Origin of the sequence: Ensifer aridi, assembly GCF_002078505.1 — a bacterium.
GTDB classification, from domain to species: domain Bacteria; phylum Pseudomonadota; class Alphaproteobacteria; order Rhizobiales; family Rhizobiaceae; genus Sinorhizobium; species Sinorhizobium aridi.
Genome location: NZ_LUAV01000004.1, coordinates 114,345 through 164,428 on the forward strand (window position 1 = coordinate 114,345; position 50,084 = coordinate 164,428).

Below are 50,084 nucleotides of genomic sequence, written 5' to 3' on the forward strand. Positions count from 1 at the left end.
CGTGCCGGCTGTCGCGGCGGCGGAAGAGTTCATCTCTGCCTACCACTCGGTCATCGACGTCGCCAAGGATGGCACGCTCACGGTCACCGAGACGATCACGGCAAATGTCGAGGGCAACCAAATCCGCCGCGGCATTTATCGGGACTTTCCCCTGACCTTCGTCGACGCGCACGGTCGACGGAGCCGGGTCGATTTCAAGCTTCTCGCCGTCGAGCGGGATGGCGAGGACGAGGAATATCGCACGGAATCGATCAACGGCGGCATCCGCATCTATACCGGCAGCGCCGACGTCTTCCTGCCGCGCGGCGAGCACACCTTTCAGATCACCTACGAGACGAGTCGTCAGATACGCTTCTTCGACGATCACGACGAGCTCTACTGGAACGTGACCGGTACGGAATGGGCCTTTCCGATCGAGGAGGCAACAGCGACCGTGACCCTGCCGGAGGGGGTACAAGCGGAGGCGCTCGACGTCTTCACCGGCGGCTACGGGGCCACCGGCAAAGATGCGCGGGCGGTGGAAGAGGGTGATGAAATCTTCTTCGCGACGACCCGCCGCCTGAGCCCACAGGAAGGTCTCACCATCGCGGTCAAGCTGCCCAAGGGCAGTATCGACCGGCCAACGTCCTCGCAGGAAAATATCTGGTGGCTGCGCGACCATCTGGCGCTTGTCATCGCCGGCATCGGGCTCATCCTCGTGACGCTCTATTACGGCCGCGCCTGGATCCGGGTGGGGCGCGATCCTGCCCGCGGCGTCATGGTACCGCGCTGGGACCCGCCGGAGGGTATTTCGCCCGCGCTCGTCAACTACATCGACAATAAAGGTTTTTCCGGCGAAGGTTGGACGGCGCTTTCGGCAACCCTGCTCAATCTCGCCGTCAAGGGACATGTCGTTCTCGACGACCTGAAGAACGCCATCATCGTCACCGCGACCGGCAAGAGCGGCGACAAACTGCCGACCGGCGAGGCGACGGTGATGAAAGCGGTCGAGGCTGCCGGCGGCAAGCTCACGATCGACCGGGCGAACGGCAAGGAAGTCGCTGCAGCGGGCTCCAGCTTCCGTAGCGCCATGGAGCGCGAGCACCGCGGCAAATATTATCGCGCCAATACCGGCTATGTAATCGGCGGCGTCGCACTTTCGATCGCCGCTCTCGCCGCACTATTCATCTTCGGCGGTCTCAGCGAGGACAGCATTCCATTTGTCATCGTTCCGGTCTTCTTCGCCGTTTTCGCTTCCGTCTTCGCGGTATCCGTCGGCAAGTCGTTCCGGCGCCAATCCAGCCTCATGCGCCGGATCCTTTCGATCGTCGTGCTGGCCTTCATCGGCTTCGTCCTCTTCACGGTTTTCTCAAGCATCCTGGCCGTCCTCGTCTTCTCGGCGGCGGAAGCAGACGATTTGCCGCTGTTCTTCGCGATTGGCGGCGTCGTGCTCGTCAACATGCTCTTCTTCTATCTGATGGGTGCACCGACGCCGCTCGGCACGCGCATGATGGATGGCATCGATGGGCTCCGGCAATACATGACGCTCGCGGAGAAGGACCGGCTGAACATGCAGGGCGCGCCGGAAATGTCGCCGCGGCATTTCGAGACCCTGCTGCCCTATGCCGTCGCGCTCGGTGTCGAGAAGCCCTGGACCGAGATCTTCGAGCGCTGGCTCGTCGCGGCCTCCGCAGGCGCCGCCGCGGCGGCCTACCAGCCGAGCTGGTATCATGGCGACTCCTTCGGCCCCGGCACCTTCACCGATACGATCGGCGGCTTTGCCGAGTCCATGGCCGATACGATTACTTCCTCCTTGCCGCCGCCGCCCAAGAGTTCGTCCTCGGGCTTTTCCTCCGGCGGCGGTTTCTCCGGCGGCGGCGGGGGAGGGGGCGGCGGCGGTGGCTGGTGAAGGACCAATTTCCTCACCGGCCTTGATGACATTTTCGCCAGAGCTTGCTAAGTCCCGCGGCAACCGTACGGAACAGAACAAAGTCTCGAATTCATGCCCGATCTTCTTATCGAACTGCGCTCCGAAGAAATTCCCGCCCGCATGCAGCGTAAGGCGGCCGGCGACCTGAAGAAGCTCGTGACGGACGCGCTGGTCGAGGCCGGCCTCACCTATGAGGGTGCGCGCGAATACTGGACGCCGCGCCGGCTGACGCTCGACATACGCGGCCTCGCCGCACGCTCCGCCGATGTCCGCGAGGAGCGCAAGGGACCGCGCACCGACGCCAACGAAAAGGCGATCGAAGGTTTTCTGCGCGCCGCCGGGCTCGCTTCGATCAGCGAGGCGCATGTCCACAGCGACCCGAAGAAGGGCGATTTCTACGTCGCGCATATCCTGAAAGCCGGCCGGGCGGCCGAAGAGATCGTCGCAGACGTCATGCCGGCGATCATCCGCGACTTCCCTTGGCCGAAATCCATGCGCTCCGGCGCCGCTTCCGCAAGACCGGGCAGCCTGCGCTGGGTGCGGCCCTTGCAGTCGATCGTCTGTACCTTCGGCTCGGAGCACGACGAGACCAAGGTGATCCCGTTCGAAGTCGACGGCATCGTTGCCGGAAACGTGACCTATGGCCATCGCTTCCATGCGCCGGAGGCGATCACCGTGCGCCGCTTTGCCGATTACGCCGAAAAGCTCGAAAAGGCGAAGGTCGTGCTCGACGCGGAACGCCGCAAGGAGATCATCTCCGCCGACGCGCACAACATCGCCTTTGCGAGCGGCCTTGAGCTCGTCGAGGATGAAGGCCTTTTGGAAGAGGTGGCGGGTCTCGTCGAATGGCCGCGGGTGTTGATGGGAAGCTTCGAGGAGAGCTATCTCGAAATCCCTTCAGAAATCATTCGGCTCACGATCAAGACCAACCAGAAATGCTTCGTCACGCGCAAGCCGGGTGCCGAAACGCTGTCGAATAAGTTCATCCTCGTCTCGAATATCGAGGCCAAGGACGGCGGCAAGGAGATCATGCACGGCAACGGCAAGGTCGTCCGCGCCCGCCTCTCTGATGCGGCGCATTTCTGGAAGCGAGATCAGGGTGACCTGCCGGACCTCGACACGCTCAAAGCATCTGCGGAGAAGTTCGAGCTCGACCTCAAGAGGCCGCTTGACCAGCGCATGGCGAAGCTCGACGCGCTGAACGTAACCTTCCATGCCAAGCTAGGCACGCAGGGCGATCGTGTTACCCGCGTCCGCTCGCTGGCCGCAGCACTATCCGAGGTCACCGGCGCCGACGAGGCGCTCGTCGACCGCGCGGCCGTGCTCGCCAAGGCGGATCTGCGCACAGAGGCGGTCGGCGAGTTCCCAGAGCTTCAGGGCATTATGGGACATAAATATGCGGCGCTGCAGGGCGAGAATGCTGCGATCGCCAATGCGATCGAGGACCACTACAAGCCGCAAGGCCCCTCCGACCGCGTGCCGACGGAACCCGTTTCAGTGACGGTGGCGCTCGCCGACAAGCTCGACACACTCGTCGGCTTCTGGGCGATCGACGAAAAGCCGACCGGTTCGAAGGACCCCTATGCGCTGCGCCGTGCGGCGCTCGGCGTGATCCGCCTCATTCTGGAGGGCAGGGCGCGGCTGCCGCTCCTGCCCTTCTTCGATGTCGCGCTTGCCGGCCTCAGGGCACAGCGACTGGATGTGGCGACGGACATTTCCGCCGACCTTCTCGCTTTCTTCCATGACCGTCTCAAGGTGTATCTGCGCGATCTCGGCGCTCGCTACGATCTGATCGATGCAGTTTTGACGCCCGAAGCCGACGATCTGTTGATGATTGCGCGCCGCGTCGAAGCTCTCACGGCTTTCATCACGGCGGAGGAGGGCAAGAACCTGCTCGCCGGTACCAAGCGCGCAACGCAAATCCTCGCGGCGGAAGAGAAAAAGGGCACCGAGGTCGCCGCCGCCGTGGACGAGAAGCTCTTCCGGCTCGATGCCGAGCGGACCCTCCATGCCTCGATCAAGCTCGCCTCCGGCGACGCGCGGGAAGCGATCGTCAAGGAGGACTTCCGCTCCGCCATGGAGGCACTTTCCAAATTGCGGGAACCGGTGGACGTGTTCTTCAATGACGTGCTCGTCAACGACGAGGACGCGGCGATCCGTGCCAACCGCCTGGCGCTCTTGGGTCTTATCCGGACGGCAACCGGCGAGGTTGCGGATTTCTCGAAGATCGCGGGATAAACAGCATCGTCGTTTCATGCGGCCCAGTCGACAACTGGCGGGGTCCATCCTATCTCTGGACGATGACGAGCGACAATCCAAGCGCGGGCGCGGGTGTTATCGAGCCTCGGGACTTCAAACGGAATGGCGATTGGATTGCCGTCGCCGACGATGCGATCCCGTTCGAGCGCATAGAGGCTTTTTTCGCCGGGCGCGCCTACGAGCCGCACCGGCACGACACCTATGCCATCGGCCAGACGCTCAACGGCGTTCAGAGTTTCCGCTATCGCGGCGCCGAGCGCGCGAGCCTTCCGGGCAGGACGATGGTGCTGCATCCCGATGAAGTGCATGACGGCCAGTCCGGCAGCGAGGACGGCTTTCGCTATCGCATGATCTATATCGAGCCGGCGGCGATACAGAGCGTGCTCGGCGGCCGACCGCTGCCCTTCATCAAGGGCGGCATCTCGTCCGACCCGCGCCTTTTTGCGGCGGTCCACGCGCTGCTGCCGGCAACGGACGCCCGGATCGAGACCCTGGAGTTCGAGGACGGCCTCTTCGAGCTCGCGCACGCGCTCGAAGCCGCCGGGGGCGGGCCGGCAAGGACCGTCGGGGCGCTCGACTATCGCGCTGCCGAGCGGGTGCGCGCCCACCTGCACGACTTGCCCGAGGGCACCGTGACGCTGGAAACGCTCGAGGCGATCGGTGGTCGCAATCGCTGGGGCTTGAGCCGCGATTTCCGCCGCTTGTTCGGCACGAGCCCCTATCGCTATCTGGTACAGCGACGCCTGGCGGCGGTGAAGACCGATCTGCTAAGAGGCGTCTCGCCTGCGGAGGCTGCACTCGATGCCGGTTTCGCCGATCAGGCACATATGAGTCGCCACTTCAAGAAGGCCTTCGGCGTCTCGCCCGGGCGATGGCTGCGCATGGCGGAGCAGGCTGTCTGAGCGTTCCAGCCGACCCGTTTCGCACGATCGTTCAAGATCTAGCTTCGATGCCGCGTTAACCTCGTCCAAAACGGCTGAAGGAGACGGCGATGGATGCGTCCAAGCGGAGCTATGCTCCCATTAATTTTGCTCAGAAACTGGCGCAGTTTTACGATCAGTGGCAGCCGCGCGTGATCGCCGAGCTCAACGAGTACCAGTTCAAGATCGTCCGAATCGAAGGCGATTTCATCTGGCACGATCATCCGGAGACCGACGAGGCCTTCATCGTGCTGGAGGGCTCGCTTCGGATCGACTTTCGCGATGGCTCCGTGACGCTCGGGCCGGGCGAAATGTACGTCGTTCCGAAAGGCGTCGAACACAAGCCCTACGCGGCAGGCGAGGTTAAGATGCTGCTCATTGAACCGCGCGGGACCTTGAATACCGGTCATGCGGGCGGCGAGCGCACCGCCCGGAACGACATCTGGATCTGACGAGATCAGCCATGGCCGGCGACCTCGCGCTTCTTGTTCTCGCTGCTTTGCCGCTGATGGGTAGCCCCGGACCTGCAACGCTCAGCCTTGCCGGCATCGGTGCCGCCCACGGAGTGACGCGCAGCCTGCGCTACGCGGCGGGAGTCAACATCGGTACAATCGCCGTGGTTCTGTTAATTGCCACTGGCGTCACCGCCGTGCTTCTCGGCGTGCCAGGCATCCAGACGGCGGCGACGGTGCTCGGCGGCGCCTATATGCTCTATCTGGCGTGGCACATCGCCACCGCGCCGCCGCTCGTTGGCGATGATCCGGCATCGCACGCTCCCTCCTTTGCCGGCGGCTTTGTGCTGGCGATCGCCAATCCGAAGGCCTATGCGGCGATCGGCGCCGTCTATGCCGGCAGCATGGTCGAGACCGAGGACGACGCTCGCATCGCGCTTGCAAAGGTTCTCGTGCTCTCACTCCTGGCGGTCGCCGTGAATACGACTTGGCTTGCCTTCGGGGCCTCGATCGCCGCCGTCCTGCGCAATCCGGCGAAAGCGCGCGTCGCCAATCTCCTTTTCGCCGGCCTTCTGCTCGCGTCTGTCGCTTTCGGGGCTCTGGGCTGAGCTCGCCCATTGAAGAGGATCGGCACCGCAGCTATGGGATATTATGGCTTCCAGAATCCTTGTCAGCGCCTGTCTGATGGGCCATGCGGTGCGCTATGACGGCGCAGCGAAACCGCTGCTTCACCCGGCAATCGCTCGCTGGCGGCAAGAGGGCAGGCTCGTCACCATCTGTCCGGAGATGTCGGCAGGCATGCCGGTTCCGCGCCCGCCGGCGGAGATTGCGGCCGGCAGAACGGGCGCCGACGTGCTTGCCGGGAAGGCGCGTGTCCTGGAGAAAACGGGTGGCGACGTGACGATCGAATTTCGCCGTGCCGCCGAGAATGCCCTCGCGCTCGCACGCGCTGCTGATCGATGGCAGCCCATCCTGCGGTTCCGGTTTCATCTATGATGATAGCTTTAGCGGCGAGCGCTTCGCAGGCGAGGGCGTGACGGCCGCACTGCTCAGCGCGAACGGCATCGAAGTCTATTCCGATCGGCAAATAGAGGCTTTGATCGCGCGGCTCGAGGATAGCGGTTCCCGATAAAAGATTACGCCCCTGCTTCTCTCAGGGGCGCAACCTTTCGCCATTGCAGCGAATTGCCCGTCAGCCTTGAACGTCGACTGACCGGGGCAGGGAACCTTATTAATATGGGCTCAATCTAGGCGAAGATTGAAACCCGACGGATCAAATTTGCGTGAACCGCCCGCCAGAGACGCTGCGACGGGTTCGGCATGAGAGAGCGTCGTGACGGCGGCGGTCTTTGCCGCATGGTCGACGCCCACTGGCGTGCCCGGGCCGTCTGCCGCCGCATCGGCCATCATGAGTCCTGCGGCCTTCATCGCCGCAGCCCGGATCGCCTCCTCCGATGCCTTGTTGACGAAGACGACCGGCGAGCCGCCGAGCCAGGCCTCGGTGCGTACGGACTTCACTTCGCCGTCGATTTCCTTGAGCTCGACCCGATCGGTCCCCGGCACCAGATCCGGGACGACATAGGAGGGCTTTTTCTTCGGCTGCAGGGGCGGGCAGGTGCCACAGGAGATCGTCGCAACGCTGGAATTGACAGCCTCGCCGGAGACCATCTCCTCGATCGAAGAGGCGGCCGCCGGGCCGGCGGCATGTAAGAGAGCGGCGGTGATCAGCAGAGAACGCATCTGTTTCCCCTCGAATTTGTCGAGGGTGAGAATAGGCACTTTCCCTTACCGCCCGGTCAGGAGAATTGGTAAAAATTGAATGATGCGGGTGTTTATCGGCGACTTGAGCGCTCAGGCCCTTTCGCGCGCGACCGCGCGCCAGCCGATGTCGTTGCGGTAGAAGCCGTTCTGCCAGACGACGCCACGCAGTGCGGCGTATGCCGCGTCCTTTGCGTCGCTGACGGTCTTTCCCATGGCGGTGACGTTCAGCACACGGCCGCCGGAGGCGACCAGCTTGCCGTCCTTGATTGCCGTGCCGGCATGGAACACTTTGGTGGTGGCGGCGCATGCGGCAGGCAGCGTCTCGATCGGCGTGTTCTTCTCATAGGTGCCCGGATAGCCGCGCGAGGCCATCACCACCGTCAGCGCCACTTCGTCGTGCCATTCGGCTGTCATGCCTGCGAGTGTGCCCGTGGCCGCCGCATAGAGCAGCGGCAAGAAGTCGCTCTTCATCCGCATCATCAGGACCTGGCATTCCGGGTCGCCGAAACGGACATTGTACTCGATGAGTTCCGGTCCTTTTTCCGTGATCATCAGGCCGGCGAAGAACACGCCGGTGAAGGGGTGGCCACTGTCGGCCATGCCGCGTACTGTCGGCTCGATGATCTCCTTCATCGTGCGCTCGACCATTTCCGCCGTCATCACCGGCGCCGGTGAATAGGCGCCCATGCCGCCGGTATTCGGCCCCGTGTCGCCATTGCCGACACGTTTATGATCCTGCGCCGAGGCGAGCGGCAGCACGGTCTTGCCGTCGCAGAGGCAGAAGAAGCTTGCCTCCTCGCCATCCAGATAGGCTTCGACGACAACTTCCGCGCCGGCTGCGCCGAAAGCGCCGGCGAAGCACTCGTCGACTGCGGCAAGCGCCTCGTCGAGCGTCATCGCGACGGTCACGCCCTTACCGGCGGCAAGCCCGTCCGCCTTGATGACGATCGGCGCGCCCTGCTCGCGGACATAGGCCTTGGCGGCTTCAGCATCGGTGAAGCGCCTGTAGGCGCCGGTCGGAATGTCGTATTTGGCGCAGAGATCCTTGGTGAAGCCTTTCGAGCCTTCGAGTCGGGCTGCCGCTGCCGAAGGTCCAAAGACCGGAATGCCCGCGGCGCGCAGCTCGTCCGCGAGACCCGCGACCAGCGGCCCCTCCGGACCGACGACGACGAAGTCGATCGCTTGCTCGCGGCAGAAACCAACGACGGCTTCGTGATTTTCAGTATCGAGCGCGACGATCGTCGCCTCTTCGGCTATGCCCGGATTGCCGGGTGCGGCATAGAGCGCGGTCAGCTTCGGCGACTGCGCGATCTTCCATGCAAGTGCATGCTCGCGTCCGCCCGATCCGATCAGAAGAACCTTCATCGCCACCCCCGCCATCAGGAATTGTTGCGCTGCGGTTAGGCGGCAGGGGGGAGAAGGTCAAGGAAAAAGCGGGCGAGGGCGGCAAATTTCCTGCGCGCCGGCCGCAGGTGGTCAGACCTGACGTGCAATCGCTGGCCGGGCGATGACGTCCTCGTTCGAGCTCTCGAAGGGGCGCATGGTTCGGCCGAGCGCCCAGATCGCGAGGTCCTCGAGCGAAAGCGGCTTGCTGATCAGGTATCCCTGGAAGCGGTCGCAGCCAGCCGCCGTCAGCATCGCGAGCTTCTCCGGGGTATCGACGCCTTCACCGACGACCGCCATATCCTTCGCATGGCAGAGTGCGACGACCGCCCTGAGAACCGGAAGGGATTGCGAGGCGGTCAGGTTCGATACGAGCACCCGGTCGAGCTTGATCGTGTCAGCGGGGTAGTCGATGATCTGTTCGACGGAAGTATAGCCCGCTCCGAAGTCGTCGATCGACAGGCGGAAGCCCTTCCGCCGCAACTCCTCGATATTCCGGCGCAATTGGTCGCCGACCTTCACCGCGAAGGTTTCCGTGAGTTCGATGTCGATCGATCGCGGATCGAGCCCGTGTCGTGCCAGGCAATCGGAAAAATAGTCGCTGATCGACCGCGAATGCAGCTCGGCCGAAGAGATGTTGATTGCAAGCACCGTGTCCCGTCCGAAGAGGGCTTTCAAGTGGTGGCAATCGGACATCGCCTTATCGATGACCCACCAGTCGATCTTGGTGAAGAGCCCGGAGCTCTCCGCGATCGGAACGAATTCGTCCGGCGTCACATGGCCGAGAACGGGCGAGTGCCAACGCAACAGCGCTTCGCAGCCTGTGACCTCGCCGCGCGCGTTGACGATTGGCATATAAACCAGGCGAAACTGCTCGTCGGGATCGAGCGAGCGCAGTTCCTCCTGAATCTGCCTCTGCCGGGTGCGCTTGTCGTTGAGCGCGCGCGAGAAGCGAGCGGAGCGGTTCTTACCGGCGCTTTTCGCCTGATACATGGCCGCGTCGGCATTCGAGATCAGTTCCGCGACTGTGCTCGCATCCTCCGGGCAAACGGCGACGCCGATGCTTGCCGTCACCGGATAGCGCTTGCCGGAGAGCTCGAAGCCGCCGGAAAAGAGGGCGAGGATCGCGGCACATAACTCCTGCACGGTGCCGTCGCCCGCTTTCGACCGCACGAGCACCGCAAACTCGTCGCCCGAAAGGCGCGCCAAAATGGCCGGCTGATGCCCTTGCTTTCGGGTGATCGCTTCGACGTCATGCGCGATCCGGGCTGCGAGCGCTTTCAAGAGCTCGTCGCCCACATCGTGACCATGCTTGTCGTTGACGAATTTGAAGTTATCGATGTCGATGAACAACAGGCTGCACTTTTCGCCGGATGCAATAGCCTCTTGGACTGCGCCCGCCGCAAGCATGTTGAAGTGCGCGCGGTTGCTGATGCCCGTCAACGCATCGGTCCAGGAACTCCGCTGCAGAAGCTGGAGGGACTGAACGGACTGACGATGCAGTTCGCCGATATTTCGGGTCAGACGGCCGATTTCTCCCGCCTCGTGCACCTCGGCGATTTCCTCGCGCGCGCCTGCCATGACCGCCATGACATTGGCGTCGAGTGTCGCAATCGGCCCGGTAATGAAGCGGCGGATGAGTACGATGAGGAGCCAGATGGAGAAGAGACTCATGGCGACGGCGCCGAGCGCCAGCAGCACTTTCTGACGCAGCATCAATGCATCGAAATGCGCGTCCGAAGCAGTCAGCGTCGCATGAAACGAGGGGCCGAGCGGCACGCTCGCCGAAAGATCGTCGGTAGCGGCAAGCGGCCAAGGTTGAAGGATGACGTCGGCGCCATATTCCCTCTCGAGAGCGGCCCGCAATCTGAGGAAACGGTCGGGCTGCAGCGCCACCTGCATCAGAAGAGCGTTCGCCTTGTTGCTGGGTGCCGGCCGGCCAAAGGTGATCGGATCGACGAATTGGGAATAGACTATCCTCGGCCGGTCGCTGGCGTCGCCGATATAGGTCCAGTCGCCGAGTCTTGAGCCGCTGATCAGTTGCCGCGCGAGATCGAGCTGCGCTCGATCGATTTCGGCAAAAGGATCCCAGCTGTTTTCGAAGTAGTACTCGGCTTCCAGTTTCGCGTCGAGAATGGCGAAGGAGACGAAGCCGGCAGGATCGTCCGACAGCGACTTCACGCTTTCCTGCAGTCGCACGCCGAGCGCGTTGGCGCGGTATTTCTTGTCCGTTTCGGAGACGTATTGGCGCAGCGCATTACCGTTCAACAGCGCATTGAGGAAGCTTTTGCTGCGCCGGACCTCGTTCTGAAAGACGGCGGCAGCATGCTCGACCCGTTGTGAAAGCTTGGCGTGCTCCAGTGCGCGGATCGACCGACTCTGTGCGACGTGGACCGAGAGGGCTGCAAGAAGATAGCCCGCCAACACGACCGGAAAGATAAGGATGAGCGCACGCTTGCCGAGGGTCACTGGAAATTCGCCAACGTGTTGATGATGCGACGGCGGGCCTGTATCGACTGGATGGACAGTTCTCGCTGATGCTGGTTTTTCGCCATGATTTCGGGGGGCGGATAGATTTCCGGATCGGAGCGCATCTCCTCGGGAAGGAGCTTGAGCGCCGCGCTGCTTGGGGTCGGCATGTTCAGGGCGAGCGCATTGGCGGCGGCCGCCTCCGGCGAGCCGATGAAATTCAGGAACTCAAGTGCCCGCTGCTTGTGGGGCGAATGCGCAACGACGGAAAAGCAGTCGAGCCACGACAAAGTGCCTTCCTTCGGGACCGAATAGCGCCACAGCCCTGCCTTGCCGACCTTGCTGTTGAGTACGTGCTGGTCGCCGCTGTAGCCTAGCGCCAAATGGATGTCCTTGCCCTTCGCCGGATCCTGGATCGAGGTGACGACATAGTCATAGGTCAGCACGGACGGTGCCTGCGCCCTCAAGAGCTCAAAGGCAGCCTTCAGGGTTGCCGTGTCGTCGGTATTGATGGAAGCGCCGAGCAGCAGCAAGGGGGGCACGAACATCTCGCTGTGGTCGTCGAACATTGCGACGTGTTTTTTGAGCGCCGCTGCCGGGCGCATCATGTCCTGCCAGGATGTCGGCGGGCGCGTGATGACATCAGAGCGATAGAGGATGCCAACAGTGCCCCAGAAGTAGGGAAGGCCGGATTCGGCGCAGCGTTTGCGCCATTCTGGCGCATAGTCCGTGAGCGCAGGAAGGTTGGCATCGGAGACCGGCTCGATAACGCCTTTTCGACCGAAAAGCCGCGCCCCGTTCTCGTCGACGATGACGAGATCGATATTGCTGCCGGGGTCGGCAAGAATCTCGTCGCGCGCGTCGTCGCTGTCGAAATTGATCTGCCGAATAGAAACGCCCGTCTTTTGCGTCCAGCGGTCGACGACGCCCTGGTCGATATAGTCTTCCCAGATGAGCAGATTGAGCGTTTCGGCGCGACTCGCGGACGCGCAAAGCAGTGTTGCCAGAAAGACGGAAACAACCCCGTGCGCCTTCATTCTCTGCCCCCGCTCACCTCTGACCGAAGCTATCCGGCAATAATTGAGGAATGCTTACAGCAGGCACTAATATTGCGGCGGACGAGATGCGGCAGGCACCGTTATCGCGCCGGCAGCTTCGGCAGGAAAACGGTGAAGAGCCCGAGGAGCGGCAGGTAGGAGCAAAGCTTGTAGACGAATTCGATCCCCTGCCGATCGGCGAAGATGCCGAGCACGGCGGCGCCCATGCCGCCGAAGCCGAAGGCGAAACCGAAGAAGACGCCGGCAATGAGCCCCACGCGGCCCGGAACGAGCTCCTGCGCGAAGACGACGATAGCTGAGAAGGCAGACGAGAAGATGAAGCCGATGAAGATGCTGAGCACGCCCGTCCAGAACAGGTTCGCATAGGGAAGGAGCAAAGCGAACGGAACGACGCCGAGGATCGAAAGCCAGATGACGAACCGGGCGCCGTAACGGTCGCCGATCGGACCGCCGAGGAATGTGCCCGCGGCCGCTGAACCAAGAAACAGGAACAGCATCAGCTGTGCATGCTGCACGCTCGTGCCGAACTTTTCGATGACGAAGAAGGTGAAGTAGCTCGAAATGCTGGCGAGATAGACGTTCTTCGTTGCCGTCAGCAGCACGAGGATGGCGATCGTCCAGAGGACCCGGGCCTTCGGCAGCGGCAAAGCGCGGCTCGGCACGGGCCGGCTCATGGACGAGCGGCGATGCCGCACATACCAGGTGCTCACCCAGGACAGCACGAAGAAGCCGATGATCGCGACGATCGAGAACCACCCGAGGCTGCCCTGGCCGAGGGGGATGACGATGAAGGCAGCGAGCAGCGGCCCCATCGCGCTGCCGGCATTGCCGCCGACCTGGAACAGCGACTGCGCCAGACCGTGGCGCCCGCCCGAGGCAAGGCGGGCGACGCGCGAGGATTCGGGGTGGAAGATGGCCGACCCGACGCCGATCAGGCTCGCCGCAACGAGAAGCATCCAGAAATGATCGGCGTTGGCGAGAAGGAGGAGGCCCAGGCAGGTCGAAAGCATGGCGACAGGCAGCGAATAGGGCAGCGCCCAGCGATCCGTAACGATGCCGACGGCCGGCTGCAGCATCGAGGCTGTCACCTGAAAGGTGAAGGTCAACAGGCCGATCTGGACGAAGTCGAGCGCGTAGTTCGCCTTGAGCAACGGATAGAGTGCGGTCAGCAGCGACTGCATGATGTCGTTCAGCATGTGGCAGAAGCTGACGGCAAGAATGACGGAGAAGGCTGTCTTTTCCGGGCTGATGCTGCCTGTCGAGGTGACCGATGCCATGGGATGTTCCTTCGGGCGGCTCGCTGCCGGAGCCCGTTTCCGCCTTTGTCTAGCCGGCTTGTGCTTGGCCTGCTTTTGTGATTTGGTCGATTTCTTTCGTAAGTGGGCCAAATGGCGAAATCGAACCGAAACAACCTGCCAAACTTGCTGGATGCGGACCATTTCCGGAGTCTGGAATGGATCGAAAAGGCGAACGCGCCCGTTCTGGCGATCGGAAAGGATTACGGCAGCGGGCTGATCGTACCTCTCCACAGCCACAGCCGGACGCAACTCTGGTGGGCGCGCTCGGGCGTCGTGCTCGTATATACGCCGGGCGGACGGTGGATGATTCCGCCCGGCCATGCCCTCCTCATCCCGGCCGGGATGGAGCATTCGGCCGAGATGGTCAGCGACGTGCGCATGCATTCGATCTATATCGCGCCAGTGGTGGAGAACCGAGCACAGCGGCCGCTGGTCCTCGAGATCAGTCCGCTTGTCGGAAGCCTCATCGACGAACTGGTCCGAGTGGAGAACGAGGTATCGTCGGAACGGCGGGAGCACCTGATCAAGGATCTGCTGCTCGAGGAAATTCCACGCCTCGCCGAGCGGCCGCTTGGCCTGCCGTTTCCGCGGGACCGCAGGCTCGCCACGCTCTGTCGGCAATTCCTGGAAGCGCCTTCGGCAAGCGCGAATATCGACGACTGGGCTGCGCGCATGGGCATCAGCCGGCGCTCCTTCACACGGCTCTTTAGACAGGAGACGGGCGTCAGCTTCGGCACCTGGCGGCAGCAGGCCTGCATCTTCGCCTCGCTGCCGCGCATCGCCGATGGCGAGCCAATCACCACCGTGGCGCTCGACGCCGGCTACGACAATGTCGCAGCCTTCACCACCATGTTCCGCCGCATGCTCGGCGCACCGCCGAGCCTTTACCTCGGCAGCCGGCAGGCCTGACCGGCTAAGCCGGCATGGCAAAACGAAGGCTGGGCTGGTGATTGCGGACGCTTGACCGCCCGGGTTTGCGGGGCCAAACAGGAGCCATGAACACTTCATCCGCCGATTCCGGGCGCGTGCACGATGCGCCGTCCAACAACTGGGTCTACCGCGTGCTGCCGCGCGCGCTCTGGCCCTATGCGCAGCTCGCCCGCTGGGACCGGCCGATCGGTTGGCAATTGCTGATGTGGCCCTGCCTCTGGTCTGCCGCGCTGGCGGCGGGAGCGGCAAGAGAGCTCGGCAGCTTCTCGGCCGGCCGCTTCCTCTTCCATGTCTTTCTCTTCATTGTCGGGGCGATCGCCATGCGGGGTGCCGGCTGCACCTACAACGACATCATCGACCACGACATCGATATGGAAGTGGCGCGCACCCGTTCGCGGCCTCTGCCTTCCGGTCGCGTCACGCGCTTCGAAGCCAAGGCGTTCATGGTGCTGCAGGCGCTCGCAGGCCTCATCGTTCTGTTGCAGTTCAACAGCTTCACGATTCTCCTCGGCATTCTGTCGCTGGCGTTTGTGGCCGTTTATCCCTTCGCCAAGCGCTTCACCGATTGGCCGCAATTCTTCCTCGGCCTCGCCTTCTCCTGGGGCGCAATCATGGGCTGGTCGGCGGAATTCGGCACGCTGTCGGTTGCGGCGATCATCCTTTACGCTGCAGCCATCGCCTGGACTATCGGCTACGACACCATCTATGCCTATCAGGACCGGGAAGACGACGAACTGATCGGCGTCCGCTCGACGGCGCGCCGCTTCGGCGACAATCCGCGGCCCTGGCTGATCGGACTTTACGGGATCGCCGTGCTCCTGATGTTTTTCGCCTTTCTCGCGGCGGGTGCCGGGTTCTTTGCCTATGCCGGACTGGTCGTGGCGGCGGCGACGCTCGCCTATCAGATCCTGGTACTGAACATCCACGATCCGCTGCAATGCCTTGCGCTGTTCAAATTCAACGGCGTCGTCGGGCTGATCGTGTTCTCGGGACTTGTCCTGGCGCTTCTCGTGCGCCTCATATGAAAAATCCCCCGGAGCTCCGGAGGATCGTTGCAACGTTTCGACGTCTCGTGTGGGCGCCATTCAGGCGCACACCGAATGAGGCCTATGCCCAACTCATCTCGGCATCCGCCTTGCGCCGTCTGGCAGCAATCCGCGTGCCAAAGAGCGCCCGGATGGCGACGAGGGTGGCGAGCAGGTGCTTGCGCATCTTGTGTCTCCTTCATACGTGTCCTTGGCTATGGACCGCTTATGGCATGAAGAAGGCGGTACGTTTGTTTCCGCGGTAACACTTCCTTGCGACGGAAAAGCTCTCTTGATCGCAGCAGGTGCGGCTAGCGTGAAAAGCCGGCCCTTCGGCCGGCTGATCAGTGAGTTGAAGCGCGGAATGCTGCAGTCAGCGCCGGGCGATGATCTCGCGGCCGTCGATTTTCATATGCACGCCGAGATGGCCGGTCGAGCGGCGCACCAGGAAGCGCGGACGGCGCTCGGCAAAGAAGGAGTGACGGCGACGCGGCTTCACCGGCGCGGTGCGGATGTCGCCGAGATGTTCCTCGAGCGGCCGCGCGACCCCGTCCGCCTCCACCATCAGCATCGGGACGCGGTAGGCTTCCGCCCAGGCGCGCCAGTCGGCCGCGATATCGGAAAGATCATGCGCGACGAGCAGCGGGATGCAGAGATCCGGATCGTCGTGATGAAGTTCGAGCGTCACTGTAACCTCCCCGTCGCCATGGTCGATCGCCCGCGCCGCCACGCCCTTGAAAGCTCGCGCCGGCAGAGCGATCGAAAGCGGCAGGCCGCTGGATGGTAGCACCTTGCGCAGAACAGCGCCACGCTCGTCAAGGCTGACGCTGACATTCCCCGTCTGGCCGCGCAGGACGTAACTTGCTTGCTGCGGAAAACGCTTCGGGTCAAGCCTGAGCGTGTTTCCAGCCCAAGCCGGTTGAGAGAGTGTATTGCGCATTTCAATCGCCCTTGTTTTCCTTGAGAGCCGTTGCCGGCCTTCCTGCCGAGACTTTTCGTCCTCTATGGGCGGGAAGATAGGCGGCCGCTCTTCCGGGCGACTTAAAATTCGCGGTTAAAAAAACTTTGCCTTGTCCGATGGTTAGCAAAAGCCGACGCGGCAAGGTTTCTCTTTCGTCAACGAAAACACGGGCATTTTCTGCACTCGTCCGACGGCCGGTGAAAAGCCACGCACAAGCGTTCTGCGTGATCATCGGAACTATCGGAGTGGTTGTGGGGACGTCGGGTGCCGGCGATCCCCCATCCTTGTTGGCGGGTGGCGCATGGTTTCGACTTATCTCGACTATAATCTCATCGCACGAGACATGAAGGTGAGCCTGAAACGCGTGTCGGATCAGACGATCGTTGCCCGCGACACGCAATATTACCGGGAGAACATTGGCAATGTGACCTCGGTCGATGAGTTTCTCGCCGACTATCGCCTCTATTCTTACGCGATGAAGGCTTACGGCCTGAGCGACATGATCGAATCCGTCGCCTTCATGCGAAAGGTGCTGGAAAGCGACCTCTCCGACGACAACAGCTTTGCCAACAAGCTGACGGACGACCGCTACCGTGAATTCGCGATGGCGTTCAGCTTCAGCGGCGGAACGGCGGTTTCCCAGACGGAGGCGCAACTCGACGAGTTGATCGGCCTCTATAACACCGGCATCCTCAACATCGGCGAAACGCAGAAGGAGGAGACGCGCTACTACAACATCGTCATCGATAAGATCACCAGCGTCGATCAACTCCTGAACGACGATCGGCTGAGGTCCTATGTCTTCACCGCCTACGGTATCGACGAGAATACCTATTCCCGCCAGACGATCCGCAGCATTCTCTCCAGCAATTCCGACGATCCGGACAGCTACGAGAATACAGTGCTAGAACCCAGACTCTCCGAACTCGAGACTGCCAAGGCCGAAGCGCAGGCACGGCTGAAGGAACCGGATGTGACGGCAGCGGAGAGGCTGGAGCTCGAGGCGAAAATCGCCACCTATAACAAGTCCATTGCGGCCACTAACAACTACCTGGCGATGGCGGCGGCATTCGACTTCGACGCCGCTGGTACGGTGGCCGCAGGTGCTGCGCAGACAGCCGGAAACAAAGAGGCGACGAACGAGCTCTATGTTTACAGCAGTCCGCGCGTGACGCCGCAGACAGCACTCCTGAATAAGGCCTATTTCGAAGAGAAGATCGCAAGCATTACGACGGTCGATCAGCTTGTGGCCGACACGCGCCTTTATGATTACGTCAGGACGGCCTTCGATCTTAACCAGGTCACGATCGTGCCGGCCACAATCAAGAACATCCTGACGAGCGATCCGGATGATCCGAACAGCTACATAAACACGATCGGCAAGGGCAACGAGAACTACAAGGCGCTGGCCAGAGCCTTCAATTTCCAGGCGGATGGGACGCTCGCCTCCGGCGATGCTGCGCAGACGGCAGAACAGACGACGCTCACCTCCAATCGCTACATGACGCGCTACAACGACAAGGACGACGAGGCGGACGAAAAGGCGATCAGCGCCTACAAGACGGCCGTCGCGCGCATGACATCCCTTGACGACTTCATCGACACGGCCAAGATCTATGATTTCGCGCTGACGGCCGTCGGCCTCGATCCCGACACCGAAAGCGCGCGGACGATCAAGCGGGTACTGACCAGCGACCTCGCCGATCCGGAAAGTTTCGTCTATACGCTGAAGGACGAGCGGTACCTGACGCTTGCCAAGCTGTTCAACTTTACGACGACGGGCGAAGTCGGCGTTCCCGCGCTGGCCCAATCCGAGACGCAGATCCAGGAAACGGCGAAGACCTACATCGTCAACAAGTCCCGTTTCGGGTCGGAGGACGACAAGGCAGCGGCAAAGGAGGAGGGCGAGTATTATACGGCCGAGATCGCCAAGATTTCCGCGCTCGACGAATTTCTTGCCGATTCCCGTCTCGTCAGCTTCGCGCTCGAGGCGAACGGCATCGATCCGGAGAGCGTAACCGTCGATTTGATCCGTGACATCTTCACCTCCAATCTCGACGATCCCGAAAGCGTGATCAACCAGCAGGAGAATTCCGCCGCTTTCGTCGCGCTGGTGACTTCCTTCAATTTCGACAGCGAAGGAAACCTGTTGCGCGAGGCCAAGGACGTCATCATCACGCGCCAGGGGCTTTACGAGACGCTCGACCGATATCTGCACCAGACGTTGGAAGAACAGGCAGGCGAGAACAATCAAGGGGTCCGCCTCGCGCTCTACTTCGAACGCATGGCAGGCTCGCTCGTCGACGCCTACGACCTTCTCGCCGACGATGCGCTCGCCGAGGTGTTCCGCACGATCTTCAGCCTGCCCGACGAGTTCAGTTCCATGGACATCGATCAGCAGGCAAAGATCGTCGAAAAGAACCTCGATCTCGAGAAGCTCAGCGACCCGGACGAGCTGAAGAAGCTGCTTGCGCGCTTTACCGTGCTCTACGACCTGGAAAACAACATGGGCGTCGACCCGATCGTGTCGGTGCTTGCCGGGGGGGGCGGCAGCATCGGCATCAGCGCCGATACGCTCATGCAATTGTCGCAGCTCCGGATAGGTGGCTAAAAATTGTTGCCCACGAGAGATTGGGCGCGGCCGAGTGTTTCAGCTGATTACAACTGAGCCTCGATAGCCGCCTTGTCTATGATCGACCATACCTGCTCGATCTTGTCTGCTCCAAACCGATAGAACACGTTCTCCGTGAACGACACTTTCCTCCCGTTGACGGGGAGACCGAGGAAGGTGCCTGTGGGCGTGCAGTCGAAGCGCAGCCTGCTTGCGACATGCGGCGGGTCGGAAACGAGCAGTTCGATGTCGAAGAACAAGTCTGGAATTTCGAAGAAGTCCCGTTCCAGCATTTCTCGGTAGCCGGACAGGCCGATGCGCTTGCCGTTGTGAACCACGTTCTGCTGAACGAACTGACCAAGCATTGGCCAATCCCGTCTGTTGAGGCAGGCGATGTAGCTTCGGTACAGCGTAGAAAGATGCTGTTTCGTCACTGCAATGGGTCCATCTCTGGTGCGTTCGGATCGCGGCAGCCCGCCCTCGCTGAGGCTGTTTGTCAACGAGTACCAGTCTAGCACGTCGATGTTTCCCAGACGCGGCGGACAATCGGCATGACCGAAAGTAGGGGGTGTTCTGAGCGAAAGTAGGGAGGTCGCGGCCTGGCGATTGGCGCTATGCGGTGAGGCACACGTGCCGAGGATCACGTGGCCATCGACAGTCGGAGTGGGAGGAGCGGAATGCCACACGGCTTCTCACCCCGCCTGTCCAGTCATCGCGGGAGGAAAACGTGACACGCCTGTTGCTGCTGGCGCCCTATATCGGGCTGCTATGGGTCCCCTTCTATAACTTCGAGGAGCCGCAACTCTTCGGCTTCCCCTTCTTCTACTGGTACCAGCTCGCCTGGGTGCCGCTGACGTCCTTGCTCACCTATTTCGTCTACAGGAGCGTGCGTCATGACGGCTAATATCGACATGTCGGCGCTTGCCGTCTTTATCTTCTTCTTCGTGCTCGTCACGGCCATGGGCTTCTTCGCCTCGCGCTGGCGCCGGGCGGAATCGCTCGATCACCTGGACGAATGGGGCCTCGGCGGCCGCAAGTTCGGAACCTGGATCACCTGGTTTCTGGTCGGCGGCGACTTCTATACCGCCTATACGGTCATCGCGGTGCCGGCGCTCGTCTATGCGATCGGCGCTTACGGCTTCTTCGCGCTGCCCTATACGATTATCGTCTATCCGCTGGTCTTCGCCGTCATGCCGCTGCTCTGGAAAGCGGCGAAGGAGCGTGGCTACGTCACCGCCGGTGATGTTGTCCGCGGCACCTACGGCTCGCGCGCGCTCGAGCTTGCGGTCGCCTCGACCGGTGTGATCGCCACCATGCCCTATATCGCCCTCCAGCTCATCGGCATGGAAGTGGCGATCAAGGCGCTGGGCTTGACCGGCGAGATGCCGATCATTCTCGCCTTCCTGGTGCTGGCACTCTACACCTATTCGTCCGGTCTCAGGGCGCCGGCGCTGATCGCCTTCGTCAAGGACATCATGATCTATATCGTGGTGTTGGCGGCGATCATCGTCGTCCCCTCCAAACTCGGCGGCTACGGCGCGGTCTTTTCGGCAGCGGATGCGGCGTTCGAGGCGAAGGGCAAGGGCGGGATCCTGCTCGACTCGACGCAGCTCGTGCCCTATGTGACGCTCGCACTCGGCTCGGCACTTGCTGCCTTCATGTATCCGCACACGCTGACCGGCATCTTCGCTTCGTCTGGCGCCAACACCATCCGCAAGAACGCGGTGCTGCTGCCTGCCTATACCCTGCTGCTCGGCCTGCTCGCGCTGCTCGGCTACATGGGCCATGCCGCCGGGCTGCAGCTCGAGAGCAACAACGACGTCGTCCCGACGCTGTTCAAGACTCTGTTTCCGGGCTGGTTCGCAGGCTTCGCTTTCTCGGCGATCGCCATCGGCGCGCTGGTCCCGGCGGCCGTCATGAGCATCGGCGCGGCGAACCTCTTCACCCGCAATTTCTGGAAGGTCTGGATCAATCCGGACGTAACCGCCGCGGGTGAGGCGCAGGTCGCGAAGATCACCTCGATGCTTGTCAAGGTCGGGGCGCTGCTCGCCATCCTCCTGCTGCCGACGCAGTTCGCGCTCGACCTGCAACTGCTCGGAGGCCTCTGGATCCTGCAGACGCTGCCGGCGCTTGTCTTTGGGCTCTACACGAGCTGGTTCCGGGCTCCGGCGCTGCTTGCCGGCTGGGCGGCCGGCTTCATCGGAGGTTCGGCTCTCGTCTGGTCGGATGGGCTGAAGCCGCTGCACGCTCTCGCCTTCGACGGCGTGACCGTCTCGGTCTATACCGGACTTCTGGCGCTGACGCTCAACGTCACCGTAGCGGTGGTCGTCAACCTCATCTTGCCGGCGAAAGAGACTGCCGACGACGACCTCACAGTCGTCGAAGCCGAGTCGCGCAGCTAAGTCCAAGGGGCCGGCCGGATCAGGCCGGTCCCTTGCCCCGATACTCCAGTTGCCCGGTGCCGGTTTTCGCGCGTCGCGTTGCCATTCGACCGGCGATATGGCAATGAACCAGTAGCGGGGCTAAAGGGTGTGCCGCGTTACAGCGATCTGCGTCTGAACGGACCCGTGGAAGCGCTGTAGCACTTTGAATTGCTGCGTGATTTTGTCCTCGAGTCGGGTTGCGGCTTGTGGGGTGCTGCAGTAGGGCAGCGAGGTGCCATGCCCGGTTGGGTCGTCCTCTCCTTTTCTACAGCCTATGTCCTCATCCTGTTCCTGATTGCCTGGTGGACGGATCGGCAAGGTGCGGGGCGCAGCCTGCCCCTTCCGGCGGGGTGGACGGCCGCGCTGGGCTACGCGCTGACGCTCGCCGTCTACAACACCTCCTGGAGCTTCTACGGCTCGGTCGGGCGCGCCTTGGGCGGCTTGGACTTCCTGTCGATCTATATCGGCCCGACGCTTGTGCTTCTCTTCGGTCAGCCGCTGATCTCTAAGGTCATAACGGTCGCGAAGAGCCAGAACATCACTTCGATCTCCGATTTCATCGCCGCACGATACGGCAAGAGCCAGGCTCTCGCGGCGCTCGTCACCATGGCCGCGCTGCTCGCCGTCCTGCCCTATGTTGCGCTTCAACTGAAGGCCGTCGGCACCAGCTTCGATATCCTGACGGCGTCGTCATTGCCGACGGGCAGCAATCGGCCGATCCGCGGCGACAGCACCCTGGCCGTTGCCGCTTCGATGGCGCTCTTCGCTATCATGTTCGGCGTCCGGCATATCCACGCAAGCGAGCACCATCGCGGCCTGATGGCGGCCATCGCCTTCGAGAGCCTGATCAAGCTCTCGGCCTTTGTCGCCGTCGCTCTGTTCATCATCTTCGGAATGTTCGACGGGTTCGGGGATCTCATCGCCCGCGCTCAGGCGGATCCGGCCATGGCGCCGTTGCTGACGCCGGATTTCTCCGATCCGACCTGGGTGTCGAACACCGTCATCGCCGCGGTCTCGTTCCTTTGCCTTCCGCATATGTTCCACGTCGCGGTGGTCGAGAACAATTCGCAGGCGCAGGCGCGCGCGGCCGCCTGGCTCTATCCCGGCTATCTGCTCGTCTTCAGCGTTCTGATGGTGCCGATCGCTATTGCCGGGCTTGCGACCTTCGCCGAAACGGTGAACCCCGATACGTTCGTGATCTCGCTGCCGCTCGCCGACAATGCGCCGGCGATCGCTCTGCTGGCCTTTCTCGGAGGGTTTTCGGCAGCGACCGGCATGGTGATAGTCGCCTCGGTGGCATTGAGCACGATGCTGTGCAACGATGTCATCGTGCCGCTGCTTCTGCGCTCCCGCCTCGTCGGGCACAGCGGCGCGGCATGGCCCTCGCCATCGATTCTGCTTCTGGTGCGGCGCATCTCGGTCGCTGCCATACTTCTCCTCGCCTACATGATGAATCGCCTGGTCGACCAGGCCTATCCTTTGACCACCATGGGCCTCCTGTCCTTCGTCGCCATCGCCCAATTCGGCCCCGCCTTTCTCGGGGGATTGCTCTGGCGACGTTCCAACGGGGCGGGTGCGGTCGCGGGAATTGCCATCGGCTTTGCCTTCTGGGTCTACACGCTTTTCGTGCCCTCGATCGCGCCGCTCGTGCCCGCCGTTGATGAACTCATTGCGAACGGACCGTTCGGGCTCGTGTGGTTGAAGCCGCAATCGCTCTTCGGCGTCGCCGGTCTCGACCCGATTTCGCATGCGACGCTCTGGAGTCTCGGCGCAAACGTCATAGCGTTCCTTTCCGTCTCACTGCTGAAGGACGGTTCAGCCCTCGAAAGGCTTCAGGCGGAGGCTTTCGTGCGGGGAGTCCCCGCCGACCAGCTTCCCTTGGCTTCCTTGCCCTTCGTCACCCGTCTCGACGACCTGAAGGCGCTCGCCGCGCGGTTTGTCGGCGCCGACCGCAGCGCCATCGCCTTCGAGGAGTTCATGCAGCGCCGTCGCTCGGCGGGAGATGCGGCAAAACGCGACGACGGGCTCGCCGACATGGAGGCGATGCGATTTACGGAAAATCTCGTCGCCGGTGCGCTGGGTGCCGCTTCCGCCCGGGTGGTGATGGCCGCGGCGCTCGAAAGCCGCTCGCTGTCACGCAAGGCGGCGGTGGGCATGCTGGATGAGGCATCGCAGGCGCTGCATTTCAATCGCAAGCTGCTGCAGGGGGCGCTTGAAGGGGTGCCCCAGGGCATTTGCGTTTTCGATCGGAACCTTGCCATCGAAGCGTGGAACGGGCGCTTTCTGACATTGCTCGATCTGCCGAAGGATCTGATCCGTGTCGGCCTGCCGCTCGCCGAGCTCGTGGCATTCAACAGCGAGCGCGGCGAATACGATGCGGACGACCTCAAGGCTCTCCTCGTCAATCGGGACCTCGCCGTGCAATCCTGGCCCTATGTCTACGAGCGAAAGCGGCCGGACGGCGTGGTGCTGGAGATCGCCTATGACCGCATGGCCGAGGGCGGCTATATCTCCACCTACACCGACGTGACGGAGCGACATCGGGCAGCGGCCGTCCTTCGGCGCGCCAATGAGGAGCTGGAGCGGCGTGTTCAGGAAAGGACGCAGGCGCTCGAGCAGGCCAAGGCCGAGGCCGAGCGTGCCAATATCGGCAAGACGCGGTTTCTGGCCGCAGCAAGCCACGATCTGCTGCAGCCGCTGAATGCGGCACGGCTCTTTCTCGCGGCGCTGGACGAGAGCCTGCGTGCCAATGCCGGCAGCCATGCAAGGGATCAGGAGGACGAGCGCGCACTGGCAAGGAACGCGGCTGCCGCGCTCTCTTCGACGGAGCGGCTGCTCGACGAGCTGTTGGACATTTCGGCCTACGACTCCGGTGCGGTTCGGGCGCGGCCCGTCGATTTTTCCGTCGGCTCGCTTCTCGCCCAGCTCGACCTTGAGTTCTCCGCGCTCGCTCGCCAGCGGGGGCTTGCGCTGCGCGTCGTGCCATCGACGCTTTCGGTCCGCACGGACCCACAGCTCTTGCGTCGCGTGTTGCAGAACCTTCTCTCGAACGCCATCCGCTACACGCCGAAGGGAAGGATTCTTTTGGGGTGCCGGCGCCGGGGCGATCGCCTGCGCATCGAGGTCCGCGACACCGGCATCGGCATTGCGCCGGAGCGGCAGAAGGAGATCTTCGAAGAGTTTCGCAGGCTCGACACGGGCGACGACAGCGAAAAGGGCAGCGGGCTCGGGCTATCGATCGTCGAGCGCATTTGTCGTCTGCTCGATCTTCCGCTCGAAATGCACTCCCGGGCCGGCCGGGGAACAGCCTTCACCGTCGCCGTTCCGCTCGGGGCGGAAGGCGCGACCGTGTCGTCTTCGACGAAACCGGCCTCACCGGATACCGGCTCTGAGGCCGCGTTGGTTGTTCTCTGCATGGACAATGATGACGCCATCCGGCAGGGGCTCGCTTCTTTGCTCGCCCGATGGGGGCATCGGCCGATTGTCGCAAGCGACGAGGCAACGGCGCTTGCCAATAGCAACGGGCAAGTGCCGGATCTGGCGCTCGTCGACTATCATCTTGACGGCACCACCGGCGTCGACGTGTTGACGAGCCTGCGCAAGCACTGGCACCGGGAGATCAGGGGGCTGGTGATTACCGCGGATCGCAGCGAGGAGGTTGGTGCGAGGGCAAAAGCCCTCGGCTGCGAGGTCATGCCGAAGCCGGTCAAGCCTGCCGCCTTGAGACGATATCTGGATACTGTCGCCCGATTGAAACGCGCCGGGCTTCAGGAGGAGGAAGAGAATGAGCACGCGCATCGTCATCGCCGATGACCATCCTATGGTGCAGGCAGCCCTGCGGAGTGCGCTTGTCGCGGCGTTACCGGATCTCGAGCTGATCGCCTGCCGATCGGTCGATGAGGTCCTCGAGGTGCTCTCGGGCGATAGACGGGAGGTGGACCTGGTCCTTCTCGACCTGACCATGCCGGGAACGGACGGTTTCGCGGGTCTGTTTCTGTTGCATGCCCATCATCCGGCCTTGCCCGTCGCGATCGTTTCCGCCAAGCACGACGAGGCGACGATCCGCAAGGCGATCACATTCGGCGCGTCCGGCTACATTCCGAAGTCGCTGGATCTGCCGGAAATGGTGGAGGCGATCCGCTCTATTCTCGATGGAGAAATATGGGCGCCGCCGCGCTTCGCCGCCGCAGCGACACCCGACCCCGACGCGGCGCTGAGCGCGCGGCTTGCTTCGCTTTCGTCGCAGCAGCTGAGAATTCTGACGAAGATCGTCGAGGGCAAGCTGAACAAGCAGATCGCCGGCGAAATGGAAATCGCCGAACAGACCGTCAAGGTGCATGTTTCGGCGATCTTGCGAAAACTCGGCGTGGTCAGCCGCACACAGGCGGCCGTGCTGTGCGAGCGTCTGCTATCGACCGGCGCGCGCGATCCGGGTTGAATTCAATCCGCGCGTAGCACCTTGTCGGGATTCATGATTCCGGCCGGATCGAAGGCATGCTTGATCCGTTGCATGAGCTCGATCTCGATGGGAGAGCGGATCGCCGCGAGCTCGTCGCGTTTCAACTGACCGATGCCGTGTTCAGCCGATATCGAGCCGTTGTACTTCAGCACGATGGCGTGAACGATCGCGTTCACCTCGCGCCAGCGGCCGAGAAAGGCCTGTGTGTCGGCGTCCACCGGCTGGGAGATGTTGTAGTGGATATTGCCGTCGCCCACGTGACCGAAGGCGCAGATCCGCGCTCCGGGTACCGCCTTCGTGACGATCGCGTCGGCCTCTGCCATGAAGGCGGGGATACTCGAGACGGGAACCGAAACGTCGTGCTTGATCGAGCCGCCCTCGGGCTTTTGTGCCGGTGACATGCTCTCGCGCATGTGCCAGAGCGCTTTGCGTTGTCCGTCGCTCTGGGCGATGACGGCGTTTTCGATGAAGCCGTCGGCGATGCCCGCTTCAAGCAGGCTCTCGACCATTCGCTCCGCGCTTTCGGCCGAATCTGGCGTGGAGATGTCGATCAGCACATACCACGGATGGACCGTTTCCATGGGGTCGCGCACGCCGTGAATGTGCCGGGTGGTGAACTCGATGCCGAGCCTCGGCATCAGTTCGAAACCCGTCAGCGCCGGACCGCAAAGGCTTGACGCCCGTTCGAAAAGGGCGAGCGCGTCTTCGACGCCCTTGACCCCGGCAAAGGCGACCTGATGCCCGCGTGGCTTCGGGAAGAGCTTCAGGACGGCTCCGGTGATGACGCCGAGCGTTCCTTCCGCGCCGATGAAGAGGTCGCGCAGATCGTAGCCGGTATTGTCCTTCTTGAGCCGCCTCAGGCCATCCCAGACTTCGCCGGTCGGAAGCACCACTTCCAATCCCAGGCAAAGCTGGCGCATGTTGCCGTAGGCGAGCACGGCCGTGCCGCCGGCATTGGTCGAAAGATTGCCGCCGATCCGCGCCGAGCCCTCGGATCCGAGCGACAGGGGGAAAAGCCGATCGACGTCGTCGGCGGCTTTCTGAATATCCGCGAGGATGCAGCCGGCGTCTGCGACGATGACGTTGCCGACCGGATCGATGTCGCGGATGCGGTTCAGCCGTTCGAGCGAAAGAACCACATCGGCCTTGCCTTCGCGCGGGACCCCGCCTGCCACATGGCCGGTGTTGCCGCCCTGCGGCACGATCGGCGTGCGGGTCTCGCTGGCGAGCTGCAGGATACGAGAAACCTCCTCTACTGAGCCAGGCCTGAGCACGAGCGGCGTCGTGCCGCGATAGAGCCCGCGCGATTCGACGAGATAGGGCGCGATCTCCGCTGGCATGGCGAGCGCATTGCCGGGGCCGACGATATCGGTAAAGGATGCGATCAGTTCGGGGGAAGGAATGATAGTCGTCATGGTCCTGCCTTGGATCGGGGTGTCTTCTTGGCCCGCGGCGGAGGATCAAGCGCGCGGCGCAGCCGCTCGCTGCAGCCGGTCGATGATCGCTTCGCCGAGCCCCTCGTTCGGAATGGGGCCGAAGGCGATCGTCGCGGCGCCGCTCGCATCCGCCTTTTTCATATAGTCGAAAAGGTTGGCGGCCGCTTCCCTGAGACTGCCGCCGGGGCTCAGGTCCATGACGATCACGGCGTCACTCTCGCCGGGCAACGCCTTTCGGCCGAAGCGGATCAGGGCCTCGCCCGTGCGAACGTCTTCGGCATCGAGCCGCACGGCGGCACCCGGCGCGTAGTGCGAGGCGAGCATGCCCGGCGCCTCGATGGTCGCGCCGGCGGATTCGGGCCGCTCCACCGCGAGACCGGTGAGCGCCTCGATTGCCGCCGCGTCGAGTCCGCCGGGCCTGAGCAAACGGAGCTTTCCATCTTCCACCTTGATGATGGTTGATTCCAGTCCGATCTCGGAAGCTCCGGCATCAAGGATGAGCTTGAGCTTCGAGCCGAGGTCCGCCTCCACATGGGCAGCACTGGTCGGGCTGATCTTGCCCGAAGTGTTGGCGCTCGGCGCGGCGAGCGGCCGTCCGAAGCGAGCGATCACCCGGCGCGAGAAGCCGTCGGGCATTCGGATGCCGAGCGTATCGAGACCGGCGGAAGCGAGCGCATGCACAGTGCTTTCCGGCCGCTGCGGCAGGATCAGCGTCAGAGGTCCGGGCCAGAAGGCCTCGGCAAGCTGCCGGGAAACCGGATCGAACGTCACGTGCGCCTCGGCCATTGCTATGTCGGAGACATGGCAGATGAGCGGATTGAAGCGCGGCCGCCCCTTAATTTCATAGATGCGGCTGATCGCATCGGCATTGGTGGCATCGGCGGCAAGGCCGTAAACCGTTTCCGTCGGGATCGCGACCGGTTCGCCGTCGGAAAGAACCGCGCAGGCTCTTTCGATCGCCCGATCCGGTTCGATGCGCGTGTCGATGATTTCGGCCATGGCGGTTCTGATCCTTTCCGTCGCTTCCTTAATGGAGGCGCCGGAAAAACAGAACGATTTTCTTCTTTAATGGTGTCGCTCATAAAGCGTGCAGCGGTTTCTTGGGGGAACGGCACGCGGAAAAAAGCGATCGCCGTCAAAGCCTTCGGATGATCCGGCGCAGCGCATCGTCGCGTGCGCCTAGCATCAGCACGTTCTTGAGCGCCACTCTCGGATCCTGGGTTTGGAAGATCAACCCGTTGCCGCGCACGTCGCGATTGATGAGGATGCGCCCCGCTTCATCAGGCTCGATGGCGACGGCGAAATACATGCGCGAATAACCCGTCTGAATCCGGTCGAAGAAGTGTGTCTCGTCGCCGAGCTCCGAGAAGAAATTCGCGAAATAGAAAGACCAGGTGACCTCATGCGCCCGGGCGAGGCGGGTTTTCGCGGCGGTCACGTGGCAATAGCCGAGATGGGGGCTGCTCGCGAGCGTGCGATGGAAGACCATCTTCGGGAACTGGATCGAAGCGTGGAAGGCGTTGATCCTCCGGTGGGTGGTCTCACCCGCTGCCGCCAGTTTCCGGCCCGTCTGTTCCGCGACCTCCGCATAGCTCAGATAGCGCCGCTGTTCGGGCATCCATTGGCGGCGCCGGTCGATGCGGCCCGTCCGCAAGAACTCGGTGTGGACCGCAGCTTTCGGCGTTTCGGCCGGCGCCTTATCGGCCGCGTCATAATATCGGAGCTTTGCCATCGGCGTCTGCGCCTGGTCCTGTTCGCTGGTTCGGTAATCCCTCGGCGCAGGGTAGGGCATCATGGTTAACAGAGCGTTTTGTCCGATCGGGCGTGCGCCGCTGCGGCCGGAGGCGTCGCAAAGAGACAAGGCATATTCGCGTTGGGAATGGTGCTGCCGAAAAAATCGTCACTTGCTCAATTTTTCTCATATCGTCTTGTTTGTTATAGATAATCCCGCTTACGAACACATCTGCCCCGCCGTGCTTTGGCTGTCGTCATTCTGGAATTGGATGTCGCGGATCGGCAGTTGCGCGAACCGGCCGCAGGCTTAGATACGGGCAACTCAAGGTGCCGCCTTTTAGGGAGGGCGGAGAATTGGGAAGCCGGTCAAATCCCGGCGCTGCCCCCGCAACGGTGGTGGAGCAAAAGCCTCGGCAAAAGGCCACTGGACATGTTGTCCGGGAAGGCGCCGGGCGGTCCTTGGCGGACGGCTCCAGAGCCCGGAAACCAGCCTTGACGCGAAAATTGACCGTAACTGGTTGCGGCGGGCAGCCGGATCGGGCCTTGGCGTTGCGGCATATCCGGCCGGCGCGGGCTCCAGTCCTGCCTCTCCGAAACAGGGTGAATGAGGACAAGGGCATGGACACACAGAACGATATGCTGCGCAAGCTGAAGGCCCGCCGGGAGGGCTATAGCCTGGATCGGGCCTTCTATGTCGACCCGGACTACTATCGTCAGGATCTGGAGCATATCTGGTACAAGGACTGGCTCTTCATGGGCCACGACTGCGAAATCCCGCGGCCCGGCAACTATTTCACCGTGCAGGTCGGCGATTACCCAATCGTCATCGTGCGCGACCGGCAAGGCAAGATCCGGGCGCTGCACAATTCCTGCCGCCACCGCGGATCGCGCGTCTGCACGCAGCACAAAGGCTCCTCGGCCAAACTCGTCTGTCCCTATCATCAATGGACCTACGAGCTTGACGGCAGGCTGCTCTTCGCCCGGCAGATGCCGGAAGGCTTCGACCCTGCGGAGCATAGCCTGAAGCCGGTCCATTGTGAGACCGTCGGCGGCTATATCTTCATCAGCCTTGCCGACCAGCCGATGGATTTCCAGCCGTTCCGCGAGGTGGTCGCGGGCTATCTCGCGCCGCATCGCCTCGGCGAGACCAAGGTCGCCTATGAGAGCACGATCGTCGAGAAGGGCAACTGGAAGCTCGTCTGGGAGAACAACCGCGAGTGCTACCACTGCGCCGCAAACCACCCGGAACTCTGCCGCACCTATCCGGAGGCTCCGACGGTGACAGGTGTCCAGGGCGCGATGGACGACCCGGAAATCGGCGCCCATTGGGAAAAGTGCGAAGCGGCGGGCCTGCCGAGCGCCTTCAAGATTGCACCGACCGGCCAGTTCCGGATGACGAGAATGCCGCTGATCAACGGAGCCGAGAGCTATACCATGTCCGGCCAGAAGGCCGTGCGCAAACAGCTCTCCGGCGAAATAAATGCGAGCGGCATCGGCACGCTGTTGCTCTTCCACTATCCGACGACTTGGAACCACATCCTCGGCGATCACGCGATTACTTTCCGCGTGCTGCCGCTCGGGCCGGAATTGACCCAGGTGACGACGAAATGGCTCGTCAACAAGGAGGCGGTCGAAGGCGTCGACTATGCGCTCGAGGAATTGACCCACGTCTGGACGGAGACCAACGACCAGGACCGGCAGATCGTCGAGGAAAACGCCTTCGGCATCCGCTCTCCTGCCTATGAGGCGGGGCCCTATTCGGCCGAGCACGAGGGCGGCGTCATGCAGTTCGTCGAGTGGTATTCGAGTTTCATGCAGGATCGTCTTCAGGGCGGAGCCGCCCGTCTCTCGCGGGTGGCATAACCCATGGAAATGTCACGCTCCTTCCACCATTTCGACGAGCTCCATCCCTGGAGAGACCGCCAGCACATGCTCGAATGCATCTCGGCGGTCGCCGAGACCGCGGACGTGATGACCTTCACCTTCCGCTCCGACAAACCGGCCTGGTTCCGCTACCTGCCGGGGCAGTTCGTGACGCTCGAACTGCCGGTCGGCGAGGAGCCGGTGATGCGCACCTATACGCTGTCGTCCTCGCCGTCGCGCCCGCTTTCGGTCGCCGTCACCGTCAAGGCGCAGCCGGGGAGCATCGGGACACGCTGGATGTTCGACAATCTGAAGCCGGGCATGGCGTTGAAGGCGCTCGGGCCGCTCGGCGATTTCAGCTTCGTCCGCCACCCCGGCGAGAAGTATCTTTTCATCTCGGCCGGCTCGGGCATCACGCCGATGATGTCGATGGCGCGCTGGATGGCGGACTGCGCGCCGGAAACCGATGTCACCTTCATCTCCTGTGCGCGCCGGCCGGACGATCTCCTGTTCAAGTCGGAGCTGGAGGTCCTCGCCCGTCAGATGCCTCGGCTCAATCTCGGCTTTCTGGTGGAGGGACACGAGGCGCGGCACGGCTGGCACGGCCTGCGCGGCCGCATCGACGCGACGAAGCTGCCATTGCTCGCGCCGGATTTCCTGGAAAGGACCGTCTTCTGCTGTGGGCCCGAGCCCTTCATGCGCGGTGTCCGAGAAATGCTGAAGGCCGCCGGTCTCGACATGGCGCGCTACCATCAGGAGAGCTTCCAGCCGGCGGCCGCACCCGCTGCCGAGGAGCTTGCAGTCCGCGCCGGACTGGCAGCGGGCACTGAGGCGGCGAAGGTGAGCTTCACCATGAGCGGCAAGGAGGTAACGGCGGTTGCCGGTCAGACGATCCTGCAGACGGCACGCGCCAGCGGCGTCAGGATCGGTGCGGCCTGCGAGGGCGGCATCTGCGGCACGTGCCGGGTGATGAAAATCTCAGGCGATGTCGAGATGAACCACAATGGCGGCATCCTCGATGACGAGATCGAGGAGGGCTATATCCTCGCCTGCTGCTCGCGACCGCTCGGCGACGTCCAGATCGAAGCGTAAATTGATCGTCGGTTGGGCGGGACGCGGTGGGCGCGGCCCGCTACCGCCGCTGTGCCTGGTTGGGCAATTGCGCCTCGGCCGCCTTTACGGCAATGGCGCCCGTGACAGTCTTGTCGACTCCCGCACCTGATCCGCTTTCCGCCTCGGCCCGGCTGATGAGCAATGGCTGCGTCAGCGGCACCGCTGCTGCCGCATGGGCCTCTGGCGCTGTGCCTGCTGTCGCCGAGGCGATGACGGTGAGGACCGGCGGCTTTTCCGGCAGGAGACCGCCGTGAGGCCAGATTTTCCTCAGCGCTGAAACGGTCATGGCGGCGACGTTCACATCGATATCGTTGAGTGTGCCGGGCACGCGATAGGGGCAACGCTTCTTGCCGCAATTGTGCGCCGACGAGAATTGCCACAAAGCGTAGTCGTTCCAATTGCCCATTGGGAAGACATCGCGGATCTCAGGCTTGTAGCGCGCGTACCAGAGCGGCAGACGCGACAGCAGCCTATGCTTGTAGCGATTGGCCGCAATATGTTTTGCGGTGATGTGATTGGTGTAGAGAATCGGGTAGCGCCCGGTGCGGGCCTTGATATGCCCGGCAAAGATCGCCGCATCCTCTAGCGACATGTATTTCTCGGGATCGATCCCCTCGATGTCGAGGACCATCAGTTCGTCGTCGCGCGGATCCGCATAGTCGAGGAAGTGATTGGCCTGGTCGACGGGATTGCCCGGCCGTGCCAGATGATAGGCGCCCCAGAGCAGGCCCTGCGAGCGGGCGATCATCCGGCGCGTCTGATAGAGCTCCCGGCTCACCGCATACTTGCGCCACATCGTCTTGCAATGGGCGACCGTATCGCCGCCGTGGTCGCCGGTGCAGCTAAAGCTTTCCGGCAAACCGTCGGAGGCTTTGGCGATGAAGCCGGCGATACGTTTGTCCGTCAGCATCGCTTCCCAATCGATGCTGTTCATCTCGTAGGCGTCGACGATGATGGCGTTCTGCCGCTCTTTCCACGGCTCGACCGTGTCGGCGCGTGCATTCGCCGCCGCTAAGGCCAGGCCCATCAGGGCCGCCAGGCGCAAGATCATCCCTAGGATCGAGATTCCCCGCTTTTCCATTCTCTGAGATTGCCGACTTACCGTTAAAAGGTCGTAAATCTCAGCCCCTCGGCCAATCTGCGCGAGACGGCCGCGTCTGTACACCGACCTTAGGCGGCAAAGTTTCGGCAGCGGTTCGGCTCTGGATTGTGGCCGCCCCGGGGCAGGCGAGCGGGACATCGGCGCACACCACCAGCCTAAAGAATGCCGATACGCTTGAGAATGAGCCAGGCAAGGCCCATGGAAAAGGCTATGATCATCCCCGCATAGAACGTGCCGCTGCCGTCGGAGAAGGGCAGGGTGCCCGTGTTCATGCCGAAGAAACCGGTTACCAGCGTCGGCGGCAGCAGGAAGGCTGTCATCAGCGACAGGATATAGAGGTGCCGGTTCGTCTCGGAGGAAAGCTTGCTGTCGATCTCCTCGTGCAGCAGCCTTGCCCGTTCCTGAAGCGCGAAGACGTCGCGGTCGACCGCCTCCAGGCGGTCGGAAAGCCGTTCCGTGACGTCGATGAAGCCGGGAGGCACCTCGTCCTCCTCCGAGGCGCCGGCCCGACGCAATAGAGCAAGGATCGTCCGCAAGTGCCGGTGCAGCCGTACTACCGTGCGGCGCAGGGGCGCGAGTCCCGGCTGCTGCCTATGTCCGGCTTCGCCATAGACATGGTCCTCAATGACGTTCAGTTCCTCCGTGAGTTCCAGCACCAGGGTGATCAAGGTGCGCTGGAATTCGACGACGAGCATCTCGAAAAGGTCGATCGGGCGGCTGCACTTGGGGCTCTTTTCGACAGCCGCCTTCACGCGGTCGATGCTTCTTAGCGGATGCAGACGTGTCGTGATGATGATCCGGTCGCTGACGGCGAAATGCAGCCAGCCGATCGTCTTTGTCATCGTGTCGAATGTTCGTTCGAAATCGACGAGCGTGCCGTGGACCACGTCCTCCGTGACCGTAACCGCCGCCTGAGTGTCATGGCTCGTGAGAGTGGTGATTGCCCCCTGCGGTAGTTTGCCGATGCGCTCGATCAGTGCCGGCGTGCGCGCGTCGCTCAGCGCCAGATGCAACCAGATCCAGCCTTCCCCGGCCTCGAGATTTTCGACCGGCGAGTCGGCGGCAATGCGCTGACATCGGCTTTCGCCGGGTACGAACCGGTACGCCCAGACAAGGCCGGGTATTTCGGGAGAAATCAGATTCATCGAAGCGCCTTGGAAGCGGCCATTGGGGATGGCTTCTATTCGTCCGTGATGACAGTTTTGTTACATTCTTTCGCTGTCGGAAGCGCCTCGGTTGACGTTGACGTTCACGTAAAAATCGATAGTCTGCGGCGCATGCAAGACGAGCGACACGGCCCGGCGAGGCTGCGGAGGCGCAGGAGGAGGCACCATGTACAAGGCACCGGTCGAGGAGATCGCATTCACCCTGAAGCACGTCGCCGGCATGGACGAGGCTTTCGCCGCCGGAAAATTCGGGGAACTCGGCGAGGATCTGGTCGACGCGATCCTTGCCGAAGCCGGCCGCTTCGCGAGCGAAGAGGTGGCACCTCTCGGCGACGTCGGCGACCGGCAGGGAGCGCGGCTGATTGATGGTGCGGTGAAAACGCCCGAGGGCTGGCGCGACCTTTACCATAACTGGATCGCCGGCGGGTGGAACGGCCTGACCGCGCCCGAGGACTTCGGCGGGCAGAACCTGCCACATATGCTGCATGTTGCCGCCATGGAGATGTGGAACAGCGGTTCGATGGCCTTCGCGCTTGGCCCGACGCTGACCATGGGTGCGATTGAGGCGTTGGAAAAGCACGGCAGCGACGACTTAACGGCGACCTTCCTGCCGAAGATGGTCTCCGGCGAGTGGATGGGGACGATGAACCTGACCGAGCCGCATGCAGGCTCCGATCTCGGCGTGCTCAAGACCCGTGCCGAGCGCCGCGACGACGGCACCTATCGCATCTTCGGCCAGAAGATCTTCATCACCTGGGGCGAGCACGACTTCACCGACAACATTATCCATCTCGTGCTGGCGCGACTGCCCGATGCTCCACCCGGCACCAAGGGCATTTCGCTCTTTCTCGTGCCGAAATTCCTCGTCAATGCCGATGGTTCGCTCGGCACCCGCAACGATCTTTTCTGCCATTCGCTCGAACACAAGCTCGGTATCCACGGGTCGCCGACCTGCACCATGATCTACGGCGACGGCAAGTTCGGCGATGAAAGAGGCGCGATCGGCTATCTCGTCGGCGAGGAAAACCGCGGACTCGCCTGCATGTTCACGATGATGAACAATGCCCGGCTCGCCGTCGGCATGCAGGGCGTCGCCATCGCCGAAGCCGCCACCCAGAAGGCGGTCGCCTATGCGAAGGAACGCACGCAGGGGCGGGCGCCGGGGTGGAGCGGCGAGGGCATGAGCCCGATCATCGAGCATCCGGACATCGCCCGCACCCTTTTGACGATGAAAGCGCTTACGCAAGGGGCGCGGGCGATCGCCTATGCCTGCGCCCACGCCGTCGACATGGCGCATGTCTCCACAGGTGAAGATGCGCGCCACTGGCAGGAGCGTTCGAGCCTGCTGACGCCGATCGCGAAATCCTTCGCGACCGATGCCGGCGTCGACGTCGCCTCCATGGGTATCCAGGTGCATGGCGGCATGGGCTTCATCGAGGAGACGGGGGCCGCCCGTTATCTTCGCGATGCCCGCATCGCACCGATCTACGAAGGCACCAACGGCATCCAGGCGATCGACCTCGTTACCCGCAAGCTGCCGCTCTCCGATGGCGACCATATGCGCGGCTTCCTCGCCGAGCTCCGGCAGATCGCCGCTGCCGTCGCGGCATCGAACCGGCCAGGCTTCGGCGAAACCGCGGCGCGGCTCGACGCGTCGATCGCCGATCTCGCTGACGCGACCGATTGGCTGCTCTCGGCGCTTGGCGCGGGAAAGCTTGCCGAAGCGCTCGCCGGCGCGACCGCCTATCAGCGCCTCTTCGGCCTCGCGCTGACTGGCGTCTATCTCGCCAAGGGTGGGCTTGCCGAAACCGGCGACGGAAAAGAGGATCAGCGCATGGCGCTTTGCCGCTTCGCAGCCGAAAACCTGCTTGCCGAAACGGCCGCGCTCAAGGATCGCGTCGTCAACGGCGCCGCGAGCCTTGCCGCCGCTCGATCCGTGCTTGACTAAATTAGGCTAGGGAGACACTTCATGACCGACCACGTGCTCGTCGAACGGCCGGAAGCCTATCCCGGCGTCCAGGTCATCCGCTTCAATCGGCCGGAAAAAAAGAATGCCATCACCCGCGACATGTACGCGAAGATGACCAATGCGCTGACGGTGGCCGGCACGGACCCGGCCGTCCGCGTCACTGCATTCCTCGGAACGCCAGGCTGCTTTTCGGCTGGAAACGATCTCGGCGATTTTCTCGCCGTCGCCATGGGCGGCAGCATGGGAAGCGACCTTCTTGAGTTTCTTCGGGCGCTCGCGGGTGCCACGAAGCCAATCGTTTCCGGGGTGGACGGTCTGGCAATCGGCATCGGCACGACGATCCATCTCCATTGCGACCTGACGGTCGCCTCTACCCGTTCGCTCTTCAAAACCCCCTTCGTCGATCTGGCGCTCGTTCCTGAAGCCGCCTCCAGCCTGCTTGCGCCGCGCATCATGGGGCATCAGCGCGCCTTCGCCCTTTTGGCCGCCGGCGAACCGCTCGAGGCCGCCGAGGCGCTCAAGGCCGGGCTGATCTGGAAGATCGTCGATGAGGAAGCAGTCGAGGACGAGACGCTTTCGCTTGCGGCACGCCTCGGCAAGAAGCCGCCCGAGGCGCTGCGTATCGCCCGGGATCTCATTCGCGGCGACCGCCAGGATGTGCTTGCCCGCATCGATGAGGAAGCGGAGCACTTTGCTGCGCAGCTGAAGAGTGCCGAGGCGCGCGCGGCATTTGAAGCTTTCATGCGGCGATAAGGAAGAAAGCGGCCGCACTGCCGGCATTCCGACGTCACTCATGTCAAACTTTAATTGCTTCTTAAATACCGTTCGCTAGCGTGCGGCCGCAGTAGGCCTAGCCGCCAAGCGACCGCAACACGCATGCTTGGTGCAGGGCCGCCGGCCGCATGAAGCATTTGCCGGCTCTGCCCTTGCGGCATGTCCCACCGTTTTCCCGCCGTCTCTTGCCCGTCGCCCCGGCGACCGGTCCCTTGCGCGCGGGGAAATCACCGTGAGCTCATGTCCGGCGGATGACGCCGGCCACTCCGAGGAGCCCCATCTTGTCCAAACGATCGAATCTCATGACGCGCATCCTTGTTGCCGCGTCCTGCGTTGTCGTCGGCGCCTTTGCTGGCTTTTCCATCTATATCGACACGCTTCAGCGTGAAACGACGACGAGGGCGGTCGAAGAGAACATCTCCTCGTCCGGCAATCAGGCGGCCGAGAGCGTCGCCAACTGGCTGAACGGCCGAGTGACGCTGACGGCCATGGCGGCTGATGCTGCCGGGCACGCAGCTGATGAAGGCGCCATTCTGGGCGTCTTGAAAAACGACGTCCTGACCGGCGAGTTCATGTCGACCTATGTTGGCAACGAGAGCGGCAAGTTCATCACCTGGCCGGAGATGAAGCTGCCGGAGGGCTACGACCCGCGCCAGCGTCCATGGTATCAGCAGGCGGTGAAGGCCGATGCCCGCGTGCTCACCGAGCCCTATATCGACGCATCGAGCGGCGACCTGATCATCAGCGCCGCAGTGCCGGTCAAGAATGAAGGCAAGCTCTATGGCGTCGCCGGCAGCGATTTCTCGCTCAAGACCCTCGTGTCGATGATCAAGGACATCGACGTTGGCGGAGAAGGCTTCGCGTTTCTCGCGAGCAAGGACGGGCAGATCCTGGTCCATCCGGATGCGAAGCTCGTGACGAAGACGCTTGCCGATGCATTCCCGGTCGCCACGCCGGCGATCGGTAGCGGCATCATGCACACCGAACTCGCCGGTAAGCCGATGCTGGTGAGCTTTGTGCCGGTGAACGGCCTGCCGTCGGTCGAATGGTATGTCGGCTTCGCCCTCGACGCGGACGTCGCCTATTCGGCGATCAGCCAGTTCCGCGTGGCCGCGACGATCGCGACGCTTCTCGCCGTCGGCGCCATGATCGCCTTCCTCGCGACCCTCTTGAGCCGCCTCGTCATTCGCCCTGTGACCGACATGACCGGCGCGATGGAGAAACTCGCCGCCGGCAAACTCGATGTCGCAATTCCGGGCGAGGAGCGCCGCGATCAGATCGGCTCCATGGCGGCAGCCGTCGCGGTCTTCCGCGCGAATGCCGTCGAGCGGAAGCGGCTCGAGGACGAGGCGGATGCCAACCGCTCCCTGTCGGAACGGGAGCGCCTGGAGCGCGAAGCGCAGAAGGCGCGCGATGCGGCGGAAGTGCAGCATGCGGTCGACGCGCTTGCGACCGGCCTCGGCCGGCTGGCGGACGGCGATCTCGCCCACCGTATCGACAGCCCCTTTGCCAATCGTCTCGATCGCCTCAGGGCGGACTTCAACCATTCGGTCGCCAAGCTGCACGACACGCTGCGCGCCGTCGGCACCAACGCCCGCGCGATCGATGCGGGCGCGAGCGAGATCCGCTCGGCCGCCGACGATCTTGCCCGCCGCACCGAGCAGCAGGCCGCATCCGTCGAAGAGACGGCTGCGGCGCTCGAGGAGATCACCACGACAGTCAAGGACTCTGCGCATCGAGCAGAGGAGGTCGGCGCGCTGGTCGCCCGCACCCGTGCCGGTGCCGAGAAGTCGGGCGCGGTCGTGCAGAACGCCGTCGAGGCGATGCACGCTATCGAGAAGTCGTCGGTCGAAATCTCCAACATCATCGGTGTGATAGACGACATCGCCTTCCAGACCAACCTGCTGGCGCTCAATGCCGGCGTCGAAGCGGCGCGGGCGGGCGAGGCGGGCAAGGGTTTTGCCGTCGTCGCGCAAGAGGTGCGGGAGCTCGCTCAGCGTTCGGCCAATGCAGCCAAGGAGATCAAGGCGCTGATCACCACGTCCGGTGAGCAGGTCCGCTCCGGCGTGACACTGGTCGGCGATACGGGCCGGGCGCTGCAGGCGATCGTTGCCGAGGTGCAGGAGATCAACAAACATGTGAGCGCCATCGTCACCGCGACGCGCGAACAGTCGACGGGTCTTCAGGAGATCAACACGGCGGTCAACACGATGGACCAGGGCACGCAGCAGAACGCGGCAATGGTCGAGCAGCAGACGGCCGCAAGCCACGGCCTCGCCCAGGAAGCGGCGGCGCTCAATGCGCTGCTCGCTCAGTTCAACCTCAGCGACGGATCCGCCGCCAGCCCGATGCTCGGACAGCGCCGCTACGCGGCGTGATGCATCCTCGCTCTTGAGGAGCAAGGCCCGGTCCCGCGCCGGGCCTTCATGGTGGTCGTTTGCGGGGGTGATTTGCGGGCAAGTCTGTTCGTGGCACATGAGTCCGTCGGGAATCGACCCAAGGCCGCATTCGCCGACAGCGCAACCGAAAATCCGGCAGTGGGGCCAATGCTGTCTTACGGCGCGCCCAGTAAGACGATCGTGAATTAGCGAGCAGACGCCCTATGAAGTGGAACGACATCACACATTTGCGAGCGGTCTGAGGTCAGCCACCCGACGAGTCGAGCAACTTCGTCGTATTTGTCATCCATCCCGGTCGGAGCAGTCCTTACGCGAATCCACCCGGCCATTGAACATTAGCACGGGCAGCGCACGACAACGGTGACAGACGGACCCAGCTCACGAGCGGTTGCCAAATTAGCTGCATCATATAACGCTCGCGCCAGCGTTCTCCCCTTCATGGCCGAAGGGGAGAACGCGCGTCGATAGGCTTGTCGAGTGCCGGGTCAAAGGTGCGCTTCAAGCCGGGCGTTCGGATGCGCTCGGACGCCACTTGATGAGGCGTTTCTCTGCTAGATCCAGTACGCTGTCGATGATCAGGACAAAGATCGCGAGGATCAAGATACCTGCAAAGACGCCCACTGCATCGAAATTGCCTTCGGCCTGTGCGATGAGGTAGCCGAGGCCGGCGGAAGAACCGAGATACTCGCCGATGATCGCCCCAACAACGGCGAAGCCGACCGAAGTGCGCAGCGAAGACAGAATCCAGCTTGCCGCTGCGGGGAAGTAGACGTGGCGGAGCAGGTCCGACCGCCTGGCTCCCAGAATGCGGGCGTTCGACAGCACCACCGGGTTGACTTCGCGCACGCCCTGCATCGCGTTGAAGAAGGTGACGAAGAACACCAGCGTCACGGCGAGCGCCACTTTGGACCAGAGCCCGAGGCCAAGCCACAGCACAAAAATAGGCGCAAGCACGACACGGGGAATTGCGTTCAGGCCCTTGATGAAGGGATCCAGAATGCGTGCGGCAGAGCGGCTGAGACCGAGCCAAACACCAGCCGCGACGCCCAGTGCCGTTCCCACCAAATAGCCCAGCACGGTTTCCGTCAGGGTGATGGCCACATGGCTATAGAAGCTGGCGTCTGCGACCCAGGAGATTACTTGGTTGAAGATGTCGACCGGCGCCGGGAAAAAGAAGACGTCGATCACGCCTGCTGTGACACCTAATTGCCAGCCGCCGACAATTACCACCAGCAGCACGACCTGGATGAAGCGTTCAGTCATGGCGTTCATAGCTTTTCTCCACTTCGCCGCGCAGGGACGACCAGATGTTGCGATAAAGATCCATAAAGCGCGGATCGAGCTTGATCTCGGCGACATCGCGCGGGCGTTCGAGATCAACGGGGAAGCTGTCGATCACGCGCGAGCGCGGTCCGGCGGCAAGCACCACCACCCGATCACCGAGAGCAATTGCCTCCTCGAGGTCGTGCGTGATCATCACCACGGCGCGCCGTTCCTCCTGCCAAAGCCGCAACAGCTCATTCTGCATCAGGTGGCGGGTATGAATATCGAGCGCCGAAAAGGGCTCGTCCATCAGAATGACCTTGGGGCCGGTGATCAGCGCCTGGGCCATCTGCACGCGTTTGCGCTGACCCCCTGAAAGCTGATGCGGATAGCGATGCTCGAACCCCTTGAGTCCGACTTTCGCCAGCCATCTCATCGACTGCTCGCGACGTTCGGCAGCGCCGACACCCTTGAACATGGGACCGAGTTCCACGTTCTCGATCGCGGTCTTCCACGGAAGCAATGCATCCTGCTGGAAGAGATAACCGATATCGTTTTGGATCCCGCGCACCGGTTGACCATCGATTGATACGGTGCCACTCGCAGGTTTCAGCAGGCCGGCAATGGCATTGAGTATTGTGCTCTTGCCGCAGCCGGTGGGGCCAACGATGGCGAGGAACTCGCCATCGGAGACTTTCAGGTTCACATCTTGCACGGCCACGTAGGCGCCGAAGGCCATGGTGACCGAATCGAGGGAAACCATCGACTTTGCTTGATGAGGGTTGTCCGTCGGGGGTGCGGTTTTAACTACGGCCAATGCGATGACCTCCTCCTGTCAGTTGGCAGCGACGTTCGGGACCTTGCCGACGAACTCGTTCGTGTAGGTTTTCGTAAGGTCGATTTCAGCCGCAGCGACTTTTTCGTTGAAGCTCTTCAGGACGGCGAGCGGAGTCTTGATATCTTCCTCGTTGATGCGCCCGTCCTTTGAGAAGATCGCCTTCGCGTTCTCGACCGCCTTGATGTAGGTGTCACGATCGCCGGAGATGAACTCCTTCGGGAGCTTGTCGACGATCTCTTCCGCGGAGTGGCTATTCATCCACTCGAGCGCTTTGACCGTCGCATTCGTGACCTTCTGGATGGTCTCCGGATTTTCCTCGATATAGCTCTGTGTGGCATAGAGGACGGAGGTTGGGTAAATCCCGCCATAGATCGCCTTGGCACCGTCGTCGCTGCGCCCGTCGATCACGATCTTGCCGACGCCCTTGGCTTCGATGAAGGTCGCTGCCGGGTCGTAGTTGACGAGGAGGTCGACCTTGCCCTGTTCAAGGGCCGCGACGGCGGCGGAGCCGGAGCCAACGCCGATCAGCGAGACGTCGTCCGCGGACAAGCCGTTGCGCTGCAGGTAATAGCGGACGAAGAAATCGGAAGACGAGCCCGGCGAGGTGATCCCGACTTTTGCGCCTTTGATCGTTTCCGGTTTTGCCGGGTCGAAAGTGCTGTTCTTGCCGCCAGCCAGCACGAGCCCGGAATTGCGGGCGAGCTGCACGAAGGCCACGACAGCCTTCTTCTGCGACTGCATCTGGATCGTATGGTCGTAGAAGCCGACGGCGATATCCGTCGAGCCGGCAACAAGCGCCTGAAGCGTCTTCGACCCGCCCGATGCGAAGTTTTCAACGGTCACCTCCAGGCCTTCCTTTTCATAAAGGCCGAGCCCCTGGGCAACCGGAAAGGGGAGATTGTTGAGATTATAAGAACCGACGCTGATGCGGACCGGATCCGCCAATGCCGAACCGGCAAAGGCGACGGTTGCCGCGAGGGCGAGCATGAGCTTGTGCATGATATTCTCCTCCTGTTGGTGGCGCCCTCCCGGCGGCCACGATCATTATGCCGCGCAACCCAGTTGCGTGACAGGTTTTGCGAAGACATGTCCTTCGAACAGCCGCCTGGCGGTGCGAAGGATGCCGGCAACGATCTTGCCGTCCCTTTCATGAAGCTTGACGTCCAGGTGGCCGCTCGGGTGCTCAATCGAAAGCACCACTGGCGGTTTGCGCGTGCCGACGAGAAGGGAAGCAACGGTGCCTTCATTGATGCAGGCGGTGGCAATCCCCACGGCCCCGGTCGTCGCCAGCGAAGGGTGACATTGATGCGGCATGAAATACCGTACGCTGATGTCGCCTCCCGACTTTGACCGGGAAATGAGCACGGGCTTCGGGGTCACCTGGTACCGCACGTCTCCAAGGCCCATCCGTTCGCCAGCAGCGATGCGCAGCCTCTCCAACCGTCCTAGCAATTCCTTATCAGCATTGAGTTCAGCCGCTGACTCGAAGCCGCTTGCGCCGATCGCGCCAGCCTCGACCAACATCATCGGCATGGCGCAATCGATGCATGTGACAGCCACACCGTCGATCGAATCGATAGGCTTGCCGGTGGGGAAGAGCTGTCCGGTACGCGCGCCGGCTGCGTCCATGAAGGTCAGCGCGATCGGCGCAGCGCTGCCCGGTACACCGTCGATCGCCGCTTCGCCGAGATAGGAGACGTTGCCATTCGGCGTGGGAACGTCGGCTTCGATCATCCTGCCGGTGTTGACGTTGTGGATTCGGACGAGCGTCGTTTCGCCCCGAGCCGGAACGAGACCCGCCTCGATGGCGAAAGGGCCGACCGCAGCAAGCATGTTGCCGCAGTTCGGTGAAGTGTCGACGATCTGTTGGTCGACCCGCACCTGGGCAAAGAGGTAATCCACGTCAGCACCAGGGATGGTGGCAGGTCCGACGATGGCCACCTTGCTCGTCACCGGATTGCCGCCGCCGATGCCATCGATCTGCAACGGGTGACCCGAACCCATGACGGACAGCAGGATCTTGTCCCGCTCGCTGGCCTCCGCGGGGAGATCGTTTGCCAGAAAGAACGGACCCTTCGAGGTGCCGCCCCTCATCAGGACGCAAGGGATCGCCAGCAGGTCGTTCATCGCTTGTGCTTCCATTGGAATTATGTCATCGCCGTATCAATCGGCCTGTTTGATCCAATTATCGGAAGTACGGTTGATTTGTGAAATGCTAAGAATCGGGAAATTGATGCAAGATGAGCATTAATTGCGAGATCCTTGATCTTCGGGCGTTCTTGAGCGTGGTCGAGCTGGAGAGCTTTCATCGTGCTGCCGATGCGTTGCACCTGTCGCAGCCCGCCCTGAGCCGCCGGATTCAAAAACTCGAGCAGGCGATTGGAGCGCCCCTGCTGGAGCGAACGACCAGGCATGTGTCGGCGACGGCGCTCGGAACAGAACTCATTCCGCTTGTGCGGCGCATGTTGGAGGAATTCGACGGTTCCTTGTTCGCGGTACGCGACATTGGTACCAATCGAGGCGGATTGGTAACGATCGCATGCCTCCCCACCGCAGCATTCTACTTCCTGCCGACCGTCATTCGCCAGTTCAACGAGGAGTATCCCAACATTCGCTTTCGTATCCTCGACCTGCCCGCGACCGACGGCCTCCAAGCCGTGGCACGCGGTGAGGTGGAGTTCGGCATAAATATCATGGGCACGTCGGACCCGGACTTGATCTTCGACCGGCTGGTGGAAGACCCTTTCGTGCTGGCAGCGCGCAGAGATCATCCCCTCGCCGCCAAGCCCGCGGTCGGCTGGGCAGAGCTTGAGCCCTATCATCTGATTACCGTTCATCGATCGAGCGGCAACCGAACCTTGCTCGACGCGGCCTTGGCAAAATCCAATATCAAGCTGCGTTGGTTCTACGAGGTGACCCATCTGTCCACCTCCCTCGGTCTGGTGGAGGCCGGCCTCGGAATATCCGTCCTACCGCGCATGGCGACCCCGCAGGATGTCCATCCGTTCTTGATCACGCGCCCGATTGGCGATCCCGAGATATCGCGTACCATCGGCGTGGTCCGCCGTCGGGGCGGCACCTTGTCGCCGGCGGCGGAGAGATTTCTTGAGATGCTGATGGGCGCATGGGGGAGTGATTGAAGGGGCCCACCGAAATACGCGCTCCGATGCCACGTTTACGAGTCCGCAGGCGCAACAAAGCGCTCGAGTTTCGCTGATCCGGTGCTCTGCCGGCTTCAACAGCGTCGCTCGATGACATTTGAGCGGCAGCGCCGCTTTTCTAAGCGGGATGAGAACCCAACCTGGTGCTGCAGCGCACAATATTTCATCGTTATGTGCTAATGTTCATTTTTTGGGCAGGTCCCTAATCTTACATTTTCTCTTTAGATTCAACGCCATCTAGTGACGGCGCAAAACTGGCACGGGCCTTGCTTTTTCATCGGTGCTTCGATCAACGGCGATTGAAGCGAGCTCAGGCGCCGATAGCGCCTGCCAAAGACACCGACGTCGCAAGGTCCTTGCCTCCAAGGGGATTCCTCCCAGCCCCAGGAGCGCAATGCCCAAGCGGCGTTTTTTGTCGGCTTCGACCGGCCAACACATTGAGGGAACGTGCGCATGACCAAGTTTTCGATCGACGGCCTGACCCGCCGCAGCCTGCTGAAGACGACCGCGACGGCCGCCATGGTCGGCGCAGCCAAGACGCTGTTACCCTCCGGGGCCTTTGCCCAGGGCGCCGGTCCCGAGACCACGAAGGCCGTCCTCGGCTTCATCGCGCTGACCGATTCCGCCCCGCTTGTCATAGCCAAGGAAAAGGGCTTCTTCGACAAGTATGGCATGACCGAAGTGGAGGTTGTGAAACAGGCCTCGTGGGGCACGACCCGCGACAATCTGGTGCTCGGCTCGGCCGGCGCCGGCATCGATGGCGCCCACATCCTGACGCCGATGCCCTATCTCATCTCGACCGGCAAGGTGACGCAAAACAACCAGCCGCTGCCGATGGTGATCCTCGCGCGCCTCAATCTCGATGCCCAGGCGATCTCGGTCGGCGCGGCTTACGCCGATCTGAAGGTCGGTCTCGACGCGTCGGTCCTCAAGGAAGCCTTTGCAAAAAAGAAGGCCGAGGGCGCGGCCGCCAAGGTCGCCATGACCTTCCCCGGCGGCACGCACGACCTCTGGATCCGCTACTGGCTCGCTGCCGGCGGCATCGACCCCGATAAGGACGTCGAGACGATCGTCGTGCCGCCGCCGCAGATGGTCGCCAACATGAAGGTCGGCACCATGGATTGTTTTTGCGTCGGCGAGCCCTGGAACGAGCAGCTCGTCAACCAGAAGATCGGCTACACGGCGGTCAACACCGCAGAGATCTGGACGAAGCATCCGGAAAAATCCTTCGCCATGCGCGCCGACTGGGTCGAGAAGAACCCGCGTGCCGCCAAGGCGCTCGTCATGGCGGTCGAAGAAGCCGCGCAATGGTGCGACGATATGGCCAACAAGGACGAGCTCGCCAAAATCGTCGGCAAACGCAGTTGGTTCAACGTGCCGCCGAAGGACATCGTCGACCGGCTGAAGGGCGAGTACGACTATGGCAACGGCAAGGTCGTCGAGAACAGTCCGCATTTCATGAAGTTCTGGCGCGATCATGCCTCCTACCCCTTCCAGAGCCATGACGCCTGGTTCCTTACCGAGAATATTCGGTGGGGCAAGCTCGCATCGGATACCGACATCAAGGGGCTGATCGCCAAGGTCAACCGGGAGGATATATGGCGCGAGGCGGCGAAGGAGCTTGGTGTCACCGACATCCCTGCGTCTACGTCGCGCGGTCCGGAAACCTTCTTCGACGGCAAGGTCTTCGATCCAGAGAATCCGGAGGCGTATCTGAAGAGCCTGGCGATCAGCCGCATCGCCTGATGCCGCAGCGGCAGCCGGGCTTCAAAGCCGGCTGCCGCTCGACCCGAACCCTAGAGCGGGTGCGCTCACATGCGTTCGCACCGCCGCTCTATCCCGTTGTATTTGCCGCATTTGTGCTGCGTCAGGCGATTCACCTGACTGCAAAATGCTCCAGGAGGAAAGGCATGTCCGTCACCAATCTCAAGCTCAAACCGCAGGCGGCGCCGCAGCCTTCCGCTCAGGTCATCGCTCTCGGGCACCCGGCGGGCCTACGCACTGACAGCCGCCTGGCGCGCCTTGCCGCGCAGACCGTCACGAATCTTTTGCCGCTCATCGTCACGCTGACGCTCATTATCCTCGCGTGGCAGCTTGTCTGTTCGTCGCCCGACTCGAGCCTGCCGGCTCCGTCGCGCGTGCTTGAAGAGAGTTGGGAACTAATCGTGCATCCCTTCTACACCGGCCAAGGTGTCGATCAGGGCCTGTTCTGGCACGTCTTCGCCAGTCTGCAGCGCGTCGCGCTCGGCTACGCGATGGCAGCTGCCGTCGGTGTAGCGCTCGGTACGCTCGTCGGCCAGAGCGCACTGGCCATGCGCGGCCTCGACCCGATCTTTCAGGTGCTGCGCACCGTCCCGCCGCTCGCCTGGCTGCCGCTTTCGCTCGCCGCCTTCCAGGACGGCAATCCCTCGGCGATCTTCGTCATTTTCATAACCGCGATCTGGCCGATCATCATCAACACCGCGGTCGGTATCCGCAACATTCCGCAGGATTACCGGAACGTCGCCAAGGTGCTTCGACTGAACGGATTCGAATATTTCCACAAGATCATGCTGCCGGCGGCCGCCCCTTACATCTTCACGGGCCTGCGGATCGGCATCGGGCTCTCATGGCTCGCGATCGTCGCGGCCGAGATGCTGATCGGCGGTGTCGGTATCGGCTTCTTCATTTGGGACGCCTGGAACTCGTCGTTGATCAGCGACATCATCGTGGCGCTGATCTATGTCGGCATCGTCGGTTTCCTCCTCGACCGCATCATCGCGCTGATCGGTCGCGCAGTGACGCGCGGCACTGCAAACGCCTGAAGGAAAAGGAGGCTTTCATGCCCAAGAGCTATCTCTCACTTGAACTCATCGACAAGACCTTCGAACGCGGCGGAAGGCGCACCGAGGTTCTGAAGCAAGTCTCGTTGTCTGTCGATAAGGGCGAATTCATCTCGATCATCGGCCACTCCGGTTGCGGCAAGTCGACCCTGCTCAACATCGTCGGTGGGCTGACGCAGGCGACGACCGGCGTCGTACTGCTCGACGGCAAGGTGGTCGACGAACCCGGACCGGACCGCGCCGTCGTCTTCCAGAACCACTCGCTGCTGCCATGGCTGACCGTCTATGAAAATGTCCGGCTCGCTGTCGATAAGGTGTTCTCCAAGACCCGCAGTAAGAAGGAACGCCATGAGTGGACCATGTGCAACCTGGAGCTGGTGCAGATGGCGCATGCCGCCGACAAGCGCCCTTCGGAAGTCTCCGGCGGCATGAAGCAGCGCGTCGGCATCGCCCGGGCGCTTGCCATGGAACCGAAGGTGCTGCTGCTCGACGAACCCTTCGGGGCGCTCGACGCACTAACCCGCGCGCATCTGCAGGACCAGGTCATGCAAATCCACGCGACCCTCGGCAATACCGTCCTGATGATCACGCATGACGTCGACGAAGCGGTCCTGCTTTCCGACCGCATCGTGATGATGACCAATGGACCCTCTGCACGAGTTGGCGAAATCCTCGATGTGCCGCTCGCCCGTCCGCGCCGGCGCATCGAGCTCGCCTCCGATCGAACATACCTGAAGTGTCGCGAAGCGGTGCTGAAGTTCCTCTACGAACGCCACCGCTTCGTCGAAGCTGCAGAGTGATTATTCGCGAGCGGAACGCGACCTCAGTAAAGCCTGTCGACAGCGGCCTTGTTCTGCAGCCTTGCGGCATCAAACGGGTGCGTCGTCGTCTTGCCTTGCCCCTCATCCCCCAGCATCGAGCGCGCCGGATCGCTGACGCTTTTGTGTCAGAGTCAGCGTTTCCGCAAAGCGGTGACTCGATGCGCTCGCGGCGAACTTCCGCAGTCCACTCTCTGCAAGATTTTTAAGTACGGAGAAAGCGACCCATACGGCCGGTAGCCATCGGCCCAGCAATTGCTAAATGCCTGAGGCAAGTGCCGATATTTGGTGTTTGATGATGATATAATAAACTCGCTGTCTTAGGCCATGTGGACGAATTTGATCGAGCATAGGCCTTCGAAAGGACGACGGGCTTGCCCGGGACTGTCCAGTCAAACCTTGTGATATGGCGAGGCATCACCAGAATGCCGCCGTCGAGGAACGAGGAGGCACTGGCTGGGCATGGATGGCCACATCGGGGTGACCCATGGAGCGGCGCAACAAGGAACAGGAGAACCTTTCCCGGCTCGAACGGGCCGCGCAACAGACTGCTGATCCAAAAACTATGCAACAGAAGGCAAAGAAGCCTGAGGAAAAATTTCGCTTCAGCCTTCGCACGGAAGACGTCTGGTGGACGGCTGGCTTCGCTGCCGCAGCCTTGCTGCTTTTTGGCATCCAAGTCCTGATCAATTGGCGCTTAGAATGGCTTGACGCGCCTTTGCGCGTTCGCGTGCTGAATTACGTCAGAGGCGGCCTTCTCATTTTCGTTATCCTGACCGTCGCGAACGTTATCGAAGTCTTTCTCATTGGCCGAATTCTCAATCGTGTTTCGCGTTTTAACCTGAAACGCATTTTTCGATTGGTCGTAGTCGTCGCTATCGTCTTCGTGGCCATCTCAGTCCTATTTGTGAACTGGTACGCCGCAGTTGTTTCGCTCGGCCTGATTTCACTGATTCTCGGCTTTGCGCTGCAAATGCCGATCTCCAGTTTCATCGCGTGGATTTATATTCTGGTCAGGGCGCCTTATCGCGTTGGCGACCGCATTCGCATCGGCGATGCCCATGGCGATGTCATTGATGTCAGCTATCTCGACACGACGTTGTGGGAATTCGGCGGCGAATATCTTTGGACCGATCATCCGAGCGGACGCATCATCAAGTTTCCGAACTCCACCGTGTTTGACACGCCGGTCTTCAATTATTCCTGGCCGCTGTTTCCCTATGTCTGGAACGAAATCAAGTTCCAGCTCGCGTACGAAAGCGATCTGGAATTCGTGGCGCAAACCATGAGGGAGGTCGTGGAAGAGCAGATCGGCGACATCATGAGCCAGAAGGTGAAGGTTTATAAACACATCCTATCGAAAACGCCGGTGGACGAACTCGAAGTGAAGGAGCATCCCGTGGTTCATTTTCGCGTCAGTGAAAACACCTGGCTCGAGGCCATCGTGCGTTACCTCGTGCCGCCGAAGGAAGCGGGGCGCACCAAGACACGCTTGATCAAGGAAATGCTGGCGCGGATGAATGCAAAACCCGATCGCGTGCTGTTTCCGAAGAGCAATTTGAGGTGAACTTCCTCACGCCACGCCGGCAAGGACACCCCGCCCGCGTCGCGGCAGGCAAGCCACTCGGACCTTGCCAGAGGGGTGCAAAGCGGTGGCGGCCTCTATAGCGCCGTGCGTCTTTTTCAAACGCACAAAGGACGCTGTAGC

At 62.3% G+C, this 50,084-nt stretch carries 39 protein-coding genes, 1 pseudogene and 1 riboswitch (1 of these 41 only partly in view); of the genes and pseudogenes, 23 read left to right on the forward strand and 17 right to left on the reverse strand.

Going from position 1 to position 50,084, the window contains the following annotated elements; genetic code table 11:
- The 6 genes and pseudogenes from AYK65_RS04195 to AYK65_RS04220 form a co-directional block, all read left to right on the forward strand.
- Positions 1–1,888 carry the 3' portion of a DUF2207 domain-containing protein gene (locus tag AYK65_RS04195; protein ID WP_081158070.1) on the forward strand. It extends 47 nt beyond the left edge of the window, so only the last 1,888 of its 1,935 coding nucleotides appear in the window; its start codon lies off the left edge, out of view; its stop codon occupies positions 1,886–1,888.
- A gap of 93 nt (positions 1,889–1,981) precedes the next feature.
- The gene (gene glyS / locus AYK65_RS04200; protein WP_046118467.1) at positions 1,982–4,147 is read left to right on the forward strand and encodes a glycine--tRNA ligase subunit beta; all 2,166 of its coding nucleotides are present in this window, start codon (positions 1,982–1,984) and stop codon (positions 4,145–4,147) included.
- Positions 4,148–4,209: 62 nt separating this feature from the next.
- On the forward strand, positions 4,210–5,070 hold the full coding sequence (locus AYK65_RS04205; protein WP_081157954.1) for an AraC family transcriptional regulator: 861 nt from the start codon (positions 4,210–4,212) through the stop codon (positions 5,068–5,070).
- An 89-nt stretch (positions 5,071–5,159) separates the two neighbouring features.
- Positions 5,160–5,540, forward strand: coding sequence for a cupin domain-containing protein (locus AYK65_RS04210; protein ID WP_046118466.1), 381 nt, complete (start codon positions 5,160–5,162; stop codon positions 5,538–5,540).
- An 11-nt stretch (positions 5,541–5,551) separates the two neighbouring features.
- Entirely contained in the window at positions 5,552–6,148 is a 597-nt protein-coding gene (locus AYK65_RS04215) for a LysE family translocator (RefSeq protein WP_046118465.1), read from the forward strand.
- 43 nt (positions 6,149–6,191) lie between these two features.
- Positions 6,192–6,672: pseudogene (locus tag AYK65_RS04220) on the forward strand (2-thiouracil desulfurase family protein).
- Between the two features lie 110 nt (positions 6,673–6,782).
- Here the strand turns inward: AYK65_RS04220 and AYK65_RS04225 are convergent.
- The 5 genes from AYK65_RS04225 to AYK65_RS04245 form a co-directional block, all read right to left on the reverse strand.
- On the reverse strand, positions 6,783–7,280 hold the full coding sequence (locus tag AYK65_RS04225) for a plant virulence effector HPE1-like domain-containing protein (RefSeq protein WP_046118464.1): 498 nt from the start codon (positions 7,278–7,280) through the stop codon (positions 6,783–6,785).
- Positions 7,281–7,391: 111 nt separating this feature from the next.
- Positions 7,392–8,666 carry a phosphoribosylamine--glycine ligase gene (gene purD / locus AYK65_RS04230; protein ID WP_081158071.1) on the reverse strand — a complete coding sequence of 425 codons (1,275 nt, stop codon included), beginning with the start codon at positions 8,664–8,666 and terminating at the stop codon, positions 7,392–7,394.
- 111 nt (positions 8,667–8,777) lie between these two features.
- Positions 8,778–11,153, reverse strand: coding sequence for a putative bifunctional diguanylate cyclase/phosphodiesterase (locus tag AYK65_RS04235; protein WP_081157955.1), 2,376 nt, complete (start codon positions 11,151–11,153; stop codon positions 8,778–8,780).
- Positions 11,150–12,190, reverse strand: a complete 1,041-nt coding sequence (locus tag AYK65_RS04240; protein ID WP_046118463.1) for a polyamine ABC transporter substrate-binding protein — start codon at positions 12,188–12,190, stop codon at positions 11,150–11,152. The genes AYK65_RS04235 and AYK65_RS04240 overlap by 4 nt, the downstream gene beginning before the upstream one ends.
- A 101-nt stretch (positions 12,191–12,291) precedes the next feature.
- Entirely contained in the window at positions 12,292–13,488 is a 1,197-nt protein-coding gene (locus tag AYK65_RS04245; RefSeq protein WP_026612960.1) for an MFS transporter, read from the reverse strand.
- Between the two features lie 111 nt (positions 13,489–13,599).
- Between AYK65_RS04245 and AYK65_RS04250 the strand changes: the two genes are divergently transcribed.
- The gene (locus tag AYK65_RS04250) at positions 13,600–14,418 is read left to right on the forward strand and encodes an AraC family transcriptional regulator (protein ID WP_026612959.1); all 819 of its coding nucleotides are present in this window, start codon (positions 13,600–13,602) and stop codon (positions 14,416–14,418) included.
- Positions 14,419–14,504: 86 nt separating this feature from the next.
- The gene (gene ubiA / locus AYK65_RS04255; protein WP_026612958.1) at positions 14,505–15,464 is read left to right on the forward strand and encodes a 4-hydroxybenzoate octaprenyltransferase; all 960 of its coding nucleotides are present in this window, start codon (positions 14,505–14,507) and stop codon (positions 15,462–15,464) included.
- 373 nt (positions 15,465–15,837) lie between these two features.
- On the opposite strand, the gene AYK65_RS04260 is transcribed toward ubiA, so the two are convergent.
- Positions 15,838–16,404 carry a DUF6101 family protein gene (locus AYK65_RS04260; RefSeq protein WP_026612957.1) on the reverse strand — a complete coding sequence of 189 codons (567 nt, stop codon included), beginning with the start codon at positions 16,402–16,404 and terminating at the stop codon, positions 15,838–15,840.
- Position 16,405: 1 nt separating this feature from the next.
- Entirely contained in the window at positions 16,406–16,657 is a 252-nt protein-coding gene (locus AYK65_RS31460) for a hypothetical protein (protein ID WP_139015585.1), read from the reverse strand.
- Between the two features lie 69 nt (positions 16,658–16,726).
- Between AYK65_RS31460 and AYK65_RS04265 the strand changes: the two genes are divergently transcribed.
- On the forward strand, positions 16,727–19,036 hold the full coding sequence (locus tag AYK65_RS04265) for a DUF1217 domain-containing protein (RefSeq protein ID WP_046118462.1): 2,310 nt from the start codon (positions 16,727–16,729) through the stop codon (positions 19,034–19,036).
- Positions 19,037–19,083: 47 nt separating this feature from the next.
- Here AYK65_RS04265 and AYK65_RS04270 read toward each other — a convergent pair whose 3' ends face one another.
- The gene (locus tag AYK65_RS04270) at positions 19,084–19,470 is read right to left on the reverse strand and encodes an ester cyclase (protein ID WP_026612955.1); all 387 of its coding nucleotides are present in this window, start codon (positions 19,468–19,470) and stop codon (positions 19,084–19,086) included.
- 293 nt (positions 19,471–19,763) lie between these two features.
- On the opposite strand from AYK65_RS04270, the gene AYK65_RS04275 reads away from it, so the two are divergent.
- The 4 genes from AYK65_RS04275 (at position 19,764) to AYK65_RS04290 (ending at position 25,897) form a co-directional block, all read left to right on the forward strand.
- Positions 19,764–19,940, forward strand: coding sequence for a DUF3311 domain-containing protein (locus tag AYK65_RS04275; RefSeq protein WP_026612954.1), 177 nt, complete (start codon positions 19,764–19,766; stop codon positions 19,938–19,940).
- Complete coding sequence (gene mctP / locus AYK65_RS04280) at positions 19,930–21,438, forward strand: monocarboxylate uptake permease MctP (RefSeq protein WP_026612953.1); 1,509 nt, start codon at positions 19,930–19,932, stop codon at positions 21,436–21,438. The genes AYK65_RS04275 and mctP overlap by 11 nt, the downstream gene beginning before the upstream one ends.
- A 258-nt stretch (positions 21,439–21,696) precedes the next feature.
- Positions 21,697–25,272, forward strand: coding sequence for a hybrid sensor histidine kinase/response regulator (locus tag AYK65_RS04285; protein WP_081157956.1), 3,576 nt, complete (start codon positions 21,697–21,699; stop codon positions 25,270–25,272).
- Positions 25,244–25,897 (forward strand): response regulator, encoded by a 654-nt coding sequence (locus AYK65_RS04290; RefSeq protein WP_026612952.1) that lies wholly within the window; start codon positions 25,244–25,246, stop codon positions 25,895–25,897. Before AYK65_RS04285 ends, AYK65_RS04290 begins: the two co-directional genes overlap by 29 nt.
- A 2-nt stretch (positions 25,898–25,899) precedes the next feature.
- On the opposite strand, the gene AYK65_RS04295 is transcribed toward AYK65_RS04290, so the two are convergent.
- The 3 genes from AYK65_RS04295 to AYK65_RS04305 form a co-directional block, all read right to left on the reverse strand.
- Positions 25,900–27,333 carry an FAD-binding oxidoreductase gene (locus tag AYK65_RS04295; RefSeq protein WP_026612951.1) on the reverse strand — a complete coding sequence of 478 codons (1,434 nt, stop codon included), beginning with the start codon at positions 27,331–27,333 and terminating at the stop codon, positions 25,900–25,902.
- 45 nt (positions 27,334–27,378) lie between these two features.
- A complete protein-coding gene (locus AYK65_RS04300) occupies positions 27,379–28,353 on the reverse strand; it encodes an L-threonylcarbamoyladenylate synthase (protein ID WP_081157957.1) in 975 nt (324 codons plus the stop codon).
- A 136-nt stretch (positions 28,354–28,489) separates the two neighbouring features.
- Positions 28,490–29,086, reverse strand: a complete 597-nt coding sequence (locus AYK65_RS04305; RefSeq protein WP_026612949.1) for a DUF6656 family protein — start codon at positions 29,084–29,086, stop codon at positions 28,490–28,492.
- Positions 29,087–29,396: 310 nt separating this feature from the next.
- A riboswitch (cobalamin riboswitch) is annotated at positions 29,397–29,597 on the forward strand.
- Positions 29,598–29,706: 109 nt separating this feature from the next.
- Here AYK65_RS04305 and AYK65_RS04310 point away from each other — a divergent pair.
- Together AYK65_RS04310 and AYK65_RS04315 are read left to right on the forward strand one after the other, a co-directional pair.
- Positions 29,707–30,951, forward strand: coding sequence for an aromatic ring-hydroxylating oxygenase subunit alpha (locus AYK65_RS04310; RefSeq protein ID WP_046118459.1), 1,245 nt, complete (start codon positions 29,707–29,709; stop codon positions 30,949–30,951).
- 3 nt (positions 30,952–30,954) lie between these two features.
- Positions 30,955–32,043 (forward strand): FAD-binding oxidoreductase, encoded by a 1,089-nt coding sequence (locus tag AYK65_RS04315; protein ID WP_046118458.1) that lies wholly within the window; start codon positions 30,955–30,957, stop codon positions 32,041–32,043.
- 40 nt (positions 32,044–32,083) lie between these two features.
- On the opposite strand, the gene AYK65_RS04320 is transcribed toward AYK65_RS04315, so the two are convergent.
- Positions 32,084–33,145: a glycoside hydrolase family 25 protein gene (locus AYK65_RS04320; protein WP_026612946.1), complete on the reverse strand. Its 1,062-nt coding sequence runs from the start codon at positions 33,143–33,145 to the stop codon at positions 32,084–32,086.
- Positions 33,146–33,321: 176 nt separating this feature from the next.
- Positions 33,322–34,311: a transporter gene (locus AYK65_RS04325; RefSeq protein WP_046118457.1), complete on the reverse strand. Its 990-nt coding sequence runs from the start codon at positions 34,309–34,311 to the stop codon at positions 33,322–33,324.
- Between the two features lie 187 nt (positions 34,312–34,498).
- Between AYK65_RS04325 and AYK65_RS04330 the strand changes: the two genes are divergently transcribed.
- From AYK65_RS04330 to mcpU, 3 genes are all read left to right on the forward strand, one after another.
- Positions 34,499–36,280, forward strand: coding sequence for an acyl-CoA dehydrogenase family protein (locus AYK65_RS04330; protein WP_046118456.1), 1,782 nt, complete (start codon positions 34,499–34,501; stop codon positions 36,278–36,280).
- Positions 36,281–36,301: 21 nt separating this feature from the next.
- The gene (locus AYK65_RS04335; RefSeq protein ID WP_046118455.1) at positions 36,302–37,054 is read left to right on the forward strand and encodes a crotonase/enoyl-CoA hydratase family protein; all 753 of its coding nucleotides are present in this window, start codon (positions 36,302–36,304) and stop codon (positions 37,052–37,054) included.
- A gap of 302 nt (positions 37,055–37,356) precedes the next feature.
- Positions 37,357–39,453, forward strand: a complete 2,097-nt coding sequence (gene mcpU, locus AYK65_RS04340) for a methyl-accepting chemotaxis protein McpU (RefSeq protein WP_081158072.1) — start codon at positions 37,357–37,359, stop codon at positions 39,451–39,453.
- 519 nt (positions 39,454–39,972) lie between these two features.
- Here the strand turns inward: mcpU and AYK65_RS04345 are convergent.
- The 4 genes from AYK65_RS04345 to AYK65_RS04360 all read right to left on the reverse strand — a co-directional run bounded on the left by AYK65_RS04345 (position 39,973) and on the right by AYK65_RS04360 (position 43,702).
- On the reverse strand, positions 39,973–40,746 hold the full coding sequence (locus tag AYK65_RS04345) for an ABC transporter permease (protein ID WP_081157958.1): 774 nt from the start codon (positions 40,744–40,746) through the stop codon (positions 39,973–39,975).
- Positions 40,730–41,500, reverse strand: coding sequence for an ABC transporter ATP-binding protein (locus AYK65_RS04350; protein ID WP_046118454.1), 771 nt, complete (start codon positions 41,498–41,500; stop codon positions 40,730–40,732). The genes AYK65_RS04345 and AYK65_RS04350 overlap by 17 nt, the downstream gene beginning before the upstream one ends.
- 72 nt (positions 41,501–41,572) lie before the next feature.
- A complete protein-coding gene (locus tag AYK65_RS04355) occupies positions 41,573–42,574 on the reverse strand; it encodes an ABC transporter substrate-binding protein (protein ID WP_081157959.1) in 1,002 nt (333 codons plus the stop codon).
- A 45-nt stretch (positions 42,575–42,619) separates the two neighbouring features.
- Entirely contained in the window at positions 42,620–43,702 is a 1,083-nt protein-coding gene (locus AYK65_RS04360; RefSeq protein WP_081157960.1) for a 4-oxalomesaconate tautomerase, read from the reverse strand.
- A 113-nt stretch (positions 43,703–43,815) separates the two neighbouring features.
- Here AYK65_RS04360 and AYK65_RS04365 point away from each other — a divergent pair, with 113 nt between their 5' ends.
- From AYK65_RS04365 to AYK65_RS04385, 5 genes are all read left to right on the forward strand, one after another.
- Positions 43,816–44,715, forward strand: coding sequence for a LysR family transcriptional regulator (locus AYK65_RS04365; RefSeq protein ID WP_081157961.1), 900 nt, complete (start codon positions 43,816–43,818; stop codon positions 44,713–44,715).
- 474 nt (positions 44,716–45,189) lie between these two features.
- Positions 45,190–46,482: a CmpA/NrtA family ABC transporter substrate-binding protein gene (locus tag AYK65_RS04370; protein WP_081157962.1), complete on the forward strand. Its 1,293-nt coding sequence runs from the start codon at positions 45,190–45,192 to the stop codon at positions 46,480–46,482.
- A 164-nt stretch (positions 46,483–46,646) separates the two neighbouring features.
- Complete coding sequence (ntrB, locus tag AYK65_RS04375; RefSeq protein ID WP_046118451.1) at positions 46,647–47,540, forward strand: nitrate ABC transporter permease; 894 nt, start codon at positions 46,647–46,649, stop codon at positions 47,538–47,540.
- A gap of 17 nt (positions 47,541–47,557) precedes the next feature.
- Positions 47,558–48,358, forward strand: a complete 801-nt coding sequence (locus AYK65_RS04380; RefSeq protein ID WP_081157963.1) for an ABC transporter ATP-binding protein — start codon at positions 47,558–47,560, stop codon at positions 48,356–48,358.
- Between the two features lie 505 nt (positions 48,359–48,863).
- Positions 48,864–49,943, forward strand: coding sequence for a mechanosensitive ion channel family protein (locus AYK65_RS04385; protein ID WP_081157964.1), 1,080 nt, complete (start codon positions 48,864–48,866; stop codon positions 49,941–49,943).
- Positions 49,944–50,084: the final 141 nt, after the last annotated feature.

Bases quoted from the DNA above. Each gene is read 5' to 3' on its own strand.
- glyS (WP_046118467.1), top strand. From the start codon at position 1,982: ATGCCCGATCTTCTTATCGAACTGCGCTCCGAAGAAATTCCCGCCCGC.
- AYK65_RS04205 (WP_081157954.1), top strand. From the start codon at position 4,210: ATGACGAGCGACAATCCAAGCGCGGGCGCGGGTGTTATCGAGCCTCGG.
- AYK65_RS04210 (WP_046118466.1), top strand. From the start codon at position 5,160: ATGGATGCGTCCAAGCGGAGCTATGCTCCCATTAATTTTGCTCAGAAA.
- AYK65_RS04215 (WP_046118465.1), top strand. From the start codon at position 5,552: ATGGCCGGCGACCTCGCGCTTCTTGTTCTCGCTGCTTTGCCGCTGATG.
- AYK65_RS04225 (WP_046118464.1), bottom strand. From the start codon at position 7,280: ATGCGTTCTCTGCTGATCACCGCCGCTCTCTTACATGCCGCCGGCCCG.
- purD (WP_081158071.1), bottom strand. From the start codon at position 8,666: ATGAAGGTTCTTCTGATCGGATCGGGCGGACGCGAGCATGCACTTGCA.
- AYK65_RS04240 (WP_046118463.1), bottom strand. From the start codon at position 12,190: ATGAAGGCGCACGGGGTTGTTTCCGTCTTTCTGGCAACACTGCTTTGC.
- AYK65_RS04245 (WP_026612960.1), bottom strand. From the start codon at position 13,488: ATGGCATCGGTCACCTCGACAGGCAGCATCAGCCCGGAAAAGACAGCC.
- AYK65_RS04250 (WP_026612959.1), top strand. From the start codon at position 13,600: ATGGCGAAATCGAACCGAAACAACCTGCCAAACTTGCTGGATGCGGAC.
- ubiA (WP_026612958.1), top strand. From the start codon at position 14,505: ATGAACACTTCATCCGCCGATTCCGGGCGCGTGCACGATGCGCCGTCC.
- AYK65_RS04260 (WP_026612957.1), bottom strand. From the start codon at position 16,404: ATGCGCAATACACTCTCTCAACCGGCTTGGGCTGGAAACACGCTCAGG.
- AYK65_RS31460 (WP_139015585.1), bottom strand. From the start codon at position 16,657: ATGATCACGCAGAACGCTTGTGCGTGGCTTTTCACCGGCCGTCGGACG.
- AYK65_RS04265 (WP_046118462.1), top strand. From the start codon at position 16,727: ATGGTTTCGACTTATCTCGACTATAATCTCATCGCACGAGACATGAAG.
- mctP (WP_026612953.1), top strand. From the start codon at position 19,930: ATGACGGCTAATATCGACATGTCGGCGCTTGCCGTCTTTATCTTCTTC.
- AYK65_RS04285 (WP_081157956.1), top strand. From the start codon at position 21,697: ATGCCCGGTTGGGTCGTCCTCTCCTTTTCTACAGCCTATGTCCTCATC.
- AYK65_RS04290 (WP_026612952.1), top strand. From the start codon at position 25,244: ATGAGCACGCGCATCGTCATCGCCGATGACCATCCTATGGTGCAGGCA.
- AYK65_RS04295 (WP_026612951.1), bottom strand. From the start codon at position 27,333: ATGACGACTATCATTCCTTCCCCCGAACTGATCGCATCCTTTACCGAT.
- AYK65_RS04300 (WP_081157957.1), bottom strand. From the start codon at position 28,353: ATGGCCGAAATCATCGACACGCGCATCGAACCGGATCGGGCGATCGAA.
- AYK65_RS04305 (WP_026612949.1), bottom strand. From the start codon at position 29,086: ATGGCAAAGCTCCGATATTATGACGCGGCCGATAAGGCGCCGGCCGAA.
- AYK65_RS04310 (WP_046118459.1), top strand. From the start codon at position 29,707: ATGGACACACAGAACGATATGCTGCGCAAGCTGAAGGCCCGCCGGGAG.
- AYK65_RS04315 (WP_046118458.1), top strand. From the start codon at position 30,955: ATGGAAATGTCACGCTCCTTCCACCATTTCGACGAGCTCCATCCCTGG.
- AYK65_RS04320 (WP_026612946.1), bottom strand. From the start codon at position 33,145: ATGGAAAAGCGGGGAATCTCGATCCTAGGGATGATCTTGCGCCTGGCG.
- AYK65_RS04325 (WP_046118457.1), bottom strand. From the start codon at position 34,311: ATGAATCTGATTTCTCCCGAAATACCCGGCCTTGTCTGGGCGTACCGG.
- AYK65_RS04330 (WP_046118456.1), top strand. From the start codon at position 34,499: ATGTACAAGGCACCGGTCGAGGAGATCGCATTCACCCTGAAGCACGTC.
- AYK65_RS04335 (WP_046118455.1), top strand. From the start codon at position 36,302: ATGACCGACCACGTGCTCGTCGAACGGCCGGAAGCCTATCCCGGCGTC.
- AYK65_RS04345 (WP_081157958.1), bottom strand. From the start codon at position 40,746: ATGAACGCCATGACTGAACGCTTCATCCAGGTCGTGCTGCTGGTGGTA.
- AYK65_RS04350 (WP_046118454.1), bottom strand. From the start codon at position 41,500: ATGGTTTCCCTCGATTCGGTCACCATGGCCTTCGGCGCCTACGTGGCC.
- AYK65_RS04355 (WP_081157959.1), bottom strand. From the start codon at position 42,574: ATGCACAAGCTCATGCTCGCCCTCGCGGCAACCGTCGCCTTTGCCGGT.
- AYK65_RS04360 (WP_081157960.1), bottom strand. From the start codon at position 43,702: ATGAACGACCTGCTGGCGATCCCTTGCGTCCTGATGAGGGGCGGCACC.
- AYK65_RS04365 (WP_081157961.1), top strand. From the start codon at position 43,816: ATGAGCATTAATTGCGAGATCCTTGATCTTCGGGCGTTCTTGAGCGTG.
- AYK65_RS04370 (WP_081157962.1), top strand. From the start codon at position 45,190: ATGACCAAGTTTTCGATCGACGGCCTGACCCGCCGCAGCCTGCTGAAG.
- ntrB (WP_046118451.1), top strand. From the start codon at position 46,647: ATGTCCGTCACCAATCTCAAGCTCAAACCGCAGGCGGCGCCGCAGCCT.
- AYK65_RS04380 (WP_081157963.1), top strand. From the start codon at position 47,558: ATGCCCAAGAGCTATCTCTCACTTGAACTCATCGACAAGACCTTCGAA.
- AYK65_RS04385 (WP_081157964.1), top strand. From the start codon at position 48,864: ATGGAGCGGCGCAACAAGGAACAGGAGAACCTTTCCCGGCTCGAACGG.